Source organism: Ruegeria sp. YTSA219 (genome assembly GCF_059609985.1).
In genome coordinates this window covers 1-57,293 of sequence record NZ_JBXWMT010000018.1, presented here as the reverse complement: position 1 = coordinate 57,293, position 57,293 = coordinate 1, and the positions used below count along the sequence as shown (strand labels likewise).

At 58.0% G+C, this 57,293-nt stretch carries 51 protein-coding genes and 1 tRNA gene (1 of these 52 running past the window's edge); 31 read left to right on the top strand and 21 right to left on the bottom strand.

All coding sequences use genetic code 11. From position 1 onward, the window contains the following. Positions 1-219: the beginning of a response regulator transcription factor gene (locus tag AC2FFB_RS18530; protein ID WP_496714289.1), read on the bottom strand. Its footprint begins 453 nt before the window's first position; the window shows 219 of its 672 coding nt (coding positions 1-219); the start codon lies at positions 217-219; its stop codon lies beyond the left edge, outside the window. A 147-nt stretch (positions 220-366) separates the two neighbouring features. Between AC2FFB_RS18530 and AC2FFB_RS18525 the strand changes: the two genes are divergently transcribed. The 5 genes from AC2FFB_RS18525 to AC2FFB_RS18505 all read left to right on the top strand — a co-directional run bounded on the left by AC2FFB_RS18525 (position 367) and on the right by AC2FFB_RS18505 (position 5,065). Next, positions 367-1,335, top strand: a complete 969-nt coding sequence (locus AC2FFB_RS18525) for a Bug family tripartite tricarboxylate transporter substrate binding protein (protein ID WP_142637503.1) — start codon at positions 367-369, stop codon at positions 1,333-1,335. Between the two features lie 86 nt (positions 1,336-1,421). Next, complete coding sequence (locus AC2FFB_RS18520) at positions 1,422-1,853, top strand: tripartite tricarboxylate transporter TctB family protein (RefSeq protein ID WP_142637505.1); 432 nt, start codon at positions 1,422-1,424, stop codon at positions 1,851-1,853. Between the two features lie 10 nt (positions 1,854-1,863). Further along, on the top strand, positions 1,864-3,402 hold the full coding sequence (locus AC2FFB_RS18515; protein WP_142637508.1) for a tripartite tricarboxylate transporter permease: 1,539 nt from the start codon (positions 1,864-1,866) through the stop codon (positions 3,400-3,402). 144 nt (positions 3,403-3,546) lie between these two features. Next, positions 3,547-3,999 (top strand): SRPBCC family protein, encoded by a 453-nt coding sequence (locus AC2FFB_RS18510; protein WP_496875280.1) that lies wholly within the window; start codon positions 3,547-3,549, stop codon positions 3,997-3,999. A gap of 91 nt (positions 4,000-4,090) precedes the next feature. After that, positions 4,091-5,065: a hypothetical protein gene (locus AC2FFB_RS18505; protein WP_281973874.1), complete on the top strand. Its 975-nt coding sequence runs from the start codon at positions 4,091-4,093 to the stop codon at positions 5,063-5,065. A 41-nt stretch (positions 5,066-5,106) separates the two neighbouring features. Here AC2FFB_RS18505 and nadC read toward each other — a convergent pair whose 3' ends face one another. From nadC to nadA, 3 genes are read right to left on the bottom strand one after another with little or no spacing between them, the layout of a single operon-like run. Further along, complete coding sequence (nadC, locus tag AC2FFB_RS18500; protein ID WP_142637514.1) at positions 5,107-5,961, bottom strand: carboxylating nicotinate-nucleotide diphosphorylase; 855 nt, start codon at positions 5,959-5,961, stop codon at positions 5,107-5,109. Further along, positions 5,958-7,526 (bottom strand): L-aspartate oxidase, encoded by a 1,569-nt coding sequence (locus tag AC2FFB_RS18495; RefSeq protein WP_496875279.1) that lies wholly within the window; start codon positions 7,524-7,526, stop codon positions 5,958-5,960. Before AC2FFB_RS18495 ends, nadC begins: the two co-directional genes overlap by 4 nt. Positions 7,527-7,532: 6 nt before the next feature. Beyond that, positions 7,533-8,585 (bottom strand): quinolinate synthase NadA, encoded by a 1,053-nt coding sequence (nadA, locus tag AC2FFB_RS18490; RefSeq protein WP_496714284.1) that lies wholly within the window; start codon positions 8,583-8,585, stop codon positions 7,533-7,535. A 575-nt stretch (positions 8,586-9,160) separates the two neighbouring features. On the opposite strand from nadA, the gene AC2FFB_RS18485 reads away from it, so the two are divergent. The 10 genes from AC2FFB_RS18485 to AC2FFB_RS18440 all read left to right on the top strand — a co-directional run bounded on the left by AC2FFB_RS18485 (position 9,161) and on the right by AC2FFB_RS18440 (position 20,402). Then, entirely contained in the window at positions 9,161-11,104 is a 1,944-nt protein-coding gene (locus tag AC2FFB_RS18485) for an AMP-binding protein (RefSeq protein WP_496875283.1), read from the top strand. Between the two features lie 78 nt (positions 11,105-11,182). After that, the gene (locus tag AC2FFB_RS18480; protein WP_142637523.1) at positions 11,183-12,001 is read left to right on the top strand and encodes an ABC transporter ATP-binding protein; all 819 of its coding nucleotides are present in this window, start codon (positions 11,183-11,185) and stop codon (positions 11,999-12,001) included. Positions 12,002-12,078: 77 nt separating this feature from the next. Beyond that, on the top strand, positions 12,079-13,065 hold the full coding sequence (locus tag AC2FFB_RS18475) for a branched-chain amino acid ABC transporter permease (protein ID WP_496875278.1): 987 nt from the start codon (positions 12,079-12,081) through the stop codon (positions 13,063-13,065). A 251-nt stretch (positions 13,066-13,316) separates the two neighbouring features. Then, on the top strand, positions 13,317-13,574 hold the full coding sequence (locus AC2FFB_RS18470) for a hypothetical protein (RefSeq protein ID WP_496693118.1): 258 nt from the start codon (positions 13,317-13,319) through the stop codon (positions 13,572-13,574). Positions 13,575-13,577: 3 nt separating this feature from the next. Next, positions 13,578-14,654, top strand: a complete 1,077-nt coding sequence (locus AC2FFB_RS18465) for a branched-chain amino acid ABC transporter permease (protein ID WP_142637529.1) — start codon at positions 13,578-13,580, stop codon at positions 14,652-14,654. Positions 14,655-14,727: 73 nt separating this feature from the next. Next, entirely contained in the window at positions 14,728-16,011 is a 1,284-nt protein-coding gene (locus AC2FFB_RS18460) for an ABC transporter substrate-binding protein (RefSeq protein WP_142637531.1), read from the top strand. Between the two features lie 108 nt (positions 16,012-16,119). After that, entirely contained in the window at positions 16,120-16,953 is an 834-nt protein-coding gene (locus AC2FFB_RS18455; protein WP_496690516.1) for an ABC transporter ATP-binding protein, read from the top strand. Positions 16,954-16,972: 19 nt separating this feature from the next. After that, a complete protein-coding gene (locus AC2FFB_RS18450) occupies positions 16,973-18,193 on the top strand; it encodes a phenylacetate--CoA ligase family protein (protein ID WP_496690515.1) in 1,221 nt (406 codons plus the stop codon). 119 nt (positions 18,194-18,312) lie between these two features. Further along, positions 18,313-19,980, top strand: a complete 1,668-nt coding sequence (locus tag AC2FFB_RS18445) for an ABC transporter permease (protein ID WP_281996107.1) — start codon at positions 18,313-18,315, stop codon at positions 19,978-19,980. Positions 19,981-20,051: 71 nt separating this feature from the next. Beyond that, entirely contained in the window at positions 20,052-20,402 is a 351-nt protein-coding gene (locus AC2FFB_RS18440; RefSeq protein ID WP_271950694.1) for a DUF2794 domain-containing protein, read from the top strand. Here AC2FFB_RS18440 and AC2FFB_RS18435 read toward each other — a convergent pair. From AC2FFB_RS18435 to AC2FFB_RS18425, 3 genes are all read right to left on the bottom strand, one after another. Further along, positions 20,399-21,136 carry a C40 family peptidase gene (locus AC2FFB_RS18435; RefSeq protein WP_281996106.1) on the bottom strand — a complete coding sequence of 246 codons (738 nt, stop codon included), beginning with the start codon at positions 21,134-21,136 and terminating at the stop codon, positions 20,399-20,401. The two genes, AC2FFB_RS18440 and AC2FFB_RS18435, sit on opposite strands and share 4 nt — an antisense overlap. Further along, on the bottom strand, positions 21,133-22,515 hold the full coding sequence (locus tag AC2FFB_RS18430) for a leucyl aminopeptidase family protein (RefSeq protein ID WP_496875277.1): 1,383 nt from the start codon (positions 22,513-22,515) through the stop codon (positions 21,133-21,135). Before AC2FFB_RS18430 ends, AC2FFB_RS18435 begins: the two co-directional genes overlap by 4 nt. A gap of 63 nt (positions 22,516-22,578) precedes the next feature. Next, positions 22,579-22,968 carry a hypothetical protein gene (locus AC2FFB_RS18425; RefSeq protein ID WP_496690522.1) on the bottom strand — a complete coding sequence of 130 codons (390 nt, stop codon included), beginning with the start codon at positions 22,966-22,968 and terminating at the stop codon, positions 22,579-22,581. A gap of 144 nt (positions 22,969-23,112) precedes the next feature. On the opposite strand from AC2FFB_RS18425, the gene AC2FFB_RS18420 reads away from it, so the two are divergent. The 5 genes from AC2FFB_RS18420 to AC2FFB_RS18400 all read left to right on the top strand — a co-directional run bounded on the left by AC2FFB_RS18420 (position 23,113) and on the right by AC2FFB_RS18400 (position 27,611). Continuing rightward, positions 23,113-23,763: a carbonic anhydrase gene (locus AC2FFB_RS18420; protein ID WP_142637545.1), complete on the top strand. Its 651-nt coding sequence runs from the start codon at positions 23,113-23,115 to the stop codon at positions 23,761-23,763. Positions 23,764-23,867: 104 nt separating this feature from the next. Next, positions 23,868-24,404: an SRPBCC family protein gene (locus AC2FFB_RS18415; RefSeq protein ID WP_496690513.1), complete on the top strand. Its 537-nt coding sequence runs from the start codon at positions 23,868-23,870 to the stop codon at positions 24,402-24,404. A 269-nt stretch (positions 24,405-24,673) separates the two neighbouring features. Continuing rightward, positions 24,674-26,236, top strand: a complete 1,563-nt coding sequence (locus tag AC2FFB_RS18410) for an arylsulfatase (protein ID WP_480489018.1) — start codon at positions 24,674-24,676, stop codon at positions 26,234-26,236. Positions 26,237-26,362: 126 nt separating this feature from the next. Next, positions 26,363-26,752 (top strand): DUF4345 domain-containing protein, encoded by a 390-nt coding sequence (locus tag AC2FFB_RS18405; protein ID WP_170582982.1) that lies wholly within the window; start codon positions 26,363-26,365, stop codon positions 26,750-26,752. A 28-nt stretch (positions 26,753-26,780) separates the two neighbouring features. Then, positions 26,781-27,611 carry a DUF302 domain-containing protein gene (locus tag AC2FFB_RS18400; RefSeq protein ID WP_480476242.1) on the top strand — a complete coding sequence of 277 codons (831 nt, stop codon included), beginning with the start codon at positions 26,781-26,783 and terminating at the stop codon, positions 27,609-27,611. 284 nt (positions 27,612-27,895) lie between these two features. On the opposite strand, the gene AC2FFB_RS18395 is transcribed toward AC2FFB_RS18400, so the two are convergent. From AC2FFB_RS18395 to AC2FFB_RS18385, 3 genes are all read right to left on the bottom strand, one after another. Continuing rightward, positions 27,896-28,918 (bottom strand): aspartate-semialdehyde dehydrogenase, encoded by a 1,023-nt coding sequence (locus tag AC2FFB_RS18395; protein WP_142637551.1) that lies wholly within the window; start codon positions 28,916-28,918, stop codon positions 27,896-27,898. A 111-nt stretch (positions 28,919-29,029) separates the two neighbouring features. Then, positions 29,030-30,064 (bottom strand): glycosyltransferase family 4 protein, encoded by a 1,035-nt coding sequence (locus AC2FFB_RS18390; protein ID WP_496875276.1) that lies wholly within the window; start codon positions 30,062-30,064, stop codon positions 29,030-29,032. Between the two features lie 23 nt (positions 30,065-30,087). After that, positions 30,088-31,260, bottom strand: coding sequence for an MFS transporter (locus AC2FFB_RS18385; RefSeq protein WP_496875275.1), 1,173 nt, complete (start codon positions 31,258-31,260; stop codon positions 30,088-30,090). A gap of 141 nt (positions 31,261-31,401) precedes the next feature. On the opposite strand from AC2FFB_RS18385, the gene AC2FFB_RS18380 reads away from it, so the two are divergent. After that, entirely contained in the window at positions 31,402-32,544 is a 1,143-nt protein-coding gene (locus AC2FFB_RS18380; protein ID WP_496875274.1) for a DUF3095 domain-containing protein, read from the top strand. Here the strand turns inward: AC2FFB_RS18380 and AC2FFB_RS18375 are convergent. Together AC2FFB_RS18375 and AC2FFB_RS18370 are read right to left on the bottom strand one after the other, a co-directional pair. Beyond that, positions 32,541-33,308 (bottom strand): HpcH/HpaI aldolase family protein, encoded by a 768-nt coding sequence (locus AC2FFB_RS18375; protein ID WP_496875273.1) that lies wholly within the window; start codon positions 33,306-33,308, stop codon positions 32,541-32,543. The two genes, AC2FFB_RS18380 and AC2FFB_RS18375, sit on opposite strands and share 4 nt — an antisense overlap. Before the next feature lie 9 nt (positions 33,309-33,317). Then, entirely contained in the window at positions 33,318-34,730 is a 1,413-nt protein-coding gene (locus tag AC2FFB_RS18370) for a pyridoxal phosphate-dependent decarboxylase family protein (RefSeq protein WP_496714266.1), read from the bottom strand. Positions 34,731-34,958: 228 nt separating this feature from the next. On the opposite strand from AC2FFB_RS18370, the gene hpaR reads away from it, so the two are divergent. Further along, complete coding sequence (hpaR, locus tag AC2FFB_RS18365) at positions 34,959-35,411, top strand: homoprotocatechuate degradation operon regulator HpaR (RefSeq protein ID WP_496714264.1); 453 nt, start codon at positions 34,959-34,961, stop codon at positions 35,409-35,411. 616 nt (positions 35,412-36,027) lie between these two features. Continuing rightward, entirely contained in the window at positions 36,028-36,726 is a 699-nt protein-coding gene (locus tag AC2FFB_RS18360) for a fumarylacetoacetate hydrolase family protein (protein ID WP_496693083.1), read from the top strand. On the opposite strand, the gene AC2FFB_RS18355 is transcribed toward AC2FFB_RS18360, so the two are convergent. Further along, the gene (locus tag AC2FFB_RS18355) at positions 36,719-37,933 is read right to left on the bottom strand and encodes a winged helix-turn-helix domain-containing protein (protein ID WP_496875272.1); all 1,215 of its coding nucleotides are present in this window, start codon (positions 37,931-37,933) and stop codon (positions 36,719-36,721) included. The genes AC2FFB_RS18360 and AC2FFB_RS18355 overlap by 8 nt on opposite strands. 3 nt (positions 37,934-37,936) lie before the next feature. After that, complete coding sequence (locus tag AC2FFB_RS18350; protein ID WP_496690504.1) at positions 37,937-38,962, bottom strand: LacI family DNA-binding transcriptional regulator; 1,026 nt, start codon at positions 38,960-38,962, stop codon at positions 37,937-37,939. Between the two features lie 115 nt (positions 38,963-39,077). Here AC2FFB_RS18350 and AC2FFB_RS18345 point away from each other — a divergent pair. After that, positions 39,078-39,154: transfer RNA gene (locus AC2FFB_RS18345), tRNA-Arg, on the top strand. Between the two features lie 431 nt (positions 39,155-39,585). Here the strand turns inward: AC2FFB_RS18345 and AC2FFB_RS18340 are convergent. From AC2FFB_RS18340 to AC2FFB_RS18325, 4 genes are all read right to left on the bottom strand, one after another. Next, positions 39,586-39,873: an HU family DNA-binding protein gene (locus tag AC2FFB_RS18340; protein ID WP_142637567.1), complete on the bottom strand. Its 288-nt coding sequence runs from the start codon at positions 39,871-39,873 to the stop codon at positions 39,586-39,588. Between the two features lie 130 nt (positions 39,874-40,003). Beyond that, positions 40,004-41,467 carry an AMP nucleosidase gene (locus AC2FFB_RS18335; RefSeq protein ID WP_496679274.1) on the bottom strand — a complete coding sequence of 488 codons (1,464 nt, stop codon included), beginning with the start codon at positions 41,465-41,467 and terminating at the stop codon, positions 40,004-40,006. After that, positions 41,464-43,266: an adenine deaminase gene (ade, locus tag AC2FFB_RS18330; RefSeq protein WP_282027927.1), complete on the bottom strand. Its 1,803-nt coding sequence runs from the start codon at positions 43,264-43,266 to the stop codon at positions 41,464-41,466. The genes AC2FFB_RS18335 and ade overlap by 4 nt, the downstream gene beginning before the upstream one ends. A 143-nt stretch (positions 43,267-43,409) precedes the next feature. Further along, entirely contained in the window at positions 43,410-44,285 is an 876-nt protein-coding gene (locus tag AC2FFB_RS18325) for a LysR family transcriptional regulator (protein ID WP_271952598.1), read from the bottom strand. A gap of 116 nt (positions 44,286-44,401) precedes the next feature. Here AC2FFB_RS18325 and AC2FFB_RS18320 point away from each other — a divergent pair, with 116 nt between their 5' ends. After that, on the top strand, positions 44,402-45,157 hold the full coding sequence (locus AC2FFB_RS18320; RefSeq protein WP_271952596.1) for a class II aldolase and adducin N-terminal domain-containing protein: 756 nt from the start codon (positions 44,402-44,404) through the stop codon (positions 45,155-45,157). Between the two features lie 12 nt (positions 45,158-45,169). Beyond that, complete coding sequence (locus tag AC2FFB_RS18315; protein ID WP_271952593.1) at positions 45,170-46,159, top strand: sterol desaturase family protein; 990 nt, start codon at positions 45,170-45,172, stop codon at positions 46,157-46,159. Here the strand turns inward: AC2FFB_RS18315 and AC2FFB_RS18310 are convergent. After that, entirely contained in the window at positions 46,156-47,097 is a 942-nt protein-coding gene (locus AC2FFB_RS18310) for a GlxA family transcriptional regulator (RefSeq protein WP_496690502.1), read from the bottom strand. The genes AC2FFB_RS18315 and AC2FFB_RS18310 overlap by 4 nt on opposite strands. Before the next feature lie 77 nt (positions 47,098-47,174). Here AC2FFB_RS18310 and AC2FFB_RS18305 point away from each other — a divergent pair, with 77 nt between their 5' ends. The 3 genes from AC2FFB_RS18305 to AC2FFB_RS18295 are packed head-to-tail and all read left to right on the top strand — an operon-like array spanning position 47,175 to position 51,126. Beyond that, on the top strand, positions 47,175-48,335 hold the full coding sequence (locus AC2FFB_RS18305) for an acyl-CoA dehydrogenase family protein (protein ID WP_281973960.1): 1,161 nt from the start codon (positions 47,175-47,177) through the stop codon (positions 48,333-48,335). Beyond that, positions 48,332-50,350 carry an acetate--CoA ligase family protein gene (locus AC2FFB_RS18300; RefSeq protein WP_496875271.1) on the top strand — a complete coding sequence of 673 codons (2,019 nt, stop codon included), beginning with the start codon at positions 48,332-48,334 and terminating at the stop codon, positions 50,348-50,350. The genes AC2FFB_RS18305 and AC2FFB_RS18300 overlap by 4 nt, the downstream gene beginning before the upstream one ends. After that, positions 50,347-51,126, top strand: a complete 780-nt coding sequence (locus AC2FFB_RS18295; RefSeq protein WP_281973956.1) for a carnitinyl-CoA dehydratase — start codon at positions 50,347-50,349, stop codon at positions 51,124-51,126. Before AC2FFB_RS18300 ends, AC2FFB_RS18295 begins: the two co-directional genes overlap by 4 nt. Before the next feature lie 6 nt (positions 51,127-51,132). Here AC2FFB_RS18295 and AC2FFB_RS18290 read toward each other — a convergent pair whose 3' ends face one another. Beyond that, positions 51,133-51,765 (bottom strand): class I SAM-dependent DNA methyltransferase, encoded by a 633-nt coding sequence (locus AC2FFB_RS18290; RefSeq protein WP_281996129.1) that lies wholly within the window; start codon positions 51,763-51,765, stop codon positions 51,133-51,135. An 89-nt stretch (positions 51,766-51,854) separates the two neighbouring features. Here AC2FFB_RS18290 and AC2FFB_RS18285 point away from each other — a divergent pair, with 89 nt between their 5' ends. Further along, positions 51,855-52,700: an SDR family oxidoreductase gene (locus AC2FFB_RS18285; protein ID WP_496875270.1), complete on the top strand. Its 846-nt coding sequence runs from the start codon at positions 51,855-51,857 to the stop codon at positions 52,698-52,700. A gap of 4 nt (positions 52,701-52,704) precedes the next feature. Here AC2FFB_RS18285 and AC2FFB_RS18280 read toward each other — a convergent pair whose 3' ends face one another. Beyond that, positions 52,705-54,324 carry a GMC family oxidoreductase gene (locus AC2FFB_RS18280; protein WP_496875269.1) on the bottom strand — a complete coding sequence of 540 codons (1,620 nt, stop codon included), beginning with the start codon at positions 54,322-54,324 and terminating at the stop codon, positions 52,705-52,707. A gap of 428 nt (positions 54,325-54,752) precedes the next feature. Between AC2FFB_RS18280 and katG the strand changes: the two genes are divergently transcribed. Continuing rightward, positions 54,753-56,954, top strand: coding sequence for a catalase/peroxidase HPI (katG, locus tag AC2FFB_RS18275; RefSeq protein WP_496714252.1), 2,202 nt, complete (start codon positions 54,753-54,755; stop codon positions 56,952-56,954). Positions 56,955-57,293 lie beyond the last annotated feature (339 nt).

Genomic DNA, 57,293 nt, shown 5'->3' with positions numbered 1-57,293 from the left:
GGTGCGGTCGCCGCTGTCTCGGATTTTGCCCAGAAAGTTCAGGCCGGACCCGTCAGGCAGGTTTATATCCAAAAGCATCGCGTCATATGTTTGAACTGCGCGGAAATCACGTGCGGATTCGACAGTGGTCGCCAGATCGCAGACAACGCCCGACCGCGCCAGATGAGCTATTACGCCTTCGGCCAGATCTACGGCATCCTCGATCATCAATACGCGCATTGTACCCCCGCGCCCTGCCCTGAATTTCTGTGACAGGTTCGTGACAGCATTATTCTGTAAACAGTACCAGCCCGCAAGGACAGACCCTTGCGGGAACAGGTTTCGGTTGCAGGACGCAGCCCAAAAAGACCAGAGGAGGAGACACGAATGAAACTGTTTGGAACAAGCGGCGCGATTGCGGCTGCTGTTTTTGCCCTGTCCGGCGTGAGCGCCAGCGCACAGGAATGTATTGCCCCGGCCAACCCCGGCGGCGGTTGGGATTTCACCTGCCGTCAGGTCGGTAAATCTCTGCAGGATCTGGGTCTGATCGACCAGACCATGCAGGTTGTGAACCTGGCCGGCGGCGGTGGCGGTGTTGCCTTTGCCGAGGTCGTCAACAAGCGCGGCGAGGATAATGAGCTGATCGTAGCGGCCAGCGCAGCCACGGCGACCCGCCTGGCGCAGGGCGCCTATCCAGGCAACACCATGGATCAGGTGCGTTGGCTAGCGGCCATCGGTGCGGATTATGGCGTGATCGCCGTTGCAGCCGATAGCGCGGTTAACACGCTGCCCGACCTGTTGGATCAGATCAAATCCGACCCGACGTCTGTGTCCGTGGCGGGCGGTTCCGCCGTGGGCGGTTGGGATCACCTGAAGGTTCTGATCGCGGCCAATGCCTATGGCATCGAGGACGTACGGTCGGTCAAATACATCGCCTTTGATGGCGGCGGCGAAGCTGTGACCCAGCTGTTGGCCGGTTCGGTTCAAGCCTTTACCGGTGACATCTCGGAAGCCAAGGGTTTTGTCGACTCGGGCGATATCAAAGTCATCGCCGTTTTGGCGCCTGAACGTCTTCCCGGCGAATTCGCCGATTTCCCGACGGCCAAGGAACAGGGCATTGATGCCATCGGCGCAAACTGGCGCGGGTTTTACGCCCCTGGCGGAATGAGCGATGAGGCCTATGGCGATTGGGTCGGTAAGATCGGTGATCTTTACGCCTCGGATGAATGGAAAGAGGTCATGGCCGCCAATGGTCTGGCCCCGCTGGACCTGCAAGGCGCAGCTTTCCAGGATTTTGTTGCGCAATCCGTGGGTCAGATCCAGACCATCTCGAAAGAGATCGGGATCATCAAATAAGACCAGCACTCACCTGAGAGCGGGGTGTCGCGCCGGGCGCGCGGCACCCCGACCAGACCCATACTTCCCTTACATAGGAGATACCCATGAGTGATCGCATATTCGGGGTCTTCGGCATTCTTCTTGCCATCGGCTTTGCCCTGTCAGCGCTGGCGATTGAAGAGAGCTTTCTGTCAGACGCGGTTGGCCCCAAGGCCTTTCCACTGATTGTCGCCGCCATCCTTGGCCTTTCCAGCGCGGTCATCGCGTTGCGCCCGGATGCCGAGCCCGAGTGGCCCGCGCTGGGCCGGCTGGTCGAAGTCGGCGCCGCTGTAGTCGTGATGATCTTCTATGCCGAGCTGTTGCCGGTTCTGGGATTTGTAATCTCTACCGCCTTTGCTGCGGCTTACCTGGCTTGGCGGCTGGGATCTGGTCCGATCGAAAGCGTAGTGGTCGGAATCGGTACTTCTGTCGGTATCTACGTCATCTTCCATCTGGTTCTGGGCCTGTCACTGGCTCGCGGACCATTGGGTTTCTAAGGGGAACGTCATGGAAACTCTTGCATCCCTTGGCGATGGATTCGCTATCGCGCTGACATGGCAAAACCTGTTGCTGGCCCTGTTGGGTTGTTTTCTGGGCACGATCATGGGCGCGTTGCCCGGTCTGGGACCGTCGAACGGCGTGGCCATTTTGATCCCTCTTGCGTTCACGCTGGGGCTGGGTGCGACGCCGTCTCTGATCCTGCTGACCAGTGTTTATTATGGGGCAATGTATGGCGGGAGAATCTCATCGATCCTGCTGAACATCCCTGGGGACGAGCCTGCGATGATGACCTGCTTGGACGGGCATCCGATGGCCAAAAAAGGCCTTGCGGGCGAGGCGCTCTCGCTGTCCGGTATCGCCTCATTCATTGGTGCGTTTCTGGCCACATGGGGCCTGATCTTTCTGGCGCCGCAGCTGGTCAAGATCGCGTTGCTGTTTGGACCGGCTGAGTATTTCGCCCTGTTCGCGCTGGCCTTCATGACGCTGGGCGGCGTGTCCTCGACCAATCAGGCGAAATCGGCTTTTGCCGCTGCGCTGGGCCTTGGGCTGGCGACCATTGGTGTCGATACCCAGACCGGCGTGCCTCGGTTCACCTTTGGCGAAGTGCACCTGTATGATGGGCTGGATTTCCTTGTCGCCATTGTCGGCCTGTTTGCACTGTCCGAAGTGTTCATCTTTCTGGAAAACCGTCATGGCGGATCGGATGCCGCTGGGCGCAAGTTGAATATCGGGCGGCTTTACCCGCCGATGTCGATGATCAAGCAATGCATGCCGACCATGCTGCGCACCTCATTCTTGGGCTTTCTGGCGGGGGTTCTGCCGGGGGCCGGGGCGTCTTTGGGCTCGTTTATTTCCTATTCGATGGAGAAACGGTTGGTCGACAAGGACAACACATTTGGCACCGGTGATCCGCGTGGCGTCGCCGCGCCCGAGGCCGGCAACAACGCCGCCGCCGGGGGGGCCTTGGTGCCGATGCTGGCGCTGGGCGTGCCGGGGTCAGGGACCACCGCCGTGCTGCTGGCGGTTCTGTTGGCGCTGAATATCACGCCCGGACCGCTGCTGTTCACCCAGAACCCGGATGTGGTCTGGGGCCTGATTGCGGCACTGTTCATTGCCAACTTTATGTTGCTCGCGATGAATATCCCGATGGTGGGCCTGTTCACCCGCGTCCTGATGGTGCCCTCGCGTATCCTGATGCCCGTCGTGGCGATGGTCAGCTTTGTGGGTATTTACGGCATCTCGGGGTCCAGCTTTGATCTGCTGGTGATGATCGGGTTCGGTGTCATGGGCTGGGTTCTGCGCAAGCTGGACGTGCCGCTGGTGCCGATCATTCTGGGCACGCTGCTGGGCAACTCGATGGAGAATAACCTGCGCCGTGCGGTCACCATCGACAATGGCAACTGGTGGACGCTGGTTGACAGCCCGCTGGCCATCGGCTTGTGGTCCATTGCCCTGATCGGATTTGTTCTGCCTCTGATTGTAGGCGCGCGTGTCAAAGCCAAGATGCATCAGCGCCGCGACGAAGAGGGCGCGATCAGCGACTGACCGCATTGGGCGTCACCGCAAACCGGTGGCGCCCGATTAGGTAAGATTTTGGGTCGGGTATCCTGATCTGAAACAAAAAATTGAAACATTTGGCAAAAACCGCGTTATTGATAGGCACAAAGCTGTTGTGCGAAGGATGCCAGAATGCAACTCAGTGACGAAATCCGCATCGCTGCCCCGCGGGACGTGGTGTATGAGGCGCTGAACAACCCCGATATCCTGCAGGAATGTATCCCCGGCTGCGAAGAGCTGACCCAATCTTCGCCGCAAGACCTTGAGGCAAAGGTGGTTCTGAAAATCGGTCCGGTGAAAGCGCGGTTCGCGGGTCAGGTCACGCTGGATAAATCCAAGGCACCGGACGGATTTTCGCTGCAGGGCGAGGGCAAGGGCGGGGCTGCGGGGTTTGCCAAGGGCGGTGCCGATGTGACCCTGACCGAAGACGGGTCCGAGACGGTTCTTGCCTATACTGCTAAGGTGGATGTCGGCGGCAAGATCGCCCAGCTTGGCAGCCGTTTGATTGCCGGGACTGCCAAGAAACTGTCGGGGAAATTCTTTACCCGGCTCGGAGAGATCGTCTCAGAACAATCCGGCAGCTAGCCAGTTTCGCGCATTTCAGTTGACGGCGACCTCATTCGGCGCAATCACAAGAAAAACTGGCGGGCCAAACCCGAAGCAGGAGGCCAGAGTGATGGATTACGCGCAGCTGGAACGTCTTGAGAAGCGGGTTTCACTCAAGCCCAATGACCGACAGGCCATCCGGCAGCTTGTGACGATGCTGGAATACTCCAACCTACCGAAACAGCATCTGGGCGCCTACAGCAAAGCGCAGCTTGAGGTGACGGGCGGGTTGAAAAAGGGCTGGCAGGCAGCCCTGGTCGACACCGGACGGCAGACCGCCGCCTATTCTGGTTGGATGAAAGCCCTGGACACACAGAAAATCCAGTTGGCCGTGCCCATCGCCCAGATCTATGTGGGTCAAACCATCACCATCAATGGCGAGCATGGGAATTGCGGCCAACGCCTGAATTTCTTTGAAGAAACCAAGGTGATTTGTGGACTGTGCCACGAGTGCTACAAGGTGCAGATCCTGCCTGAGAACCTTGAGGGGATGTTTCAGGTCTATTTCTTGCTGCTCAACCTGCAGCTGCCCAGGGACAATGCCAGAAAAAGCATGATCGAGCTGCGCGAAGCGGTCAAGTTTCCCTATAAGGCGTATATCTATTGTGAGTCGATCGCAGAGGCGAAAGAGTGTCTTGCGATTTTCCGTGCCGCACAGGCGGAATTTGAGATCACTGGGGTTCACTCAAAAATATCCCACGGATGTTCTGAATACAGTATGGAATACCCCGCGTTTAAGTATTCCGAGGGTGCGGGTGACGACTTTGAAACACCATCCGATTGGAGCGGGATCGAAGAGGCGTATTTCACGGACATTCCGATGCCTGCCCCGGAAAGACCAAGCAATTCCAAACCGATCCTCAGCTTGCGGGACGTTTTTGCCTTTCGGACATGGGTCAGGTTCGCTGAGCTGATCGGTGATAAATCCTGCGAAAAATATGGGACGCGCCTTGGCCCGGAGCTGCCTCAGCCCTTCGTCAAGCGTGTACAGGGGCAGGCGCGGGACCGGCACAGGGAAATGGTGGAGCTTTCTGCACAGGGTTAGCAGCTGTAGCCCATGTGCCAGTGCTGACGCGCGACCGTGGTCTAGACCGGAAAGTCCAATCCCAAATCCACGGTGCGCGCCGAATGGGTCAATGCACCTGAAGAGATATAGTCAACACCTGTTGCCGCGATTGAGGCGATGCGATCCAGCTTCACATTGCCCGAGGCTTCGGTCTTGAGCCTGCCATCCACCATCGCCACCGCCTCGCGCAGCATGTCATTGTCCATATTGTCTAACAGGACGACCGAGGCGCCTCCGACCTCAAGCACTTGGGCCAGTTGGTCCAGACGGTCGACCTCGATCTCGACGGCCATCATGTGGCTGGCATGGGCCTTGGTGGCCTCCAGCACCTGACGCACCCCGCCAGCGGCTGCGATGTGGTTGTCCTTGATCAGGATCGCATCTGACAGAGAGTATCGGTGGTTGAACCCGCCGCCATGCAGCACGGCCAGTTTTTCAACCAGACGCAGGCCGGGGGTTGTTTTGCGGGTGCAGGTGACGCGGGCATTTGTGCCTTTAGTTTCAGCCACGAAGCCGGCGGTCTTTGTGGCGATCCCGGTCAGGCGACCGGCAAAGTTCAGGGCCACCCGTTCGCCCGACAGGATTGAGGCGGCCGATCCCTTGATGGTCATCAGCGTATCGCCTGCCTTACAGGGTTGGCCATCGGCAATATGCGTGGTGATGTCCAATGAGGGGTCGATCAGGCGAAACGCCAGCGCCGCGACTTGCATGCCGGACACGACCGCATCCTCGCGCGCGTTCAGGCAAGCATCATAGGTGGTATCCGCCGGGATCACCGCGCGGGTGGTGACGTCGCCATAGCTGCCAAGATCTTCCATCAGGGCAATGCGGATCATCGGTTCAAGGACAAGATCGGGAACGGTAGAGAAGCTCATGATTGCTCCTTGCAGGCCTGCGCGCGGATGGCGAGTGCTTGGGAAAGGTACATTTCGGATCGTTTGCCGGGTCCGGCCGAGGGGTCGGGGAAATCGGATCGTTCATGCGCGCCGCGGCTTTCTTCGCGCGCCAAAGCGCCCGCCGCGATTAAAGTGGCGGTGGCGCACATGTTCAGGAAAGACGGGTTGTCGCTGTTTGCTGCCTCTAGCCGCGCGATGATGCCAAGCGCTTTGATCAGGCCCTTGCGATCACGGATAACGCCAACATAGCGGGTCATGGTCTGGCGCAGCTCTGTCACGGCGGCAGGGTCAGAGGGGGTGCCGCCGTCCTGAAAGGTGATTTCCAGCGGCGGCGTCGCGCTAGGTGTTGGCAGGGTCCGGGCGATGCCTTCCGCGCAGATGCGGGCGTAGACCAGCGCCTCAAGCAGACCGTTCGAGGCCAGACGGTTGGCACCGTGCAACCCGGTCGAGGATGCCTCACCGCAGACCCATAAGCCGTCGATACTGGCGCATCCGCTGGTTTCGGTCGCGATGCCACCCATGTGGTAATGCGCAGCGGAGGCAACGGGGATGGGTTCTTGCGCCGGGTCGATGCCATTGCGGGCGCAATATTCGGCGACCGAGGGGAACTGTGCCTTGATCGCCTCGCCCAGAACCTCGCGCGTGTCCAGCATGGGACGGTTGCCCGCCTGAACCTGCGCATAGATGGCGCGGGCGACGACGTCGCGCGGGGCAAGCTCGGCATCCGGGTGGATGGCCTGCATGAACCGCGCGCCATGACGGTTGATCAAAATGGCCCCTTCACCGCGCAGCGCTTCGGTCGCCAGCGGCGCGGGGTCTTCACCTACATCCATCGCGGTGGGGTGGAACTGGACAAATTCGGCATCCGCAATCAGCGCCCCCGCGCGTGCCGCCATGCCAATCACCTGCCCGCGAATACGCGGCGGGTTGGTTGTCAGCGCATAGAGCCCGCCTGACCCGCCCCCGGCCAGCAAAACCGCAGCCCCGCGCAGCATCACCGGGGCTGACCCGCCATTATCCGCACGCTGAATGCTGACGCCGGTAACGCGCCCGTCTTCGACGTCCAGCCCAAGGGCCATGGTGCCCTCCAGAACCTGGATCGACGGGGTTTCGTGCACCTGTTCGATCAGGGCGGCCATGATCTGCGCGCCTGCCTGATCGCCCTTGACCCGGACGACACGGGCAAAGCTGTGCGCGGCCTCGCGTGACAGCACGTAATCGCCGCCCGCGGTCCGGTCGAAAGGCGTACGCAGCGTGGTCAGGTCCAGAATATAGTCGCGCGCCTGACGCGTCACCAATTCAGCCACCTGCGGATCAACGGTGCCCGCACCGGCATTCACGGTGTCGTCCGCGTGGCTTTCCGGGCTGTCATCGGCGTCCATCGCCGCAGCCACTCCCCCCTGCGCCCAGGCAGAACTAGCACCCTCGCCCAACGCTTCAGGAGAGATCATCACCACCGGATGCGGGGCCAGTTTCAGCGCAGCATAGAGCGCGCCCAGCCCGGCGCCCACGATGATAACGCGGTCGGTGGTGAGGGTTTCCATCTCGGATCAGAGACCCAGCTTTCGCGACAGGTCGATCATCGCCTGCACCGAATGACGCGCTTTTTCCGCGACCGTGGCGTCGACCTCGACCTGACTTTCCATCGTGTGCAGCACATAGAGGATCTTTTCCAGCGTGATCTTCTTCATGTAGGGGCACATGTTGCAGGGGCCGACAAAGTCGACCTCGGGCAATTCATCGGCGATGTTGGACGCCATCGAGCATTCGGTGATCAGCATCGCCTTTTCGGGCTTTTCGGTGCTGACATACTTGATGATCCCGCTGGTCGAGCCAGAGAAATCGGCCTCGGCCACCACTTCGGGCGGGCATTCCGGGTGGGCAATCAACCGCGTGCCCGGATTCCATTTGCGAAAATCGCGCAGGTCCTGGGCGGTGTATTGTTCATGCACGATGCACGAGCCCGGCCAGTACACGATGTTCTTGCGGCTTTCATTTGCCACGTTCTGCGCCAGATATTGATCCGGCGTCATGATGACGGTGTCGGATTCCATCGCATCGACGATCTGAACGGCGTTGGACGATGTGCAGCAGATATCGGACGCGGCTTTCACCTCGGCGGTGGTGTTCACATAAGAGACGACCGGCGCGCCGGGGTATTTGGCGCGCATCTCGTCGATTCCCTCGGCGGTGATGCTTTCGGCCAGCGAACAGCCTGCGGCCATGTCCGGCATCAGCACGATTTTCTCGGGGCTCAGGATTTTCGAGGTTTCGGCCATGAAATGCACGCCCGCCTGTACGATCACGTCGGCTTCGACGTCGCTGGCCTTCATCGCCAGTTGCAGACTGTCACCCACAAAATCCGACACGCCATGGAAAATTTCAGGCGTCATGTAGTTATGGCCCAGAATGACCGCGTTCCGCTCTTTTTTAAGCGCATTGATCGCCTTGATATAGGGCGCATAGATCGCGAAATCCGGCGGCGTCACCACCCGGTCCATCCGGGCATAGGTCTCCTGCATTTCCTCAACCAATTCGGTCGAAGGTGTCAGGTCATAATGCTGAGAAAGCACATTGGTGATGCTCTGGTGAGTGACATTCATCTCGGCAGTCCTGCCTTGCGTATTGGGGTGGGAAAGGGGTCGGAATTCGTGCTGTCCGACCGTCCAAGAAAACGGTTGATTTCAAAGGCGCACGCCTCTGATCGCACAATTCGAGCGGTTTTGGTCATGCGATCTGGATCATTCCGCATAACCGATGCCTTCGGTCGATACACATGCATAGCAAATGGGCATGAAAAACCGCTCTGAATATCCTACTCAGTTGCTGGATGCATACGGTGAATTCCAGGCGCGGTAAACATACAAAACCCTTAGCCAATACCGGTATGCGTGGATGAATGCGCTTACCTGCTGCAAATTTGCAGTTCGCGGAACAGTTTGTGGTCATCTCGGGTCGGGTCTCTGACGAGGTGTATGGTCCGGGCGGCACGGCCCAACTTGTTACATTTCGTAAGAATTGAGAAAACATCAGGCAAAACTTGACGCTGATCGTGTCGACGTCCCTTAATCGGGGCGTTGGCGTCCGGGCCAGACCCGGACCCGCCATTTCCGGCCCGGGGAGGGGCCGGGTGGGGAGGAGAAAAAGATTGACTCAGACGCAGTCAGGCGCTGAAGGGATGCAGTCTCTTCCGGCGCTGCTACACCGCAATGTGATTCAGTTCGGGGATGCCCCGGCCTATCGCGAAAAGGAATTCGGGATCTGGCAATGCTGGACCTGGGCCGAGGCGGCCAAGGAAATCCGCGCCATTGCGCTGGGGTTTCTTGAGATTGGCGTTGAGAAGGGCGACCATATCGCCGTCATAGGCCGGAACCGCCCGGCGCATTACTGGTCGATGGTTGCGGCCCAAATGGTGGGTGCGATTCCGGTGCCGCTCTATCAGGACGCGGTCGCCGAAGAGATGACATATGTGATGGAACATTGCGGTGCGAAATATGTCGTCTGCGGTGACCAGGAACAGGTCGATAAGGTCATCGAGATTCAGGAAAAAGTTCACCAGATCAAACACATCCTCTACACTGACAAGCGTGGGATGCGGAAATATAATCATTCCCAGATGAACGCGCTGGACGACATCAAGGCCGAAGGCAGCGCAGGTCATGCGCGCTTTGATGCCGAGCTGGATGCGCGTATCGCTGCGATCACCTATGACGACACTTGTGTGATGCTGTATACCTCGGGCACCACAGGCAAGCCGAAAGGCGTGGTGCTGTCGAACCGCAATGTAATCGAAAGCGCCAAGAATTCTGCAGAGTTTGACCACCTGACCCGGAATGAGGACATCCTGTCCTATCTGCCAATGGCTTGGGTAGGTGATTTTATCTTTTCCATCGGTCAGGCCTATTGGTGCGGGTTCTGTGTAAACTGCCCCGAAAGCGCTGACACGATGATAACCGACCTGCGCGAGATCGGTCCGACCTATTTCTTTGCCCCGCCGCGGGTATTTGAAACGCAGCTGACCAACGTCATGATCCGGATGGAAGATGCGGGCAAGCTGAAGCAGCGTATGTTCCACCATTTTATGGCCCATGCCAAAAAGGTGGGTGGGTTACTGCTGGATGGCAAAGCGGTTGGGTTTGGTGATCGGATCAAATACGCGCTGGGCAATCTGCTGGTCTATGGGCCGCTGAAGGATACGCTGGGGTATGGCCGGTTCCGGGTCGGTTATACGGCAGGCGAGGCGATCGGGCCTGAGATTTTCGATTTCTACCGCTCGCTGGGGATTAACCTGAAGCAGCTTTATGGGCAGACCGAGGCGACGGTCTTCATCACCGTGCAGCCCGATGGCGAGGTGCGCGCCGATACGGTTGGTGTGCCCGCGCCAGATGTCGAGCTGAAGATCGCCGAAACGGGCGAGATCTACTATCGCTCGCCAGGTGTGTTTGTCGAATATTACAACAACCCGGACTCGACCGCCTCGACCAAGGATGCCGAGGGTTGGGTGGCCACGGGTGATGCCGGGTTCATTGAGGAAAGCAGCGGTCATCTGCGGATCATCGACCGCGCCAAGGACGTCGGAAAAATGGTCGATGGCTCGATGTTTGCGCCGAAATATGTTGAGAACAAGCTGAAGTTCTATCCCGATATTCTTGAGGTCGTGCTGTTCGGCAATGGCAAGGATCGCTGCGTGGCGTTCATCAATATCGACCTTACCGCCGTGGGGAACTGGGCCGAGCGCAACAACGTCGCCTATGGGTCCTATCAGGAACTGACGGCACATCCGCAAGTGTTAGAGACAATCAAGTCCCATGTGGAAGCGGTCAACAAATCGGTCGCCGCCGATGAAATGCTGTCGGGCTGTCAGGTGCATCGCTTTGTGGTGCTGCACAAGGAACTGGATGCGGATGACGGTGAGATGACCCGAACCCGCAAAGTGCGCCGGGGCTTTGTCGAAGAGAAATTCCACGACATCATCACCGCCCTTTACGACGGGTCTTCAAGCGTTTCGACCACGACCGAGGTGACCTATGAGGACGGCCGCAAGGGCTCGATCAGTGCCACACTTGAGATCGTGGATGCGCCGGTTGTAACGGTCGCGCAACACAAGGTAGCGGCGGAATGAAGTCCGGTCCTGCGCCGCTCGACCTATGGTCATCGCCCGCCCGCCATTCCGTGTATTGCGTAAGTCAAGGAGGGGCTGATGTTGGATAGTTCCGAAGGATATGTCACCGAAGACGGCCGCAAGATCGGCGGCGTCGTGATGGAGATGAAGAACATCACTCTGCGCTTTGGCGGTGTGGTGGCGATCAAGGATATCTCGTTCGACATCCGCGAGGGCGAGATCCGCGCCATTATCGGTCCGAACGGGGCGGGTAAGTCCTCGATGCTGAACGTAATCTCGGGGTTCTATGTCCCGCAAGAGGGCGAGGTCTGGTTTCACGGGGCCAAGCGCCCTCCAATGCGGCCCTATGAGGTCGCGCGGCAGGGGATTGCACGAACATTCCAGAACATCGCCCTGTTCGAAGGGATGAGCGTTTTGGACAACGTCATGACCGGGCGCCTGAACTATATGAAGACCAATATCCTGCAGCAGGCTTGGTGGAAGGGTAAGGCCGAGGCCGAAGAGACCGAAAACCGCGAGGCGGTCGAACGGATCATCGACTTTCTCGAAATCCAGCATATCCGCAAGACGCCCGTTTCACGCCTGCCCTACGGCTTGAAAAAGCGGGTCGAACTGGCCCGGGCGCTGGCCGCTGAACCCAAGCTGTTACTGCTGGATGAGCCGATGGCCGGGATGAATGTTGAAGAGAAAGAGGACATGAGCCGCTTTATCCTCGACGTGAATGATGAATTCGGCACCACCATCGCCCTGATCGAACATGACATGGGCGTGGTGATGGATCTGAGCGATCGGGTGGTCGTGATGGATTACGGCAAGAAGATCGGCGACGGCACGCCTGATGAGGTGCGCAACAATCAGGAAGTCATCGATGCCTATCTGGGGGTGAGCCATGACTGATCTACGGAACGGGCTGAGAAAATTCGACGAATTTTCCCGGATGACGCGCCAGATGAAATCTGTTCGGAGGACATAGGATGCCTGAACAACTCGTATTTGCGATGGAAGTCATCCTCAACGGTCTTATGGCCGGGGTGCTCTATGCGCTGGTCGCGCTGGGCTTTGTGCTGATCTACAAGGCGTCAGGGATTTTCAATTATGCGCAAGGGGTTATGGCCCTGTTTGCCGCGATGACTCTGGTCGGGATCATGAACGGGCAGGTGCCGTTTGCACATCTGATCAATGCGACTTTCGGGACGCATATCCATTACTTTGGCTGGAGTGCCCCTGCGCTGCTGGCGATTATTCTGACTATGGCGGTGATGGTTCTGCTGGCTTGGGCGGTGCAGCGGTTCGTGATGCGCCACCTGGTTGGCCAAGAGCCGATCATCCTGTTCATGGCCACCATCGGGCTGGCCTATTTCCTTGAGGGCGTGGCCGACCTGATGTGGGGGTCCGAGATCAAGACGCTGGATGTAGGCCTGCCGCAGGGCATCAACCTCTGGCTCGATGAAGCGACCTTTAACGTCTTCGGCTATGGGTTCTTCATCGACAATCTGGACATTGTGGCAACGGTAATTGCGGCGCTGCTGGTGGCGGCGCTGGTTGTGTTCAGCCAATATACCAAGCAGGGCCGGGCGATGCGCGCGGTGGCGGATGACCATCAGGCGGCGCTGTCGGTCGGGATTTCGCTGAACTTCATCTGGATCATGGTCTGGTCTGTGGCCGGGTTTGTAGCGCTGGTCGCGGGTATCATGTGGGGCACCAAGTCTGGCGTGCAGTTCTCACTGTCGCTGATCGCGCTCAAAGCGTTGCCGGTGCTGATGCTGGGCGGGTTTACCTCGATCCCAGGAGCCATCGTCGGAGGGTTGATCATCGGTGTGGGTGAGAAACTGTTCGAGTTCGCCATTGGCCCGATGGTTGGCGGTGCGACCGAGAATTGGTTTGCCTACGTGCTTGCGCTGATCTTCCTTGTGTTCCGGCCGCAGGGTCTGTTCGGTGAGAAAATTATCGAGAGAGTATAGATGGATAAGCTGGCACCCCTTTTCAAATCACTCCCCGTTGTATTGCTGGTTTACGGATTTGCTCGGTCGCTGGGTGATTGCTTCGAGATCGGTCTCTCAGGGTCCAGTATGGCGCTGGTGGGTGATACAGAGTGGGAGATGAGAATGCTGCTTTATGTCGGATATCTCAGGGCTCTGGACTCGCTGTTCTTCTACGCGGCCCTAGCTGGTGTCTTACACTGGCTTAACAAACGCCGGTCTGAGGTGAGCGTATGACTAAACTCATCGCCATTCTCAACGTTATCGCATGGGCCGGGTTCTGGGCGTTTGGGTATATCGCCCTGACCTCGGACGATCTGACCGACAGCCAACTGACGATCGCCGCGATCCTGGCTTTTGCCGGGCTGGTCACCGGCGTCATGGCCTACATGAAACTTGTGCGCGCCTCAGAGGCGAGCGGATATGCCAAAGGCTCCAGCCAACTGAACACTGTCGCCCGCGACCGGGCGCAGGAAGAATGGGGAAAGTAAGACATGTTTTATCGCGAGGCCGGAGATTTCAAAACCTCTTACGTGGAAGACAGCCAGACCTTTCCGATCAAATTTGACCGGTATCGGTACTATGTGGTGCTGGCAGTGGCATTTGGGATCATTCCATTCATCATCAATGACTACTGGGCGAACGCGCTGCTGCTTCCGTTTCTGATCTATGCGATCGCCGCCATCGGTTTGAATGTATTGGTTGGCTATTGCGGGCAGGTGTCGCTGGGTACCGGTGGGTTCATGGCTGTGGGGGCCTATGCCTGCTACAAGCTGATGACGGCCTTTCCCGAAGTCAGCATGTTCATCCATGTCATCCTTGCGGGCGGGATCACCGCCATTGTCGGTGTTCTGTTCGGATTGCCTTCGCTTCGGATCAAAGGGTTCTATTTGGCCGTGGCCACGCTTGCGGCGCAGTTCTTTCTGGTGTGGCTGTTCAACCGTGTGCCGTGGTTCTACAACTACTCGGCATCTGGGCAGATCAACGCGCCCGAGCGGGATGTGTTCGGCATCATCATCACAGGGCCGAATGCTCCGGCCTGGGCAACTTATCTGTTCTGCCTGATCTTCCTGACCTTCTGCGCCATCATTGCACGGAACCTGACTCGGGGAACGACCGGCAGGACATGGATGGCGATCCGCGACATGGATATCGCGGCCGAGATCATCGGGGTAAACCCGCTCAAGGCAAAACTGACCGCCTTTGCTGTCAGCTCATTTTTTGTGGGTATCGCGGGGGCGCTATTCTTTGCGGTCTATCTGGGCGCGGTTGAGGTTGGCGAAGTCTTTGGCATCCAGAAATCGTTCCTGGTCCTATTCATGGTCATTATCGGCGGATTAGGGTCTATCTTCGGCTCCTTCGCCGGGGCAGCATTCTTGGTATTGCTGCCGGTTGTTTTGAAGGTGGTCGGTGTCGATCTACTGGGCTGGCCCACTGATATCGTCGCGCATCTCAATCTGGTGATCGTCGGCGCACTCATCATCATGTTCTTGATTCTGGAACCGCATGGGCTGGCGCAGCTTTGGCGTGTGGCGAAAGAGAAACTCAGACTCTGGCCGTTTCCGCACTGACGGGCAGGCCCAAAGACAAGACGGGTGCAAAGCCCGAATTCAACATCGGACCAATCAAGGGAGGAGACACCCGATGAAGACGAAACTGGCAACCCTGGCGCTGGGCGCCATGATGGCCGCAGGTCCGGCCATGGCCGACCTTGTGTTCCCGTCGCTCAGCTATCGGACGGGACCATATGCGGCAGGCGGTATCCCGTTTGCTGACGGCTATGCCGATTATTTCACACTGCTCAACGAGCGTGATGGCGGCATCGGAGGTGTTTCAGCCAATGTGATCGAATGCGAAACCGGCTATAACACCGAAAAAGGCGTGGAATGCTATGAATCCACAAAGGGCGAAGGCGCCTTGGTATATCAGCCATTGTCGACCGGCATTACATACCAGCTGATCCCAAAAGTGACCGCAGATGGCATTCCGCTGCACACGATGGGCTATGGCCGGACCTCTGCTGCGAACGGCAAGGTATTCAGCCACGTGTTCAACTATCCGGCCAACTACTGGAACGGAGCGTCGGGCGCGATCAACTATCTGCTGAGCGAAAACGATGGTGACCTGAACGGTAAGAAAATCGCACTGGTCTATCACAACTCGGCCTATGGCAAGGAACCGATCCGCACGCTGGAGACCCTGGCTGAAAAGCACGGGTACGACCTGACGCTGCTGCCTGTTGACCACCCCGGTCAGGAACAGAAATCGCAGTGGCTGCAAATTCGCCGCGAAAAGCCTGATTATGTAATCATGTGGGGCTGGGGCGTGATGAACCAGGTCGCGGTGCAGGAAGCTGCGAACATCCGCTTCCCGATGGAAAACTTCATCGGTGTCTGGTGGTCTGGCGCTGAATTTGACGTGCAGCCCGCGGGCGACAAGGCAAACGGCTATAAGGCACTGACCTTTACCGGGCTGGGCATGGACTATCCGGTCTATGAAGATCTGCAGAAATACGTGGTGGATGCAGGCAAAGCGGCGGGTGCGGGCGATCAGCTTGGCTCGGTTCAGTATAACCGCGGTCTCTATGCCGCCATGCTGGCCGCTGAAGCTGTGAAGACTGCACAGGGAATCCACAATACCGCTGATATCGATGCATCCATGATGCGCGATGGTATGGAGGCGCTGGAAATGACCAACGCCAAGATGGAAGCGCTGGGCATGACCGGTTTCGGGCCTGAATTCTCGGTCTCGTGCGAAAATCACGGCGGACCCGGCCTTGTCGGCGTTGTGCAGTGGGATGCTGCGGCCGGAACCTGGAACCCGGTTCAGGACTTCCAGCCGACCGATGCAGATGTGATCAACACGTTGATCGAAGAAGATTCTGCAGCCTATGCAGCGGAAAACAACATCACACCTGGGTGTGAATAAGTGGCTGGCCCCGGTCTTGATCCGGGGCCGCGAAACTGACCAGAGCGGCGGGTAGCCGCCGCTCTATCCCAACGGTCCCTCTCGGGACAGGCATGAGGACACGCGCTGATGCTGGATGCGGCACAAACCACTGACGTGCAGGAGGAAACCCTGCTTGAGGTCAACAATATCGAGGTGATCTACAATCATGTGATCCTTGTGCTGAAAGGCGTCAGCCTAACGGTGCCCAAAGGGGGCATTACGGCCCTGCTGGGCGGCAACGGGGCAGGCAAGACCACCACACTCAAGGCTGTGTCGAACCTGCTGCATTCGGAACGGGGCGAAGTCACCAAGGGATCAATCAAGTATCGCGGGACCAGCGTGCATGAAAGTGAGCCTGCCGATCTGGTGCAAAAAGGCGTCATCCAGGTGATGGAGGGTCGCCATTGTTTCGAACATTTGACGGTCGAGGAAAACCTGCTGACCGGCGCCTATACCCGCAAAGATGGTAAGGCCGCGATCCAACAGGATCTGGACCTTGTTTACACCTATTTCCCACGTCTGAAGGAACGCCGCCGCAGCCAGGCGGGTTACACGTCGGGCGGAGAGCAACAGATGGTTGCGATGGGTCGGGCGCTGATGTCGCGGCCCGAGACGATCCTGCTGGATGAGCCGTCCATGGGACTGGCCCCGCAGCTTGTCGAAGAGATTTTCAGCATCGTCCAAGATCTGAACGAAAAAGAGGGTGTCTCGTTTCTGCTGGCCGAGCAGAACACCAATGTGGCGCTCAGGTTCGCACATTACGGCTATATACTTGAATCCGGCCGCGTGGTGATGGATGGTCCAGCTGCCGAGCTGCGCGAAAACCCCGATGTTAAGGAATTCTATCTGGGCATGTCGGATGACGGCCGCAAAAGCTTCCGCGATGTGCGCTCATACCGCCGCCGCAAGAGGTGGCTGTAGGCGGATGGAGGATTTGGCGATGACGAAATTCTACGATGCGCTAGAAACCCGCTCGGCCGACCAGCGCGCCTCTGAACAGTCTGAGGCGTTGCAGGTACAGATCGCGCGCGCGAACTCGGCTCCGGGGTTTGCAGCGCATATGGCGGATGTTGATACGGCAGCTGTAAAGTCGCTGGACGACCTTGTGAAGCTGCCAGTTCTGCGCAAGTCCGATATGGCTAAGGCGCAGGCGTCGCGCCCGCCCTTTGGCGGGTTTACCGTCAAACCGGCCCGGCATTTCCATCATGTTTTCCAGTCGCCCGGCCCGATCTATGAGCCCGGCAGCACCGATCACGACTGGTGGCGGATGGGGCGGTTCCTGCACGCAGCAGGTGTCGGGCCCGGAGACATCGTTCAGAACTGCTTTGGCTATCACCTGACCCCGGCGGGCATGATCTTTGAAAGTGGCGCGCGGGCGGTGGGGGCTGCTGTGCTGCCTGCCGGCACCGGCCAAACCGAACTGCAGGTAACCGCCGCGCGCGATGTCGGCTGCACTGCTTATGCGGGCACACCGGATTACCTCAAGGTCATTTTGGACAAGGCCGATGAGATGGGCGTGGCACTGGATTTCGTGACTGCCGTTGTTGGCGGCGGTGCTTTGTTCCCGTCTTTGCGTCAGGAGTACGCCAATCGCGGTATCGCCTGTCTGCAATGCTATGCCACCGCCGATCTGGGCAGCATCGCTTATGAAAGCCCGGCGATGGACGGGATGATCATTGATGAGCATGTCATCGTCGAGATCGTCACCCCCGGAACCGGAAACCCGGTCGCGCCGGGTGAAGTGGGTGAGGTTGTCGTGACCTCACTGAACCCCGATTATCCGCTGATCCGGTTTGCCACCGGTGACCTGTCGGCGGTTCAACCTGGTCAGTCACCTTGCGGTCGTACCAACATGCGCATCAAGGGCTGGATGGGACGCGCGGATCAGACAACCAAGATCAAGGGTATGTTCGTGCGCCCTGAACAGGTCGCGGCGCTGGTCGACAAGCATGATGAAATCGTCAAGGCGCGCGTCATTGCCGCCCGCCAGGGTGAGATGGACACGATGACGGTTCAGATCGAAAGCGCCGGCGGAAATGACTTGGTTTATGCGAAATCCGTCGTCGAGGTGCTGAAGCTGAAAGGCGCGATCGAAGTCGTGGCGCCGGGATCGCTGCCGAAAGATGGTTTGGTGATCGAGGATCAGCGCGTCTACGAATGAAGGCTGTGCAACTCTGCGGCAGTATGTGTCGCAGATTTGTTTCGCTGCCCACTGGTGTTTCCGAGCGTTTTGGTCGATTAAAGACGGACTCTGCGCCTTAGCCAGTTAAAGCCGGGATCATGGCCGATATCGAAATCTCTGAGCACGGACGGCGCAACCGCGGCGCTGTAGGTACACGCCTCGTCGGCGTAGTGGCCTGCCTTGTGGCGGCAGCCTGTCTGTTGCCGATGCTTGCGGTTGTTCTGGCCGCTACGACGGGCGGCACGGATACGGTTTCGCATCTCCTGGAAACTGTTCTGCCCGGCTATGCTATGACGACGCTGATACTGGTCGTGCTGGTGGCCACGGGCACGTTTTCCATCGGCGTGGGCGCAGCTTGGCTCGTGACGATGACGCGGTTCCCTGGCGTGCGCATTCTGGAAATTGCGTTGGTGCTGCCGCTGGCCTTTCCGGCCTATGTGCTGGCCTATGCCTATACATTCATTCTTGATCACCCGGGCATTGTCCAGACCACCCTGCGTCAGGTAACGGGCTGGGGCCCGCGCGACTATTGGTTCCCCGAGATTCGGTCGACCGAGGGTGCGGCGGTGATGTTGATCTTGGTCTTGTATCCTTACGTCTACCTGTTGGCCCGGGCCGCTTTTCTGCAGCAGAGTGCAACGGCCTTTCTGGCAGCGCGCGCGTTGGGCAAAAGTCCGTGGCTGGCCTTTTGGCACGTGTCGCTGCCAATGGCGCGTCCCGCGATTGCGGGTGGCGTGCTGCTTGCCATCATGGAAACCATCGCCGATTTCGGCACCGTGGCCTATTTCGGGGTGCAGACATTTGCCACGGGTATCTATACCAGTTGGTTTTCGATCGGTGATCGGGTGGGTGCGGCGCAGCTGGCGCTCTGCCTTCTGGGCTTTGCGCTGGTCATGGCCGTGGCAGAACGGATGCAGCGCGGGAAGGCCAAATACTATCAGGCAGGCAAAAGCCACGCCTCGCTACCATCCGCCCGGCTGAAGGGCTGGCAAGCGGGCGCGGCTTTTGCCCTGTGTGCCATACCGGTGCTGTTCGGATTTCTGTTGCCGGTGTTCATTCTGGTTCAGATGGGGATGGAGTCCGAACAGAACCTTCTGTCACGGCGCTATCTCGGGTTCATTCAGAATTCGCTGACGCTGGCCGGTGTGGCGGCGTTTGTTACGGTCTTTGCGGCCATCAGCGTTGGGTTCTTCCAGCGATTGCGGCCGGGGAGGGTGTCCTCTGGTGCCGGGTACATGGCGCGGCTGGGCTATGCGGTTCCAGGCGGTGTGATCGCCGTCGGGCTGATGGTGCCTTTTGCCAGTTTCGATAACGCACTGGATGCATGGATGCGGCAGAATTTCGACCTGTCGACCGGGTTGCTTGTTACCGGTTCGATCTGGCTGTTGGTAGCCGCTTATATGGTGCGGTTTCTGGCCGCCGCGCTCAGCGCATATGAGGGAGGGCAGAGCACGGTGCATGCCAATATGGATGCGGCCTCGCGGTCTTTGGGGCAGACGCCGCTAGGGACGTTGCGCCGGGTGCATTTGCCGATTCTGACACCCTCCTTGCTGACAGCTTTGTTGATCGTCTTTGTGGACGTGATGAAAGAGCTTCCCGCGACCCTGATCATGCGGCCTTTCAATTTCGATACGCTGGCGGTGCAGGCCTATAGGCTGGCATCAGACGAGCGGTTAGAGGGCGCTGCTGTGCCCTCGCTGGTCATATTGGCAGTGGGGTTGCTGCCGGTGATCCTGATCTGTCGGCAAGTCGGGCGACAGCGTTAGACTTGACCAAAAAACCACACCTATTTGCGGATGGGCTTGATTCGAACGCGTTTTCCGGCAAGGCTTGAACCATGAACATGCAGCCTCCCAGCCGGTATTCTGCAAACTCGACCCAGATGCCCGTCGCGTTCGATCGGCACGAGATGTCCCAAATCCTTTCTGTCTATGGCCGGATGGTCGCCGCCGGAGAATGGCGCGACTACGGGATTTCGAACCTGTGTGATATGGCGGTGTTTTCCATTTTCAGGCGCACAGCAGAACATCCGATCTATCGGGTTGAAAAGGACCCGCGTCTGCGGGCACGACAAGGGATGTATTCGGTGGTCGGTATGGATGGTCGCATCCTGAAACGCGGTCATGATCTGCGCACGGTTCTGCGGGTATTGGAACGCAAGCTGATACGGTCGGTCGACTTGGATTAGAGCCTTTTATGGGCGGTCACGGGCCCATCGCCCTGTTCCAGAATGCGCGTGATTGCAACATCCATCGGCTCAAAGGTCACGTCCATGTGGAACGCATTTGCGTGCAGCAGCATATTGTCGCCGTAGACCCAGGCCACATGCCCTTTCCAGAACAGCAGATCACCGCGCTGAGCGGGTGTGCCAGGGGTCAGCGCCTGACCCAGATCACGCTCCTGGTCGCCACTATCACCGGGGCAGGGCAGCCCACAAGCCAGCATTCCGGCCTGAACCAGACCTGAACAATCAAGTCCGAACCGGCTGTTGCCGCCCCAAAGATAGGGCGTTCCCAGAAACAGCTCGGCCACGGCGACCGGATCGGTCAGGGTTACGTTGATCTGTTTGGCGTGTATGGCCGGGATAAAGCCTAGTTCCGTCTCAAGAAATCCATTCTGTTCGGACAGGGCCTGAACCTTGCTGCCAAAGCTTAACGAGGTTCGGTCCCGGGATTTCATCGCGGGCTGCTCATAAGCATGGGTTGAGGGCGCGGTGATCCAATGGGTGGCAGGCAATTCGGGAGCCAGACAGTCTGACCGGACCCAGCCCGCATAGCCGTCCTTGTCCGAGGTGATCCGGCTCCAGCCCTTGTTCTCTTCATGCGTGCAAACACCATCCCCATACAAAAGCTGGCGATCTCGCGGCCCGTCCGGGGCGCGCAACAGGTCGATGACCGGTTGTATGATGCGGTGCCGGGTCATATGCCCAAAATCTCAGGCAGGGCCGTCAGAAGGGCGCGGGGCCCCTGACCGAACCCGCCCTTGCTGCGTCCGGGTTCCTTGCTGCGCTGCCACGAGAAGATGTCGAAATGCATATAGGGGCTGTCACCGACAAATCTGCGCAGGAACAGCGCGGCGGTGATCGAACCGGCAAAACCACCCGCCGGTGCGTTATCCAGGTCCGCAATACCGGGTTCAATCAGGCCCTCATAGGGGTCGTGGAAAGGCATGCGCCAGACCGGATCGGCCGCTTTGCCCGCTGCGCGGGTCAAGGCGTTCGCCGCAGTATCGCTGTCGGTATAGAACGGCGCCAGATCGCTGCCCACCGCCACACGTGCCGCCCCGGTCAGTGTCGCCATCGAGATTACCAGATCCGGTTCGCCCTCATCCGCCAGCGCCAATGCATCGGCCAGAACCAAGCGCCCTTCGGCATCGGTATTATTGATCTCAACCGTCAGCCCCTTGCGCGAGGTCAGGATGTCGCCGGGCCGGAAGGCGTTGCCCGCAACGGAATTCTCTACTGCCGGGATCAGCACGCGCAGCTGCACGGGCAGCTCTAGGGCCATGATCATCCGGGCTAGCCCCAATACATTTGCGGCCCCGCCCATATCTTTCTTCATCAGCCCCATCGAGGCGCCGGGTTTCAGGTTTAGCCCTCCAGTGTCAAAGCAGACGCCCTTACCGACAAGGGTCAGCTTTGGGCCTGTCACGCCCCAGTTCATCTCAATCAGACGGGGCGCTTGTGCGGCGGCGCGGCCAACCGTGTGGATCATGGGGAAGTTCTGCTCTAGCAGGGCGTCGCCCAGAACAACCTCGAAAGAGGCGCCGAATTCCTGTGCCAGGGCTTCGGCTGCGCTATGAAGCTGTTCCGGCCCCATATCAGAGGCCGGTGTATTGACCAGATCGCGGGTCAAGGCCTCGGCCCCGGCCAGAATTTCAAGCCGGGCTGCGTCGATACCATCGGGTGCAACCAATCGGGCCTTGGCCGGGGATTGGCTGGCATAGCGGTCAAAGGCATAGCCGGTCAGCAACCACCCCAGGCATTCGGTTTCGAGATCCGCTTGGTCTATGCCCGATGCGATGTGATATGTGCCTTCGGGCAGGGCTTCGGCGGCGGCGGCCAGCGGAAACCGCTTGCGGGCCCGACCTGTGGCTGTGCCATACCCCGCCAAAGCAGACTGTACCGCACCGTCAGCGCCGGGAATCAGTAAGACCTGACCCAGTGCACCAGTAAATCCACTGATCTTGGCCCAGGTCGTCACGGCTTCGGGCTGACCCGCCAGCCAGTCGTCCAGATCCGGCTGGGCAATGACTTGAAGGGGGACAGATGCGTCCGACGATGGAGCGAAAGACAGGGTCATGGAAATCTCGACTGTTGTGGCTTATGCCCAACCTAGCCGTCCATGGACCGTCCGCAAGCCCTGTCAGACCGAAAGATCTTGCTGATCCCAGATCACGGTCAGCGATTTCTCACCCACCCTGATCAGCCGCGACAGCGTGGCCCCGGCGGCGACCGAGTCGCCCGCGTCCACATTCTGCGCCACATCATTGGCCACACAGGCCAGCGCCATCATTCCGATCTGTTCGGCAATGGCCACAATGGATCGCGCACATTTGCGCAGCCCGGCCCAGTCACGCTGTCTCCAGAACCGCTCGCAATTCGACAGGCGCACCGCCAATTCCTCGACCGTGCGACACAGCACGTCCAACGCGTTTTTCTCACCCAGTTGTCGATACAGCCCATTCAGACGATCCGAATCCAGCCGCACTGTTTCTTTGTGTTCAAGCGTGACGATCTTTTCCACCACATTCACCCCAATTCTATACGCCCCCACGGCATAGCCCGAATGTGGTGCGCAATTCCTTTGCAAAACCTTGCCATGGGGCAGGATAATGGCTCGAATTTTCTTCGAATTCAGGTTACAGCAGTCCACCGAGACATGAACAGGGACACAAGAATGGAATTCGCCAAACCTTTGCCAAACTATCTGGTCAATCGGTATCATGGCTGGAAAGCCACCACATATTCGGAAAACCAGGTCTGGTATCGCCGCCTGGCCACCGAAGGACAGCGTCCGCGGGCCATGGTGATTTCCTGTTGCGACAGCCGGGTTCATGTCACCTCGATTTTTGGGGCGGATCAGGGTGAGTTCTTTATTCACCGCAACATTGCAAACCTGGTTCCGCCTTATGCGCCCGACGGTGATCATCACGGCACCAGTGCTGCCATCGAATACGCGGTGACCGCGCTGAAAGTGGCGCATCTGATCGTGCTGGGCCATTCCCAATGCGGTGGTGTGCAGGGCTGTATCGACATGTGCAAGGGCCAGGCACCACTACTGGAAGCCAAAGAAAGCTTTGTTGGTCGCTGGATGGATATCCTCAAACCAAAATATGATCTGGTTGCCGATATCGAAGACAGCACCGACCAAGCACGCCAGTTCGAACGGCAGGCGGTTGTTGCTTCGCTCGAAAACCTGATGACCTTCCCCTTCATCTCCGCGGCGGTAGAGAGCGGCTCGCTCAGCCTGCACGGTTTGTGGACAGATATCGGTGAAGGTGGCCTTCAGTGTTATGATCCCGGCGAAAAGAAATTCGTGGTCGTCTGACCCGGCGGATTTTCGACGATTTCAGGCAGCGCGGATCAGACTACTGATTCCGCGCTGTTTTTTTGATAAGTTTGGGATGTCATTTTAGGGATTCGGAGCATTCCATGCGATTGATCAAACGTGTTCTTGTCACTTTGCTAGTCTTGATTCTGGTTCTGGTAGGGGTGTCCTTTATATTGCCAGGCAAAGCAGAAGTTTCGCGTAGCATCACGATTGATGCGCCGCCCGAGGTCATCTTTCCTTATGTCAACTCCATGCAGGAGACCGAGAAATGGTCGCCATGGTTATCTCGTGATGCCGAGACGAAGCTGACCTATGGCGGGCCTGATTCTGGGGTCGGGAATGTGCTGAACTGGTCGTCGGATCACCGGCAGGTCGGCACCGGTTCGCAAGAGATCACCGAAAGCGTTGAAAACCAGATGGTCAGAACCGCCTTGGATTTTGGTCCAATGGGCACTGCCATTGCCATGTTTGAACTGCAGCCGGAGGGCAGCGGCACCAAAGTGACCTGGGGGTTTGAATCCGAATTGGGTATGAATCCCATGTCCCGCTGGATGGGGCTGATGATGGATAAATGGGTTGGCGGAGATTACCAGCGCGGGTTGGATAATCTGAAAACGCTGGTCGAGGGGCAGGGGTGATTTAGAGGACCCCGAGGTGTATTCGAATGGCGGCTTTGAGCCCGTTGCAGCCCCAGTGAGACAACCTTAATGCTGCAAGCGCATTCGACCGCACTCAGCCCAAACCGGACATTCAACCCAGGACTTTGCAATTCCGGCTTGGCGGGCTTTTTGGTCGAAGAAATTTCTTGCACCAAGGTGCTGAGCCCAAAAAGTTAACAAATCAGACCGTTCCTCTAAGCCGATGTTTTTCCTATGGTTGGTAAGAAGTACCAAGTCGGGAGGTCTTAATGAACAAGCTTATCTCAGTAACGGGTGCCGTCTGCTTTGCTTTCACTGGAGCTTGGGCCGACGAACATACCCCGCCCAACATTCTTGTCATCATGGCAGATGACGTAGGTTGGGCGAGCGTCGGCGTTTACCACGGAGGTGTCAAAAGCATCGAGACGCCGAACTTGGATCGCCTCTCCTCTGAGGGTGCTCGTCTCACAGATTATTATGCCGAGCCAAGTTGTACTGCCGGTCGATCAGCTTTCATGACCGGACAATTGCCAATACGGACTGGTATGCACACGGTTGGACTGCCGGGAGATCCGGTAGGTTTAAACCCAGATGACCCAACGCTTCCGATGTTCCTGAAAAAGTTGGGGTATACGACGGGGCAGTTCGGAAAAAACCATCTAGGCGACCTCAATGAGTTCCTACCGACTGCAAAAGGTTTCGACGAGTATTGGGGTTGGCTCTATCACTTGAATGCTATGGAATATACGTCTGATCCGGATTGGCCAGACGACCCAGAATTCAACGCGCAATTTGCGCCTCGCAACATCATTCATTCATTTGCAACAGAGGAGGTAGACGAAACAGTCGACCCGCGATTTGGAAAAGTCGGGAAGCAGCGCATTATTGATGACGGGCCTGCGCCTCCTGAGCGCCAAAAGACTTTGGATGACGAAGTGACATCTTACACGAAGGACTTCATTTCTCGTGCAGTAGAGTCGGACACTCCGTTTTTTGTCTGGATGGCTCCAGCCCGTGCACACGTCTGGACCCACCTCAGCCCCGAATACGAAGCTATGTTGGGCAATGGGCGCGGACTTCAGGATGTTGTCATGAAGGAGTTGGACAACAACGTTGGTAACGTTCTCAGCCACCTTGAGGATCTGGGAGTCGCCGATAATACCATAGTGATGTTCACCGCAGACAATGGCCCGGAAACACTGACGTGGCCTGATGGTGGTACGACACCGTTTCATGGGGAAAAGGGTACTACTTGGGAAGGTGGCTTTAGAGTTCCTGCGATTATTCGCTGGCCGGGCAAAATTCCAGAAGGTCAAGTCTTGAATGGCATCTTCAGCGGAATGGACTGGATGCCAACATTTGTAGCTGCGGCTGGAGGTCCGACAGATCTAAGAGAAAAGCTCCTAGAGGGATATGAAGGCTATAAAGTGCATCTCGATGGCTACAATCAACTATCTTACCTGACGGGTGAGGATGAAGAGAGCAATCGCCGCGAGCTGATTTACTATCAGGGTACAGACCTCCAAGCAGTACGCTACAACGATTGGAAAGCGCACTTTGTCGTTCAAAACCACGGCTGGTCAGGCCCGAAGGAAGAATTGGTCGCCCCCTTGCTTTTCAACCTCCGCCGCGATCCCTACGAAAAAGCTGCGGAGGAAAGCGGTATGTACGTCCGCTGGATGGGTGAGAAAATGTGGGCATTCGGCCCAGCCGCCCGGTTAGTGCAGGCACATCTCGCTACTTTCGAGGAGTTCCCTCCGCGCGGGAAGCCGGTCGCCAATCAAGACCATGTTGAAGAACAAACATCAACCGAAGGCGGCATCTCTCAGTAGAGGAAGCGAGGCAACCAATACGCCTTTCCCACCGCAGCGTGGGCATCCGGCTCGGATCATCGGATGCCCAAAATAACCGACTAGGAATTTCGCAAAAAGCGAAACCTCTACGAGAAGGAGTCCTCCATGAGTGCTAGATTAGTCCTTCTGCTTGCTGCCGTCGGCCTCGTGCCAATTGCGTTGTCATACGGTCTGATGCCCGGCCGTTCGATCCCAGTTTTGCTGGGATTTCCAGTGGAAGGGACGAACCTGACGCATGTTTTCCGAGCGATTATGGGTCTTTACATGGCAAACGCTCTGTTTTGGTTGGCGGCTGCTTCGAAACCAGAGTTACAACGCCCCGCGCTGTGGGTTCTATTTTTGTTTATGTCAGGACTGGCCGTTGGGCGCATACTAAGCATCCTTATCGATGGAGTTCCGAACGGGGTACTTCTCTTTTATCTTGCAGCCGAGATAGCTTTTGCAGCTCTGGCGGCGGTTTCTCTGAAAAAAGTACGAGGAAACAGGAAGTGGTAAAATGGTGAGGTCTGGCTTTGTTTTCTCGATGATCGCAACTTTATCAGTTTCGGCATCCGCTTTTGCACAATCTTCATCTGTCCAGACCGCGGTGGACGAAAACTTCTTAGAGCTTGAGACTGCCGTTTCCGAAGCGGGAGCTGCTCCAATCGCATCGATAGATCACGCGCGCCTGGCCAAGGCCGAAGGCGTCGAAATGCCAGCATCTCGTGTACTCGTTTTCTCTGATCCAGAGGTAAACACACCTATACTGGAGGAGAACGTACGTGCAGGTCTGGACCTTCCTTTTCGCGTTCTTTCATTCGATCAGGATGGTCGACCGCAGATCGAATACACAGACTCTCAGTTTCTCAAAGTTCGGCATGGTCTAATCAATACCCAAGCGTTGAATGCATTTGAGAACAAGTTGCTCGAAGTCCTGAACGACTTGGATGCAGCACCAGCGCCGACCAAAGGATTAGTTGCAAACCATGGCATCATCGAATTGCGATCTGAGCTCAGCGTTCCAGAGGCAGTGGAACGTGTCAGGACAGCTGTGATGGGACAGGACGATACAGTCTGGTTTGGGGAGATCGATTTTGCGGCCGAAGCGTCCCAACTGGGGACGGAGCTGCCGGATGCTGTTCTCTTGCTATTCGGCGGACCAGCGCCCGGTGGTGTGGCTATGGCGGACTTTCCGGCAATTGGTTTGGATGCCTTTTGCCAAAAACTATTGGTTTACGCGAATGAAGAAGGCGGCTCCGTAGTCATTTTCAATGACATCGCTGCTTTGGCGGAGTTGCACTACGGTTCTTCAGCCGAACCTCATCACGGTTTGAACAAACGGCTGACGGAGACATTTCGCAAGGCAATTGAGTAGCCGCTGTTAGGAAAACGCAAAAAACCTTTGCCGATTGGCCATCTTTTCGTCGTCCGCTTTGGGTTGATTTCAGCGGTTCTCAACGCAACAGGCCTACCACGCTTTGGGCCGTTCGTTAAACTTTGCAAAGGCCGCTTTCTGCGCGTATCAGCCGTGCCGGGCGGTTCACAATGCACCCGCAGCGAACAGCCGGAAAGTCCGCCTTGCCGACGTTCAATAAAAAAACCCCCCGCTGACCATGCAGCGGGGTTTACTTAATCAATGCTAAGGGTTGTGCGTATCGCTCACCCCTTCTTCAGGACCTCACGGCCCAGCAATTCGGCGATTTGTACCGCGTTCAGCGCTGCGCCCTTGCGCAGGTTGTCACTGACGCACCACAGGTTCAGGCCATTCTCGATGGTTGAATCCTGACGGATGCGGCTGATGAAGGTGGCGAAATCACCTGCGCATTCGATCGGCGAGACGTAGCCGCCCGGTTCGCGCTTATCGATCACCATGATACCTGGTGCTTCGCGCAGGATATCGCGGGCTTCGTCTTCGTCCAAGAATTCCTCGAACTCGATATTCACGGCCTCAGAGTGGCCGACGAATACCGGTACGCGGACGCAGGTGGCTGTGACCTTGATCGACGGGTCGACGATCTTTTTGGTCTCGACAACCATCTTCCACTCTTCCTTGGTCGAGCCGTCTTCCATGAAGACGTCGATCTGCGGAATGACGTTGAAGGCGATCTGCTTCTGGAACTTGTTCGGCGGAACTTCGGTGGTGGGGTTGTAGATGGCTTTGGTCTGATCCCACAGCTCATCCATCCCTTCTTTGCCCGCGCCGGAAACCGACTGATAGGTCGACACGACGACGCGCTTGATCTTGGCGCGATCATGCAGCGGTTTCAGCGCGACAACCATCTGCGCGGTCGAGCAGTTGGGGTTGGCGATGATGTTCTTGTTCTTATAGTCGTGGATCGCCTCGGGGTTACATTCCGGCACGATCAGCGGAATTGCAGGGTCATAGCGATACAGGGACGAGTTGTCGATCACCACGCAGCCAGCCGCCGCCGCCTTGGGGGCGTAGACCTTGGTCGCCTCGGATCCCACAGCAAACAGTGCCATGTCCCAGCCGGTGAAATCAAACGTGTCCAGGTCTTTGGTCGTGAGTGTCTTGTCGCCAAAGCTTACTTCGGTTCCCAGCGACCGACGGCTTGCCAGCACGGCAAGTTCATCGATGGGGAACTGGCGTTCTGCCAGAATGTTCAGCATTTCGCGGCCCACATTACCTGTGGCGCCGACGACTACGACGCGATAGCCCATTTCATGTCTCCAAAGTTAAGGACGCGCGTTCATAGCCGCGTTGCAGCAAAGAAAAAAGAGGTTTCACGGGATATTTCCCCCAATGACACCGATTTGACGCGGTGCATCGCCTCAGGCGTCGGTTAGAAGCCGTTCATAGAGCGCCACCAAGGTCTTTGCCTCGCCGTAGATGTCGAAATTCTGTTCCACATGGACGCGGGCGGCGCTGCCGGATAGCGCCAGCGACTCGGGGTTCGACAGCATTTCAGCGGCGGCATCAGCCAGGGCGGGAATGTTCCCCGGTTCGACCACATGGCCCAGTGAGGGGTCGGTCACGATCTCTGCAAAGGCACCGACATCGGTTGCCACCACAGGCACGCCGCAGGCCATCGCCTCGAGCGGGGTCAGACCAAAGCCTTCCCAGCGTTGTGGCGCGATGAACAAGTCCAGCACCTGGTACCACTCGGCGATCTGATCCACAGTGACCTCGGGTTTGAATAGGATGCGGTCAGACAGGCCCGCCTTGGCGACCTTGTCTTTCAACTCGGCCAGAAAGCCGGTGTGTTTTTCGGTCGCGCGGCCCATGACGATGCCATGGACGTCTTCGAAACGGCCACAAAGGTCGATCATCGCATCGACGAAAGCATCGGTGCCTTTCTGATGCCGGATACGGCCATAGCACCCAAGCAGCAGACCACCGGGCAGGCCGAGTTTGCCCCGCAGGGCGGCTTTGTCCGCGGGCGGGGTGAAATTCTGCAGGTTGATGCCATGCATGATTACCTGCGCGTCCCGCTCAAGATATCCGGCGGTTTTGCGCGAGGTGGCAACCACCGCGTCCATCTGGTCGATCAGCCATTTGGTATAGCCCGTATGCGACCGCTGCGAGGCGCTGGTGAATAGCAGTTTCAGGCGCAGACGAAAGACATTGCGCAGGAACAGGCCCAACAGCATCTCGGTATTGCGTCGCGCATGCCAGACGCGCGTGGTCTTGCGCGACAGAAAGGGCAGGCGGCCCAGCGGGATATGGGGCAGGTCGGCTGGAAGGCCCGGTCCGGTGGCGGCGATGTCGATCCATTGCACCTGCAAAGGCACCAGCCGCGCAATCGTCGCGGTCACGCCGGACAGCCTGCGTTTGAGGTTGGGTGCGATGACAACAGGGTCGGACATGGGCTCTCCCGATGGTTCCAGCGTCAGTCAACGCTGTCGCGGCTGAATAGGTAAATCACGCATCCAATGGCAAGCGTGACTGCAAAAAAGCCGAATATCGCTGTGTAGGGCGCGGTTGGACTGATGTCCACTGTCGCGGCATGGACGCGGCCGGTGACAAGTTGCGCCAGTCCCACTCCGCCGATGCCGAACAGATTCAACAGGGTCATGCCACGCCCGACCAGATGCGGTGGCACGAAGGCGCGGCCATGGGCCATGATGACCGGAAAGCTGGCGCCCATGAAACCGATCACCGCCATCAGACTTACTGACACCCAGACCGCCAAGTCGATCCACAGGCACAACAGCCCCAGCGCCGCCGCACCCAAGGCATTGCCGCCAAAGATCACCCATTTCCGTGTTCCCAGCAGCCGGTCCAGTGGCCCATAGGCAAAGGTGCCGGCAATCATAGCCGCCCCCATGACCAGCGTCGCGGTTCCGATCTGCGTAGTGCTGAGGGCGAAAACGTCGTTCAGATATGGACCTGCCCACAGGCCTCGTGTCGCAGCCGCGGGGGCGTAGGCCACCAGCATCAGCGGCAGGATGGCCCACAGGGCAGGTTCTTTCAGCAGGTCCAGCACTGACCCGCGATGCTCGGTCTCAACCGGTTTGGGGTCGTGAACGCTGATCCAGATGCCCGCTGCGATAATGGCCGAAACGACGGCCAGTGTAGCCATTGTGGCGCGCCAGCCCATCAGTTCGACCGCAAGTGCTGTGGGGTAGGAGGCCACAAGATTGCCGACCGACCCAACGCCCAGCATGATGGCTGCTAGCGTGGCAAAGCGGGCGGGCGGGTATTCGCGGGCAAAGATGTAATAGGATGCCATCAGAACGGGCGAGCACCCGACTCCGATCAGCCCCATCGCGATTGCGATATGAAACGGGGTGCTGGCCACTGCAAACAACGTAGCGCCGCCCGCGCCGCCTGCCAGCAACAAAACCGCAGCCGTCAAACGCGGCCCGATCCGGTCCAGCGCCCAACCCACTGGCAGTTGCATGGCGGCAAAGACCAGAAACCAAAGCCCCGAAGCAAAGGCCAGATCTTCGGGCCTTGCCCCGATGTCACGCCCCAGATCGACGCTGAGCACGGCAAGAAAGGCACGAAAAAATTGGCTGAGCACATAGCCCAGACACAGAACCACCAGTCCGGTTTTCATGAGACGCCTCTTTCGCCCAACCCGCCAGCAAATGCTTGGCATGTCCCCGTGATATGTACAAGCGCGTGTGCTATGATGTTTTCAGCGGACATCGAACAAATTTGGGCTATCTGAAGGTCTATTCATATTGTCGAGGAACCAATGAAAGATGCACAGGCCGCATTTTATGACAGCCTTCCGCTGTTGCGGGACTTTAACAATCTGACCGATCCTGAACGCTTTACCGCGGTGCCGACGGAATGGGTTCTTGGTGTCGCAGATGTCGTGGATTCCACCGGTCAGATAGAGCGGGGACGATACAAGGCCGTGAACATGGTTGGGGCCGCGGTGATCTCGGCCATGATCAATGCGCTTCGCGGGCAAGAATTTCCCTATGTCTTTGGGGGTGATGGTGCCGGGTTCGCCGTACCGGCAAGCGCGGCAGAGGCAGCACGTAGCGTTCTGGCCGATTTGCGGCGCTGGGCAGAAGAAGAGTTCTCGATCGCGTTGCGTGGGGCCGTCGTGCCCGTCGCCGAAATCCGGCAGGCGGGCAAGGATCTTCGGGTTGCGCGTTACGCGCCATCCGAGGGGGTGGATTATGCAATGTTCTCGGGCGGTGGTCTGGCCTGGGCCGAGGCCGAGATGAAAGCAGGCCGGTTTGAGGTTCCGTACGCAGCCCCTGGGGCGCTGCCGGATTTGACCGGGCTGTCCTGCCGCTGGTCCAACAGCAAGGCGCAGAATGGTCAGATTGTCTCGGTGGTGGTTCAGCCAACTGCCCGCGCTACCGAGACCGATTTCGCCGACCTGTCAAGGGCTGTTCTAGTGGCCGCTGAAGGATTGGACCGGTCCGGCCACCCGATGCCGGAAAGCGGCCCTCCGATCCGCTGGCCTCCGCCTGGTTTGGCGCTGGACGCCCATGTTTCCCGTGCGGGTCGCAATCTGTTGGTACAGAAACTCAAGCTGTTGGCGCAGAATTTGATGATCGCACTGCTGTTCAAATCTGGAAAGCGATTGGGTAATTTCGAGCCTGGTCACTACAAGCGCACGGTCAGTCGCAATGCGGATTTCCGCAAATTCGATGACGGTCTTAAAATGACGCTGGATTGTGACCCGGCAACCTTGAAGCAAATTCAGACCGTTCTTGAACAGGCTCGGAAACAGGGCAGCATCCACTATGGCTTGCATGCACAGGACGAGGCGATGATGACCTGCTTTGTCCCCTCGGCCACCCGTGACGATCACGTACATTTCGTCGATGGTGCCTCGGGCGGGTATGCTCAGGCGGCCTCGGCGATGCGGGCTTAGGCCTTCCACCTTGCGGCCAGGGCACGCGCCGCCTGTGTCAGAAGCATCACGTCGATCCCCACCGCCTGGAACTGGGCGCCCATGTCCTTATAGGCCTGCGATGCCTCATCCGTGACACCAAGAATGCCCGGGGCTTTGCCTGCTGCAACGATGCGCTTCATCGCGTCGGCGATCACCGCCTGGACCTCGGGCGCGGCGCTGTTTCCCTGAAAACCCATGTCAGTGGACAGGTCAGACGGACCGATAAACACGCCATCCACGCCTTCTACCTGTGCAATGGCATCCAATGCGGCGATACCGGCGCGGTTTTCCACCTGTAACAGCAGACATATCTGATCGTCTGCGGTCTGAATGTAGTCCTGAACCGTTCCGTATTGCGTTGCGCGTGAGGCCATCGCGCCGACGCCCCGCACACCTTGGGGCGGATAGCGGCAGGCACGTACCAGATCGCGCGCCTGTTCAGCACTTTCCACCATCGGTACCAGGATTGTCTGAGCACCTGCGTCCAGCACCATCTTGATCAATGCGGTGTCGCCCACCGGGATTCGCACGACGGGATGTGTCGGACTGGTGGCCAGCGCGATCAGCTGATCCCGGATGGACCGGATATCATTCGGCGCGTGCTCACCGTCGATCACCAGCCAGTCGAATCCGGCAGTGCCCATGATCTCGGCTGTTACCGCCTCAGCAAAGCTGGACCAACAACCAATCAGATGGTCGCCGTTTTTCAGGGCTTGTTTGAACGTGTTGACGGGTGCGGACATGTGGAACCTCTAGTTTAGCGAGCGGGCGATTTCAGTGATCACGTCAAATGCCATTTGGACGTCTGCCTGCGTGGTCTCAAACTGACCGGCCTGAAAGCGGATCACCAAGTCGCCATCAACGCGGGTTTGAGTCAAGTAAATGCGGCCATCATCATTGATCGCATTGACCAGCCGTAGGTTCAGATCGTCCAGATCGGTTGATCCAGGGGGGGCATAGCGGAATGTCCACAATGACCACATAGGGTTAGTGGTGATTTCGAAATCGGATTCAGCTTTCAGCCGGTCATGCAGAGCCACTGACCATGTTATATGATTGCGCAACCTTTCACGTAGCCCTTCCAGACCATAGGCGCGGATGACGAACCACAGTTTCAGGGCTCGGAACCTGCGGCCCAGCGGTACCGACCATTCAGAATAATTTATGATCCCGTCCTTGCCGTGGGTCTTCAGGAATTCCGGGCTGATCGCGAGTGTCCGTACCAGATCATCGGGGTCCTTCAGAAAATGGGCGCAGCAATCGAACTGAACACCCAGCCATTTATGCGGGTTGAACACGATGCTGTCGGCTTGCTCGACTCCCTCCCAGTAATGGCGGTATTCGGGGCATATCATGGCCGAGCCAGCCCAAGCTGCATCGACATGCGAATATAGCCCGTATTTTTGCGCAATCTTCAGACATTCCTCTACCGGATCGGTCGCGCCGGTTCCGGTGCCGCCGACGCAGAGGATCACGCCGGTTGGTTGATAACCAGAGTCTAAATCGGCTTGGATTGCTGTTTCCAGCGCCTGTGGGTCCATCCCGCGCCAGTCGCCTTGTATGGGCACCCGCACCAGATTTTCCTGCCCGATCCCCGCAACCCATATGGCGCGATCAACCGAGGTATGGACTTCGGCCGAGCAATATACGCGCAGCGGTTTCTGTCCGAACAACCCATGTTGGTTGCCCTGCCAATTCAGCGCCTTTTCCCGCATGGTCAGCACAGCGGCCAGGGTCGCGGACGAGGCGGAATCCTGAATGACACCTGCAAAGCCCGTGGGCAGATCCAGGGCCTGCCGCAACCAATCCATCATCCGCGTCTCCATCTCGGTCGCGGCGGGGGATGTCTGCCACAACATGCATTGCGGAGCGATGGCGCTGGTTAGAAACTCGGCCAGAACCGACGGGGCCGAGGCGTTTGCATTAAAATAGGCAAAAAAGCGAGGATGTTGCCAATGGGTAATCCCAGGCATCACGATCTGTTCGAAATCGTGAAAGATTTCCTCCATCGCCTGGGAGCGCTCGGGAGGGCGCGCGGGTAAGGCGTTAAGAATATCACCGGGTTCCGTTCTGGCCCGAACCGGATTGTCGCCGACAGTCAGATGGTAATCCTGTGCCCACTCAGCAATCTTGGCGCCCCAATCCGAGAATTCATCCCAGTTCATTTTATCTTCCAATCTTCTCTGAACACCGCTTTCGATCCTGTGCCAGTGATGAATATCCGGGTTGAAACGTCAACGCCCTTTGCAGGAATCCAGTGGTCTGAGATTTATCTGAACATGTTTCCGCAGAGAGAAATGGAATAATTTAGGCTCTAATAAGCGATAAATGCCTAGAATTCCAAACACGGAAAGGTCAGTTGAAGAATGAACCGAATTCGGCCAGAATTTAACATGGCTCATGAAATTCCATTGACGTCCCGGTCTTTGCCTATTGCGCTGCTGCGCGCGAGGGAACGGGTTATGGGGCCTATCCGTAGAATGCTTGTCGAAGCGGGCGTAACCGAACAGCAATGGCGAGTTCTGCGGGTGCTGGAAGAGGAAGGCCCTCAAGAGCCCACGCATATTGCTGACCGTGCCTGTCTGCTTTTGCCCAGCCTGACCCGCATTCTGCAAAAGCTTGAGGCCAAGGGCCTTGTCGCGCGGAAAAGCCATCCGGTCGACAAGCGCAGGCAGATTGTTGAGATCACGGTCAAAGGGGCAGGGATTATCCGGGATAACATCGACTATACGTTGCTTTTGGCTGAAGAAATCCGCAACACGCTGGGACCAGAGCGGCATGAGGCGTTGCTGGATCTTCTCAACGATTTGCACGAGTTGAAATTACAATCAGATTCTCGGGACTAACAGTGTGTGGGCCCCGCCAGAGGGCCTTTGTGACCTCTCTGGCGGAGTGGCCAGGCCCGAGTGGACCATGTGCCTGGCCTACAGCCGGATACGAGGGGTGTTCAAACGATCCGGCAACGTTTCAGAGAACATCAGACCCCGAAAATCGGGGTTTCTCAGGCGCAAACTTACCCAGGGGGATGGGTGTTTGGCCGTGGTCCTCTGAATACTCGCACCCGGATTTCAGCGATTTCTGCCGTCCACGCGGGTGTCTTCGCAAGAAGGCGGAGGATTGGTGGTCCGCCGCCTTTGTGAGTGGTGACGTCTCAGTGCTGAACGCTTTCTGTTAGCAATAAGCTAGCGCGATACAGCAGTTTTCCAAGGTTTGACGGCTAAAATCTGAATGAGCTGTCGCAGTGTTTTCAGTCGCATGTTGAAAGTAAGCCCAGCGCCATAAGTAGCCATGTCTGCGAATTTTGAAACACGCGCAGGCTTACCGGTTCGATTTGGGCAAGCCTGTGCCGAATCATCCCCGAATTGTCGGCAAAAACCGGCGTGCGGGTTTCCAAGGATTGCGACTTGCTCTGGTTTATGCCCTTTAATATCCACTTTAACTAACCTGTGTTATGGCGGCATGATGATGGGTAGCCTGTTCTCTATTCCTGATCCGATCGCTTTGCCGGTTACCGGCGAGGACGACACATACCCGGTTGGGCGAATCTTTTGTGTGGGCAGGAACTATGCCGCACATGCGGCTGAAATGGGACATGAGGTCGACCGTGAGGCCCCTTTCTATTTCACCAAGGCCGCTGCAAACGCGGTCCTGTCTGGGGTGACGACGGCTTATCCTCCGGGGACCGAAAATTTCCACCATGAGATGGAGCTGGCTGTTGCAATCGGAAAGCCGGTTTTTCAGGCTGATACTTCTCAGGTGCAGGAAGCGGTGTTTGGCTTTGGCTGCGCCTTGGACATGACCCGACGTGATCTGCAAATTCGCGAGCGCAACAAACAGCGCCCTTGGGATCTTGGAAAAGATTTCGAGAATGCAGCCGTATTTGCCCCTCTGACCCGCGTGAGCGATTGGCAACCCGACCCGCAAAAACGCATCATTTTGCGCGTTAATGGCGAAACCCGGCAGGACGCAACCTTGGATGAGCTGATCTGGTCGATTGACGAGATCATAAGTCACTTGTCCGGCTATTATCATCTGCGACCAGGGGACTTGATCCTGACCGGAACGCCGGCTGGTGTAGGACCGGTTCAGCCCGGAGATTCACTCGAGGGTGAGATTGACGGGTTGCAGCCGGTCAAATTGAGTATATCAGACCCTAAATAGGGTCTTTTTGCCAATTCTCGGCAAATTCTATGTCATCCAACCCGGCAAAGCGACGAACCCGGTCCAGTTCGGCCTGTAGGCGGCGCGTGCGGGCATCTGACCACCGTACTGTTCGTTCTGGCCACAGGGCGCTGACCCGCAGCACCGACTGATCGCGATGGGCCTTCATGTCGATCCGGCCAATCAGCCGGTCGCCTTCGAGAAGCGGGAAAACATAATAGCCATAGGTGCGTTTAGGAGCGGGGACAAACACCTCGATCCGGTAGTGAAACCCAAACAGCCGCTGCGCGCGGTCACGGTCACGCAGCATCGGGTCAAACGGACTGAGCACCCTGATCCGACCCGGCGCAGGGGCGATCTGCGCGGCCTGTTCCGCGATTCCTGGACGTGCGAACAGCTTTCTGGCCTGGCCATTGGCGCATACGATCTCGATCTCTTCGACACGCCCCTCGGCGAGGGCGGTTTTGCACCAGTCTCGCGCCTCAGCCGCGCTGACCGTGTCCCAAAACGCCGCCAATTCGCCCGAGGTCGCAAACCCCAGCCGGTCAAGTGCCGCATGGCACAACCAATCCACGGTCTGTTCGGCGTCATAAGGCATATTGCCGGGGCAAAGATGCGTCTCGATCACCCGTTCGGTCAGGTCATAGCGTTTCTGAAACCCCTGCCTGCCGATCACCGTCAGCGCGCCCGAGCGCCACAGGAACTCCAGCGCGGTTTTCGACGGGTGCCAATCCCACCAGCCGCCCGAGCCCTTCTTTTCGTCTTTTCCCACATCCGATGAGGAAACCGGCCCATGATCGCGGATATGCTGCAGGACGGTTTCGAACTGCTGCTCGAACCCATCCCTCCGCCAGTTTTTCCAGCGCGATTTCAGCAGGTTGGCGTCGCGTTGAAACCGCAGATGCCAATGGGGGTAGAACTCCATCGGGATAACGGCCGCGTCATGGGTCCAATGTTCGAACAGCCCGCGATCCCGTTCATACACATGCTTGAGGTTTTTGGCGCGATAGGCGGGCCTGCGCGAAAACAGGATCATGTCATGGGCGCGGGCGACCGTGTTGATACTGTCCAGCTGAACAAATCCCAGACGTCTGATCAATTCGAGCAGGTCAGACCCTTTCGCAGCCCCGCTTGGCTGTTCTGCCAGCGCGTGCCGGTCCATGAACAGGGCGCGGGCCGCCCGATTGTTCAGCCTTTGCATCGCCATGGGTCAGCGGCGTTTCAGCGTATCGCCATAACTGATCTTGGGGGTCAGAGTTATGCGGTTTTCGACCTCGGAAGCGGGATCGGAAAGCTGAACGGCGATTATCTCGGCTGCTTTGCGCCCAATCTCGTGTCGACATGCATCCATTGTGGCCAGCTTGCGCGGCAGGCCCTGTAACAGTTCGACATTGTTGAACCCTGCCAAACCGATCTGGCCTGGAATGTCTATCCCCTGGTCCAACAGATACAGCAATCCACCAGCACCAATCATGTCGTTGGAATAATACAGGAAATCCAGATCCGGTGAGCGTTCCAACATGGCTTGAGTCATCTCGCGGCCTTTGGCCAAGGCCGAGCCCCCGGAATAAAACTCGCGGTCTTCGATCTCGATCCCATGCTTGCCCAGCACTTCGGTAAAGCCTTCGAACCGTTTCCGAGCGCGGTGATCCAGGGGCATTTTGGTGCCCATAAAGCCGATATGTTCATAGCCCGCTTTCAGGATCGCCTGTGCCATCTCACGTCCAGCGCGGCGATGGGAAATCCCGACCATCGCGTCCACCGGCTTACCATCGGTGTCCATGATCTCGACCACCGGAATCCCCGCCGAATCCAGCATGGCGCGTGCGGCATCGGTATGTTCCAATCCGGCGATGATCACGCCCGAGGGCCGCCACGAGAGCATCTCGTACAGGACTTTTTCCTCTTTTTCGGGCAAATAATCGGTGACGCCGACCACTGGCTGTAGCTCGGTATCTTCAAGAATCTGATTGATCCCGGTCAGCACCTCGGGGAACACCATGTTCGACAGCGACGGGATGATCACTGCCACAAGGTTCACCCGGCTTGAGGCAAGCGCACCAGCGATTTTGTTCGGCACGTATCCCAGTTCTTTTGCTGCGGCCAGAACGCGTGTGCGGGTCGCATCCGACACGTCACCCCGATTGCGCAGAACCCGGCTGACCGTCATCTCAGACACTCCGGACGCTTCAGAAACATCACGAAGGGTGAGTGGGCGTTTGTTTTCTGTGGTCACGGGGTGCACCTGCGTTGTTGTTTTGTCCGATGGTAGCGTGAACAGGACGCATTTTACAACTGCCCTTCAAAGCCGATGACAACCCGAAAAAACCACGTTACAGAGAGTTTTGCGCGGCCCCGTGGCTCAACTGGATAGAGCAGCCCCCTCCTAAGGGGCAGGTTGCAGGTTCGAATCCTGCCGGGGTCGCCAAGTTATCTAATGAAATCACTTATTTTCCAAATTTTAGACAATTCATTCGCTTCGAAAGATGACACATGACTAAAAAATGGTTCGGATGAGCCAATCAAAATATCCATCGCCGAGAATGAATTTCTTTTGGGGCGAGTGCGGCAAAACAAATTACTGGTCCGAAAGTCGACCGGATATTGTCCATTCTTGCTCTGTGACGGGGCCAGCCTCGCGAATTTGTGGCATTCGCCAGCTAAGGCCACCGGTCCTGTTGCGCACCCAGTTAATGAGCGCGGCGCTACGTTTATTCTTCGCTGATCTCAGATTGCATAACACCAGGCTGACCACGGCCGGCCTTCCAAAGCCTTACAAAAAACTGGCTTCAATAGGGGGGTAAAAGAAAAAGGGCCCCCAAGCGGCGGCCCTTGATCGTTTTGCAGTGAAAGCTGGGATCAGCCGTTCACGCTGTCCTTCAGCGCCTTCGCAATGGTCATTTTGACCACTTTGTCGGCTTCTTTCTTGAACTGCTCGCCGGTGGCAGGGTTACGCACCATGCGCTCGGGGCGCTCGCGACAGTAGATTTTGCCGACACCAGGCAGGGTCACCGCGCCGCCCGCCGACACTTCGCGGGTGATCAGGCCGGTCATGGCCTCCAGCGCAGTGTTCGCAGCTTTCTTGTCGGTTCCCATTTCCTCAGCGAGAGCAGCAACCAGCTGAGTCTTTGTCATAGGCTTTGCCATTTCTTGGTCTCCTTAACGTGCCCGATAAATAGGGCCTCACCGCGTAACTGTAACGGGATATTGTAGGTGAACACAACGAATAGTAGCGTCGAAAACCCTAAAAATAGGGGGAATTCGTTGCTTTTTTGCTTCAGAGAAAGGCCGTTTCATCAAAGGAACGCAATTTCCGGCTGTGCAGGCGCTCTAGCGGCATGCCCCTCAGGTGCTCCATCGCACGAATTCCGATCGCGAGATGGCGGCTGACCTGTGTGGTATAGAAGGCAGAGGCCATGCCAGGAAGCTTTAATTCGCCGTGCAGCGGCTTGTCTGAAACACAGAGCAACGTGCCATAGGGAACACGGAACCGATAGCCGTTGGCGGCAATGGTCGCGCTTTCCATATCCAGCGCGATTGCCCGTGATTGGCTGAGCCGCTGTACCGGGCCGGACTGGTCGCGCAGTTCCCAGTTGCGGTTATCGACCGAAGCGACGGTGCCTGTGCGCATGACCCGTTTCAGCTCATAACCTTCCAACTCGGTGACCTCGGCTACAGCCTGTTCCAGCGCAACCTGAACCTCGGCCAAAGGCGGAATCGGCACCCAGACCGGCAGGTCATCATCCAGAACCTTGTCTTCGCGCAGATAGGCATGGGCCAGAACAAAATCGCCCAATGCCTGTGTGTTGCGCAGCCCGGCGCAGTGGCCAACCATCAGCCAGGCATGCGGGCGTAGCACGGCGATATGATCGGTCGCGGTTTTGGCGTTCGACGGACCGACGCCGATGTTGACCAGCGTGATACCCGATCCATCCGCCCGCTTTAGGTGATAGGTCGGCATCTGCGGCAGCTTTAGGGGTTGTTCCAGCACTCCGCCTTCGGTGGTGATCTCTACATTTCCAGTCGAGACAAAGCTGGTATAGCCACTGTCTGGTTCAGCCAGCTGCGCGCGTGCATAGTTTTCGAATTCCGAGACGTAGAACTGATAGTTGGTGAACAGCACATGGTTCTGGAAATGACTGGGATCAGTCGCAGTGTAATGCGCCAGCCGGGCCAGTGAATAGTCGACCCTTTGCGCAGTAAACAAAGACAGCGGGCCGTCTTCTTCCTCGTGGTCATGGACGCCATTGACGATGTCGTCATGGGTGGTTGTCAGGTCCGGTACGTCGAATACATCGCGCAGGGTAAATCCGGCGGCGCCCTGATGCGGAACGATCAGATCAGGATTGTTGGCCACGGCGAAATGAACCGGAATGGGTGTGTCCGAAGCCCCGATCGTGACCGGCTGGTCATGGTTTCTGATCAACAGGGCAATCTGTTGGGTCAAATAGGACCGGAACAGATCTGGCCGCGTTACAGTGGTCGAGTGGATGCCCGGTTCCGAGACGTGACCAAAACTTAGCCGGCTGTCGACCCGCGCATAGGAGGAGGTTTTGATGCGAATTTCCGGGTAATAGGCTCTGAAGCGTTCAGTTGGTGCTCCGTGCTCGATCACATTGGCAAAGTTCTCGCACAGGAAGCTGGTGGCTTGCTCGTACAGTTCTTCCAACCTTGCGACCGCGGCTGCGGGATCGGTGAAGTTCTCGGGCGCGGGGGCCTTAGGTGCTCGTATTATTGTCATGCAAGGGGTTCCAAAAGATCGATCTTTTCAAATTTGCGCACATCCACCAGCCCGACATCCGAGATCCGCAATTCAGGGATCACCACCAGGGCCAGCAATGAGTGCTGCATATAGGCGTTGTTCAGTTTACAGCCACAGGCCTGCATCGCCCGAACCATTTGTTCGGCCTTGGCGGCCACTTCGGCTGCCGGGCTATCAGACATCAGTCCAGCGATGGGCAATTCCACCAGCGCCAGTTCCTCACCGTCTCGGAAAATGGTGATGCCACCGCCGATCTCGGCCAGCCGATTTGCGGCAAGGGCCATCTGTTCGCGGTCGGTCCCAACAACAATCATATGGTGACTGTCATGGGCCACGGTCGAAGCCATTGCCATGCGCCCCTGATATCCAAACCCCGAGACAAAGGCATTTGTGACCCCGCCCGTTGCGCGGTGGCGTTCGACAAGCGCAATCTGGCAGACCTCACCCTCGGCTTCAACCAGGCCGCCAATGATGGGCAGTTCGGCCTTTAGCGCTTTGGTCGGGGCCTGGTTTTCGACCACACCAATCACATTGGCCTGAACGCGGTTCGCCCCCTTAGGGGCCTCGATCTGAAAATCCGCGCTGGTCAGGGCATGGCCCAGATGCACGGTGTTTCGAGCGGCAGCAGGCCAATTCAGATGCGGGCAGTCCGCGGTGATCTTGCCGTCCTCAGCCACGATTTGGCCGCGCGCTATGACAAGCTCGATGGGCAGGTCCTTCAGGTCCGAGCTGAGGATGATATCCGCCCGGCGCCCGGGCGTGATCGAGCCGATATCGCGTTCCAACCCGAAATGCGTGGCTGTGTTGATGGTCGCCATCTGCAACGCGATCAACGGATCACAGCCGCAGGCAATCGCATGGCGCACCACGCGGTTCATATGCCCTTCATTGACCAGGGTACCAGAATGGCAATCATCCGTGCACAGGATGAAGTTGCGCGGATCCAGCCCTTTCTCGGTGATGGCGGTGATCTGAGTTTCCACGTCATACCAGGCCGATCCCAATCGCATCATCGACCGCATCCCTTGACGCACCCGCGCGATGGCATCGGCCTCGCAGGTGCCTTCGTGGTCGTCGGCAGGGCCGCCTGCGACATAAGCTGCGAAATCAGGCCCTAAATCAGGCGAAGCATAGTGCCCGCCAACGGTTTTCCCTGCCCGTTGGGTCGCGGCAATCTCGGCCAGCATCACGGGATCACCATTGATCACCCCAGGGAAATTCATCATCTCACCCAGCCCGATGATGCCCGGCCAGCTCATTGCTTCGGCAACGTCCTCGGCGGTGATCTCATAACCGGTGGTCTCAAGCCCCGGCGCCGATGGCGCGCAAGAGGGCATCTGGGTGAAAATGTTAACGGGCTGCATCAGCGCCTCGTCATGCATCATACGAACGCCGTCCAGCCCCAGGACGTTGGCTATTTCGTGCGGGTCAGTGAACATGCTTGTCGTGCCATGAGGGATAACGGCCCCCGCAAATTCGGCCGGGGTCAGCATTCCTGATTCGATATGCATATGCCCGTCGCACAGGCCGGGCAGCATATACCGCCCCTCTGCCTCGATGATCCGGGTGTTCGGGCCGACGCAGTGCGAAGCATCAGGGCCAACATAGGCGATACGTCCATCGACAATCGCGATGTCATGATCGGGCAGGGCTTCGCGGCTGTGCACGTTAACCCAGATCCCGCTACGGACAACAAGGTCAGCGGCTTGACGCCCTGCGGCGACAGCGATCAGACGGGGGGCGGTATCGGGCCAGCTTGGGAAAGGTGTGAATTCCATGGCCCAACTTTCCCGAACGCACGGAAAGGTGCAACCCCTGCTCGGCAGTTATCATGATTCCGTCATGCAGCGCGTCAGCGCTGTTGTGCCTAGCCCCGTGAAGGTCCCGTAAGAGCCGCTATGTTAGGCAGGAGAGCCACAGCCTAGCCAGAGAACGTTTTCGCAATCTCGCGCCGGACCCATTCGGCAAAGGCAATCGCTCCAGGTGACTCTTCTGCCTGAGGCGACAGCAACAGGTAATAGGCCTCTGGCACAACTGCGCGATATTCGAATGGTGCAACCAATCGACCTTCATCAATCAAGTCGCGCGCGATTGTGTCATGTGTCAGGCACAAGCCACCCCCGGCCATCGCAACCGACAGGCTGACCAGATAGGTGGTGGAATATGTGATTGGAGGATTTTCCCAAATTAGACCCTGATCTTCGATCCAATTCTGCCAATTCGACAGCAGGTTTGAGCAGTCATACAAAGGGGTTCGCTGTAGTGTATCCAGCGACACCTCATAGCCCGGCGCGCAAACCGGATAATAATGATCGGATCGCAGCAGTTCGGTTCGCACCGTGTCCGAAGGTCTGAGCGAAAATCGAATTTCTACCGCAGCCCCCTCCGCCATTTCCCGGGGCTCCCACAACTCGGTGAATATGTTCAGCTGTACAGACGGGTGTTCGGCCTGAAACATTGGAAGGCGGGGGGCCAGCCAGTTGACCGCAAAAGTGATGTTGCATTGTACCTGCACCGCGTTCTGCTGGGCCCCGGTCACGGCCCGCGTTCCGCGCAGTAATGTGCGAAATGCCTCACGCACGACAGGGAGATAGCTGATCCCGGCCCCGGTCAGTTCAAGTGCGCGGGGACGGCGCAGGAAAAGCGGTTGGCCAAGATAGGCCTCAAGCGACTTGATTTGCTGGCTGACTGCACTTTGTGTCATGTTCAGGTCGCGCGCTGCAGCGGTAAAGGACAGGTGGCGGGCCGCGGCCTCGAAAGTCCGAAGCCAACCCAACGGGGGCAGCTGTTTTTGCATGGGCATAACCTGGCCATTAGTTCAGCTTATGAAATAGGCGCGATTTTTTCGTTGGTCAATTTTTTCTACTGCGGGCACGATTTTCCAATCAAGCAATCCGCTGACAGGAGACGGAAATGAGCGTTGCCAGCTTGCGCCCCAATATTGACCATTGGCCTGAGCGTGTGGATCTGGCGGCCACATTTCGATGGGCTGAACGTCTGAATATGCACGAAGGGGTTGCAAACCATTTTAGCTTGGCGGTGAATCAGGACGGCACGCAATTCTTGATGAACGCCAATCAGATGCATTTTGCACGAGTCAAAGCATCGAACCTGCTTTTTCTGGATGCCAAAGACGCTGATGTCATGACCCAACCCGGCGCACCGGACCCAACTGCCTGGGGCCTGCATGGTTCGATTCACCGGCACTGTCCTCATGCCCGCTGTGTAATGCATGTGCATTCCATCTTTGCCACGGTTCTGGCCTCGTTGGCCGACAGCACATTGCCGCCGATCGATCAGAACACCACTACGTTCTACAACCGTTATGTGGTCGATCACGAATTTGGTGGACTTGCTTTCGAAAGCGAGGGGGAACGTTGCGCGACCATGCTGGCAGACCCAAAAAAGAAAGTCATGATCATGGGTAATCATGGGGTTTTGATTTTGGGCAGTAACCCGGCAGATGCCTTTAATAGACTCTACTATTTCGAACGCGCTGCTGAAACGTATATCCGTGCCTTACAGACGGGCCAACCCCTGCGCGTTTTGTCAGACGAGATTGCGGAAAAGACAGCTCAGGAACTGGAAGAATATCCCGATCAGGCCGAGGCACATTTGCGTGAGATCAAGGCCCTGTTGGATGCCGAAGGCTCGGATTACGCAAGCTGACGAGAGACCGTGATGCCGGACACTGACCAAAATCCCGAGGCCGCCCGCTGGAATTACCACCCCGATGGGCCTGTGGCTTTGAACCCGCTGTTTAACTGGCCGCCCCGCCTGTCTGCAGTGTTGAAATGGTATGGTGGTGCATGGCTTCAGGTCACTGCCCTGACCCTGTGCCTGGGGCTTGCGGTGGTGGCCTATGTGCTGTTTTTCCCGGGTTTAGAGACGATGAAGACCTTCCAGCCCGGCTGGATGTTCCGAATCTGGTTGCTGAACATGGTGCCTCAGATTCTGGTCGCGGGCGGGCTGCATTGGTGGCTGTACATGCGCAAAGGGCAGGGCATGTACAAGAAGTTCGACCGCCGGGATCTGACCCGGGACAACGGGACCTTCACCTTTCGCAATCAGGTCTGGGACAATATCTGGTGGACCCTGGGCAGCGCCATGAGTGTCGCCACGATTTACCAATGGGGGATCTATTGGGCGATGGCAAATGGCTATGTCCCCACGGTCACATGGTCCGCCGCACCGGTCTGGTTTGTGATCTGGATGTCGCTAATCCCCATGTGGTCGGGGCTGCATTTCTATTGGGTGCATCGGCTGGAACATCACCCCAAGCTGTATAAACATGTCCACGCGGTGCATCACCGCAACGTCAATATCGGGCCGTGGTCGGGGATATCAAATCACTGGTTTGAGAACCTGTTGTACTTCACCACCTATTTCATCCACCTGATCGTGCCGTCGCACCCGATACATTTGTTATTCCACGCCTATTTCCAGCAGGTCAGCCCGGTTCTGTCCCATTCCGGGTTCGAAAAGCTGAAAGCCGGGGAGACCGAGGCCGCCCGCGCAGGCGATTTTTTCCACCAGCTGCATCACCGGTATTTCGAGTGCAACTATGGCACCTCAGAGATCCCGTTCGACAAGTGGTTTGGCACCTATCATGACGGCTCAGCCGAGGCGACGACGCGCACGCGGGCTTATAAAAAGCAGATGTATACCTAGCCGACCCGTAGGGCACGGGGGGTGATCCCGAATTCGGCTCGGAAGGCGCGGGTCAGGGCGCTGGGATCATCGTATCCGGCCCGCAGGGCGATCTCGCTGACAGTCAGGTCGGTTTCTGCCACCAGCTTCCGCGCTAAATTCAGGCGCAAGCGGCGATAGACCTGGGCCGGACCCGCACCCAGTTCGGATTGCATCCTTGTGGACAATGCCTTGTGCGAGCGTCCGACCTGTCGGGCGATATCCGTAATGGGCAGCGGAGTTTCAAGATTCTCCTGCATCAGCGCCAGAGCCTTGTTTACATAGCCGGTAGTCGCCCCAGCCCCTCCGGAATGCGACCGAGCGGAATCACGGGTCATGAACAACTGCGCGACTTCCAGTGCCAGTGCCTGCCCGTGGTCATGACCGATCAGATGCAACACAAGATCGAAAGCTGCCATGGCGCCGGAACAGGTAATGCGATTCCGGTCTAAGACATACCGCTCGCGCCGGGCGTCGATTTCGGGGAACCGCTCGGTAAAGCCGGTCAGCTCTTCCCAATGGATGGTGGCGCGATACCCGTCCAGCAGTCCGGCCAGCGCCAGCAGCCAGCTTCCGGTGTCCAGCCCAGCCAGAACGTCATAGCGATTTGCGGCGGATCGCAATCCGGTCAGCGTCGGCCAGCCGCCATGCGCGCGAAACCCATATGATGGCATCACCATCAATGTACCGCCGCGGGCAGATTGCAGTCTTGCGTGCGGCGTAACCTGCAACCCCGAGGATGATGTGACCGGCCCTTCTGTCAGCGACAGGAATTCCCAGTCATACAGTTTTCGTCCAGCCAGCGAATTGGCCGCACGCAGGGGTTCGACCGTGTTGGCAAGGCAATGGTTTGAAAACCCATCAAAAAGCAGAACTCCGAATTGCTGCATCGCGGCAGGCGATTTTGTCCATCTTCGCATGGTTAACGTCTATTTCTGCACGATGAACTTTGCAACCCGGGCCACGATATCGCAAGCCCCAGATGTGGAGACCGCAGATGCAATATGGCCTGACCGACGAGCAAGAGATGATCGCCGCGACTGTTCGCAGTTTCGTCGAGAAAGAGATCTATCCACATGAAGAGCTGGTTGAACGTACCGGCGAGGTTCCGCAGGAAATAGCGGATGAGATCAAGCGCAAGACAATTGAATTGGGTTTCTATGCCTGCAATTTTCCCGAAAGCGTCGGATGTGCCGGGCTGAACCATCGGGAATTTGCACTGGTCGAGCGCGAACTGGGCCGGGGATCGATGGCCTTGAACCACTTTTTTGGCCGTCCGCAAAACATCCTGATGGCCTGCGAAGGCGAGCAGGTCGAACGCTATCTGATGCCCGCTGTGCGGGGCGAAAGGATGGATGCACTGGCGATGACCGAACCAGGTGCAGGTTCGGATGTGCGTGGTATGAAATGTGCCGCAGTTCGAGACGGCGGAGATTGGGTCGTCAACGGGACCAAACATTTCATCTCGGGCGCGGAGCATGCCGATTTCATCATCGTTTTCATCGCGACGGGTGAAGATCAGACGCCAAAAGGTCCAAAGAAACGGATCACAGCCTTTCTTGTGGATCGCGGCACGCCGGGATTCACCATCCGGGACGGGTATAAATCGGTCAGCCACCGGGGCTATAAGAACATGGTCCTGGATTTTGACGATTGTCGCCTGCCCGACAGTCAGGTGTTGGGCGAGGTCGATGGCGGGTTCGAGGTGATGAATACCTGGCTTTATGCCACCCGCATCACCGTGGCGACCATGTCGGTCGGACGCGCACGTCGCGCCTTTGACTATGCGCTGGACTATGCAGCCACGCGTGAACAATTCGGTCAGAAAATCGGCAAGTTCCAGGGCGTGTCATTCCAGATCGCCGATATGATCACCGAAATCGATGCCGCTGACCTGTTGACGCTGGCAGCGGCCGACCGGCTGGACAAGGGGCTGCCTGCAAACCGCGAGATTGCCTCGGCCAAGCTCTATGCGTCCGAAATGCTGTCGCGCGTGACCGATGCCGCGATTCAGGTGCATGGCGGCATGGGGCTGATGGACGATTACCCGCTGGAACGGTTCTGGCGCGATGCGCGTGTCGAACGCATCTGGGACGGTACCAGCGAGATTCAGCGTCACATCATCAGTCGTGAGCTGTTGCGGGCACTTGGCGCATGACAACGGCGCTGGCACGGGCGTTGAACCCCAGCTCCATTGCCGTGATCGGTGGTGGGGCTTGGTGCGCGTCAGTCATTCAACAGGCGCGCAAGTTCGGGTTTCAGGGCGATATCTGGCCGGTCCATCCCAAAGCCGCCGAGGTCGCCGGAGAGCGGGTGTTTGCACGGCTCGAAGATCTGCCCTCGGCCCCGGATGTGGCCTTTGTGGGCATCAATCGTCATGCAACAATCGAGGCGGTTCAGGCGTTGGCAGCGATCGGGGCAGGGGGCGCGGTTTGTTTCGCGTCGGGGTTCACCGAGGCGCGAGCCGAGGATGATCTGGGCGCCGATCTGCAGGACCAGTTGATTGCGGCCGCCGGCGAAATGCCTGTTCTGGGTCCCAACTGCTATGGTTTCGTCAACGGGCTGGATCAAGTCGCAGTCTGGCCGGATCAGCATGGGATGCAACCGGTGGAACGAGGCGTAGCGATCCTGACGCAAAGTTCGAATATTGCAATCAACATGACCATGCAACGTCGGGCCCTGCCGCTGGCGTTCATGCTGACCTGCGGGAATCAGGCGCAGACACATCAGGCTGACGTTGCCTCAACACTTCTGGACGACGACCGGATCACTGCTATCGGTGTTCATATCGAAGGGTTTGGCGATCTGCGAAAATGGGAGGCTTTGGCCGACAAGGCACGCAGACGGGGCGTATCGGTCGTTGCTTTGAAAATGGGCCGCTCGTCCCATGCGCAGGCGGCAACGATATCCCATACGGCGTCTTTGGCAGGTGGTGATGCGGGCGCGCAGGCTTTTTTGGACCGGTTGGGAATCGCACGGTTGGACGACATTCCCAGCTTTTTGGAATGTCTCAAGCTGTTGCATGTTACGGGGCGATTGCGCGGCAGCGGGTTGGGTACCATCAGCTGCTCGGGCGGTGAGGCCAGCCTAGCCGCAGATATGTCCGAGGGACGCGATCTGCATTTCCCGCCATTGACCAAGGTACAGCAAGCTGACCTGCGCGCAGCTTTGGGGCCCATGGTGGCGTTGGCGAACCCGCTGGACTACCACACCTATATATGGCGCGATACCGAAGCGATGACCCGCGCGTGGTCGGCGATGACCGGGCCGGAACAGGCCATTACCATTGCGATTGTGGACTATCCTCACACCGACGCATCGGATTGGGAATGTGCCACCCAAGCGGCGTTGAACTGCGCCGCCCAAACCGGGCGACCTTTTGCCGTTGCCGCGACGCTACCAGAACTTTTGCCAGAGGAAGTGGCGCAGCGCCTGCTGGTCGGCGGTGTGGTGCCTTTTGCCGGTCTGCATGAAGCCTTGGCTGCGGTTGAGGCCGCCGCGCGCCCGGTTGCGGCACCGGCTGATCCGGTACTGTTGCCCTCGCAGGCTGAGGCAAACCATGTCTTGACCGAAGCAGAGGCCAAACGGGCGCTGGCAGATCATGGTCTGCGGATTCCTCGATCCGTAGTGACGCGTCCGGACAAGGCTGCGCATGCTGCATCGAATCTGACCGCTCCATTCGCGGTCAAGGGCGTCGGGCTTGCGCATAAATCCGAACACGGTGCGGTGCGCCTTGGCGTCGGCTTGGACGATCTGAGCGCGGTTGCGACCGAGCTTGGAACCGACGAAGTTCTGATCGAAGAGATGGCCCAAGGCAGTGTTGCCGAGTTATTGATCGGGGTCACCCGTGATCCGGCCCATGGCTATGTTCTGACGCTAGGGGCTGGAGGCGTGCTGACCGAAATTCTGCGCGACAGTGTTTCAGTGCTGATCCCGTCATCCCGGGACGTGGTCCGTCAGGCGCTGGGCAAGCTGAACTGTGCGCCGTTGCTGGAGGGGTATCGCGGTAAACCGGCGGCGGATACCGAGGCGATCCTGAATGCAGCCGAGGCTGTGCAAGCCTATGTTATTGCCAATGCAGCCCATGTCAGCGAAGTTGAAATCAATCCACTCATCTGCAATCCCGATGGCGCTGTGGCCGTGGATGCTCTGATCCGAAAGGCACGTATATGAACCCGGTTAAAACCAAGCGCGATGGCGCGATTCTGCAGGTCACTCTGGACCGACCCAAGGCAAATGCCATTGATCTGGCCACCAGCCGGATCATGGGTGAAGTGTTCCGCGAATTCCGCGATGATCCTGAGTTGCGCGTGGCCATCCTGACCGGTGGTGGCGAAAAGTTCTTTTGCCCGGGGTGGGACCTGAAGGCCGCCGCGGACGGAGACGCCGTGGACGGAGATTATGGAGTCGGCGGTTTTGGCGGGCTGCAGGAATTACGGGATATGAACAAGCCTGTCATCGCCGCGGTGAACGGGATTGCCTGTGGTGGCGGGCTGGAACTGGCGCTGAGTGCGGATATGATCATCGCTGCAGAGCATGCCAGCTTTGCCCTGCCCGAAATCCGGTCGGGCACCGTGGCCGATGCGGCCAGTGTAAAGCTGCCAAAACGCATCCCCTACCATATCGCGATGGAACTGCTGCTGACTGGCCGCTGGTTCGATCCGGTTGAGGCAAAAGGGTGGGGCCTGATCAACGAGATCGTCCCAGGTGATCAGCTTTTAGACCGGGCATGGGAACTGGCCCGTTTACTGGCCAGCGGCCCCCCGCTGGTTTACGCGGCGATCAAAGAGATCGTGCGCGACGCCGAAGATTCCAAGTTTCAGGATGCCATGAACCGGATCACCGGGCGGCAGTTGCCGACGGTGGACATTCTATATGGTTCTGAAGACAACCTCGAAGGCGCGCGCGCCTTTGCCGAGAAACGCGACCCGGTCTGGAAAGGGCGCTGAGCGGGTTCAGATCTTCTCGAACATTGCGATAAGGGCGGTATCGTCCCGGTTGGGCCCGGCAGCCAGGTCGCCGTAGATTCGAACTTCGGGCAGGGACAGGTTTTGTATCTGCCCATGGGCAAGCTGGTGCAGTGCGTCAGCAAATCCCAGAGATTCGTAGTGTTTCGCGTTAATCGACAGAGCGAATTGCGCGCCTGTCCGGGCCACGTTCAACAGCGCGGGCAGGGCCTCGGGGCCGAGATGGCCATGGGTAAATGTGCCCGAGGACACAATGCCCGAATAGCTGTCGCGCGGCACCGGGATGCCCTGGTTCAGGTCAGCCTCAATCGCGTCGCGGTAGATGTCTTTGCGCAGGGCCTGATCCAGCATCTCGGCGCTGATATCGGTGGCGTCGATTGGGCCAACGCCCAACCCGGCCAGTACCGCACCGCAAAGCCCGGTGCCTGCACCGACATCCAAAACCGGACCCTGTCCCCCGGCGCTGACAAAGGCGCGGGCGGTGTGGATATGCAACTGATAGTCCTCGCGCGCCGCAAAACCGTCATCATAGTCGCCAGCCCATTCGGCATAAAGCCGTTTGTGGTCCTCGGGGCTGTCTAGCGCATAAGCTGCATGCAGGTCGGGCGATTTTGTACGCATGACTCATGAAAGGCGTATGTGGGGATTCGAATCAAGTATCCAGTGGCGGGTGCTTGCATCTTGGACCATTGGCGATCATCAAGAAGGATATGGTTAAGACACTCTTTTCATTCGGTCACGGATATTCGGCGCAGGCCCTGTCGCGGCATCTTGAACCGGCGGGTTGGCGCGTATTCGGAACTACGCGCGATCCGGCGCAATCGGGTGCGGTCCGCGCATCCGGTGCCGAACCGGTGATCTGGCCCGGTCAGAAGGTTGATTTGGACGGGGTAACACATCTGTTGATTTCGACCGCGCCGAATGCGGGCGGAGATCCGGTGCTGGCGGCGCTTGGCGACAAAATCGCTGACCGCGCAGGTCAGTTCGATTGGGTCGGATACCTTTCCACAACCGCAGTCTATGGGGACCACAAAGGCGGTTGGGTGGACGAGGCGACCCTTCCTTCACCAATGGCCGAGCGCGGCAGGTGGCGCGTCCGGGCCGAGACACAATGGCAAGACATTACGGGCCTGCCCGTCCACATCTTTCGCCTTGCCGGGATATATGGCCCCGGGCGCGGCCCATTTTCCAAACTTAAACGGGTGGGAATGCGCCGCATAATCAAACCGGGGCAGGTGTTCTCGCGCATCCATGTGGCGGACATCGCGCAGGTGCTTGCGGCGTCGATGGCATCGCCGAACCCAGGTGCGATTTACAATGTCTGTGACGATGAGCCGGTGCCGCCACAGGATGTCATCGCCTATGCGGCTGAACTGCAAGGCCTGCCTCTGCCCGCTGCGGTTCCGTTCGACCAGGCCGATATGTCCCCGATGGCCCGAAGTTTCTATAATGAAAACAAGCGGGTCAGGAATGACCGGATCAAGGATGAACTGGGTATCCGGCTTTTGTATCCGGATTACCGCGCTGGACTGCAGGCCCTGATGAAGGACGGCTGAGCCCTTATCGGGCGGCGGCTTTGATCAGGTCCGCGGCTTTCTCGGCGATCATGATGGTTGGGGCGTTGGTGTTTCCCGAAACCAGAGTAGGCATGACCGATGCATCGACCACGCGCAGCCCCTCGATCCCGCGCACACGCAGTTCGGGGTCAACCACGGCCATCGCATCCACACCCATTTTGCAGGTTCCGACCGGGTGATAGATCGTATCTGCGCGAGCGCGAATATGGTGCTCCCAATCCGCATCGGTTTGAGCGTCATCTATGCCGTACATCGCTTTGTGCCGGAATCTACTGAAGGCCGGCGCGTGCAGAATGTCTTTGGTTATACGCGCGCCCTTGATCAGCGTGTCCAGATCGCGGTCATCGGACAGGTAAGCCGGATCAATGGCCGGAGCGGCAAAGGGATCGGCGCTGTGCAGCCCGACCGTGCCACGGCTTTCGGGGCGCAATTTGCACACATGGCAGCCGAACCCATAGCCATAATGCAGCTTCCTTGCATGATCATCGGCCAAGGAAATGACAAAGTGCAGCTGGATGTCGGGGCGATCCAAAGCCGGGGAGGTTTTCAGAAACGCGGCGCCCTCGGCAAATGGCGTGGCCGCCATCGACTTACCGGTCTTACGCCAGCGCCAAATATGCCCTGCCAAATTCAATGCGGCAGCGACACCGATGCCGAATGTGTTGGTGTCCCGGGTTTTATAGAGCAGCGTGAAATCCAGATGGTCCTGCAGGTTCTTGCCAACGCCCGGCAGGTCGTGCCGCACCTCGATCCCATGTTTGACCAGATCATCAGCGGCACCAATCCCGGATAGCTGCAACAACTGCGGAGTTTGAAGTGCACCGGCGCAAACCAGAACCTCGCGCCTGGCGGAGACAGTGATATCCGCACCTTTGGCCTTTTTCCTGTACACCACGCCGGTGGCCCGCTTTCCTTCAAAGGTCAGCTCTTTGGCATGGGCGTCGGTAATGACCGTCAGGTTCGGGCGGTCCATGACCGGAAAGACATAGGCCGCCGCTGCCGAGCATCGCTCGCCATTCTTCGACGGGTCGTGAAACTGTGTGACCTGATACAGACCAACGCCCTCGTTATCGCCCCGGTTGAAGTCCTGGCTTCGGCGGTGCTGCATCTGTTCGGCAGCTTCAATAAAGGCACGCGTGATCGGGCGCGGCTCTTTCTGGTTTGACACGTGCAGAGGGCCGCTGTCGCCGTGATGGTCGTCGGCGCCATCTTCGTTATGTTCGGACATCTTGAAATAGGGAAGGACGCTGTCCCAGTCCCAACCGGCACAGCCCAGTTCAACCCAGCCATCATAGTCCTGACGCTGACCCCGGACGTACAACATTGCGTTAATCGCGCTGGACCCGCCCACCGTTTTGCCGCGCGGCTGATATCCTTTGCGGCCGTTCAGCCCCGGTTGGGCCGCGGTTTCAAATGCCCAGTTGTTGATTTTCGGCCGCCCCGGCAGCGAGGCCACTGTTGCCGCGGGCAATCTGGTAAGCATGCCGTTGCCGCCGTTTCCGGCTTCAAGAAGGCAGACACGTATTCCAGGATCTTCGCTCAGGCGACCGGCAAGAACCGAACCGGCGGATCCTGCGCCGACAATTACATAATCAAATTGCATTCAGACTCCAAAAATTTTCGGAACCGGCAGTCAAATACGCCGGTCAATCTGTATTAGGCGCGGATCCGAACAAAAGAACCCGCGCTCATGTCGTTCATAAAGACAGTGGTCGCATACGGATGAAAAACAAGGGCTGTGGTCTAAATGTGACCCAAGGTTATTCAGGGATTTGAAAATTGCTCCGATTGCACGGGATCCGGGGATGTTCTCTTCATAATTATTTCCTATGGTTTTCATCATTAAACAAAACTTTTATGCATGAATGCAATTTGCTATTTCTGACTAGGTCAGGACTTCAGGAATACCGATACCCTTGCCAGATGCTCAGCGTATTTGGATGGGGAAGACGTGTCTTGAATCTGTGTTCTTGATTACCACGAATTTCACTGCGCAAGATCGCCGGATATTAGCTAGGATTGGAGACCGATATGGACGGAAGTGATAACCCCAAAGCAGGCGGATGCCCTGTGATGCACGGCGCTGGAACCCGTTCCAACCGGGATTGGTGGCCGAACCAGCTAAACCTGTCGATCCTGCACCAGCACGGAGCGGCTTCGAACCCTCTGGGTTCGGATTTCGACTATGCCGAAGAGTTCAAAAAGCTGGATATGAAGGCGCTGAAAGAAGACCTATATGCGCTGATGACCGATTCACAGGAGTGGTGGCCGGCGGATTATGGCCATTACGGCGGTCTGTTCATTCGGATGGCCTGGCATAGTGCAGGCACCTACCGGACGGCAGATGGCCGTGGCGGGGCCTCGACCGGGAACCAGCGTTTTGCGCCGCTCAACAGTTGGCCGGACAACGGTAACCTCGACAAGGCGCGTCGTCTGCTGTGGCCGATCAAGCAAAAATACGGAAACCAGATTTCCTGGGCTGATCTGATGATCCTGGCAGGTAACTGCGCCATCGAATCCATGGGTGGCAAAACCTTTGGTTTTGCCGGCGGCCGTGCCGATATCTGGGCCCCCGAAGAAGACATCTATTGGGGAACCGAGACAGAATGGCTGGCCCCGACCGACAATCCGCAGAGCCGGTATTCCGGTGAGCGCGATCTGGAAAACCCTCTGGCCGCAGTGCAGATGGGCCTGATCTATGTAAACCCTGAAGGTCCGGACGGAGAGCCCAACGTTCTGGCTTCGGGTCGTGACATCCGCGACACTTTTGGCCGGATGGCAATGAATGACGAGGAAACCGTTGCTCTGGTTGCTGGTGGTCACACTTTCGGCAAGGCGCATGGCGCGGGCGATCCCGATCTGGTCGGCCCCGAACCCGAAGCCGCCCCGATCGAAGAGATGGGCTTTGGTTGGATCAACAAGTTTGGGTCCGGCAAGGGTGACGATACCACGACATCAGGGATCGAAGGCGCCTGGACCGCAAATCCGATTCAATGGGATAACGGCTATTTCGACCTGCTGTTCGGATATGACTGGAACCTGACCAAAAGCCCCTCGGGCGCGTGGATTTGGGAACCGGTGAATGTCAAAGAAGAAGACATGGCCCCGGCGGCGCATGACGCGTCGAAGAAGGTCAAAACCATGATGACCACCGCCGACATGGCGATGCGCATGGACCCGATCTATGGTCCGATCTCAAAGCGTTTTCACGAGAACCCGGAAGAATTCGCTGACGCTTTCGCCCGCGCATGGTTCAAACTGACCCACCGCGACATGGGCCCGCGTTCGAATTACATCGGCGAGGAATTTCCGGCCGAGGAACTGCTGTGGCAAGACAATGTCCCCGCCGTGGATCACGAGCTGATCGGTGACGCGGATGTGGCCGAGCTGAAGGCTAAGATCGCGGCCACTGGCCTCTCGGTGTCCGAGCTGGTTTCGACCGCATGGGCTTCGGCCTCGACCTTCCGCGGCTCGGACAAGCGCGGCGGTGCCAATGGCGCACGTATCCGTCTTGCTCCGCAGAAAGACTGGGACGCGAACGAACCGATGAAGCTGGCCAAGGCACTGACCGCGCTTGAGGGCGTTCAGGCGGTGTTCAACGGCGCACAATCCGGGGGCAAGAAAGTGTCTCTGGCCGACGTGATCGTTCTGGCCGGTAATGTGGGTGTCGAACAGGCCGCCAAGGCCGGCGGTCAGGAGGTTGAGGTTCCGTTCACCCCGGGCCGTACCGATGCGACGCAAGATCAAACCGATGTGGACAGCTTTGCCGTGCTCGAGCCCGAGGCCGACGGCTTCCGCAACTATCAGAAGACGGATTATTCGGTTTCGCCCGAAGAGCTTCTGGTCGACAAAGCCCAGCTGCTGACGCTGTCGGCGCCTGAAATGACCGCGCTGGTTGGCGGTCTGCGCGTGATCGGCGCCAATTTTGGTGACACCAAGCATGGTGTGTTGACCGACCGCGTCGGCACGCTCAGCACCGACTTCTTCACCAACCTGCTGGACATGGGCACCGAATGGAAACCCGCGGGCAAAGGCGTCTATGAAGGTCGGGACCGCGCCAGCGGTGAGGTCAAGTGGACCGGTACCCGCGTCGATCTGGTCTTCGGCTCCAACTCGCAGCTGCGGGCTCTGGTCGAGGTCTACGGTCAGGCAGGCGCAGAAGGCAAATTTGTCTGCGACTTCGTCTCGGCCTGGAACAAGGTCATGAATGCAGACAGGTTCGATCTGAAGTAAGCCTGTGACCTTCGCAGAATTTGCGCCGTCCGAGGAGACTCGGGCGGCGTTTCCTTGCCCCGGTTCCGGGCGCATACCCAGCAATGGGTACGATTCCGCCCAGGGGCTGTTCTTTCCGCTGTTCCATGCGGTCCGTTACCGACTCGGAAGAGAGAATTATTAAGCTAACATTTTGTTTTTATTAACATAGAGAAGTTTCTGTTAAGAAATGCAAAGTTTTTTCAGATTGGGGGTTGCAGGTCCCAGACCTAATCCGTAAATACCCCTTCACCGGCGCTGCTGAGGCGCTTGTGACACACTGGAGAGACGGTGGGACGGGCTGGAGAGACGGCCGGACGC

Bases quoted from the DNA above. Each gene is read 5' to 3' on its own strand.
- AC2FFB_RS18445 (WP_281996107.1), top strand. From the start codon at position 18,313: ATGGCCGATATCGAAATCTCTGAGCACGGACGGCGCAACCGCGGCGCT.
- katG (WP_496714252.1), top strand. From the start codon at position 54,753: ATGGACGGAAGTGATAACCCCAAAGCAGGCGGATGCCCTGTGATGCAC.
- AC2FFB_RS18480 (WP_142637523.1), top strand. From the start codon at position 11,183: ATGTTGGATAGTTCCGAAGGATATGTCACCGAAGACGGCCGCAAGATC.
- AC2FFB_RS18290 (WP_281996129.1), bottom strand. From the start codon at position 51,765: ATGCGTACAAAATCGCCCGACCTGCATGCAGCTTATGCGCTAGACAGC.
- AC2FFB_RS18310 (WP_496690502.1), bottom strand. From the start codon at position 47,097: ATGCGAAGATGGACAAAATCGCCTGCCGCGATGCAGCAATTCGGAGTT.
- AC2FFB_RS18470 (WP_496693118.1), top strand. From the start codon at position 13,317: ATGACTAAACTCATCGCCATTCTCAACGTTATCGCATGGGCCGGGTTC.
- AC2FFB_RS18390 (WP_496875276.1), bottom strand. From the start codon at position 30,064: ATGTCCGACCCTGTTGTCATCGCACCCAACCTCAAACGCAGGCTGTCC.
- AC2FFB_RS18380 (WP_496875274.1), top strand. From the start codon at position 31,402: ATGAAAGATGCACAGGCCGCATTTTATGACAGCCTTCCGCTGTTGCGG.
- AC2FFB_RS18475 (WP_496875278.1), top strand. From the start codon at position 12,079: ATGCCTGAACAACTCGTATTTGCGATGGAAGTCATCCTCAACGGTCTT.
- AC2FFB_RS18355 (WP_496875272.1), bottom strand. From the start codon at position 37,933: ATGGCGATGCAAAGGCTGAACAATCGGGCGGCCCGCGCCCTGTTCATG.
- AC2FFB_RS18370 (WP_496714266.1), bottom strand. From the start codon at position 34,730: ATGAACTGGGATGAATTCTCGGATTGGGGCGCCAAGATTGCTGAGTGG.
- AC2FFB_RS18320 (WP_271952596.1), top strand. From the start codon at position 44,402: ATGAGCGTTGCCAGCTTGCGCCCCAATATTGACCATTGGCCTGAGCGT.
- AC2FFB_RS18300 (WP_496875271.1), top strand. From the start codon at position 48,332: ATGACAACGGCGCTGGCACGGGCGTTGAACCCCAGCTCCATTGCCGTG.
- AC2FFB_RS18360 (WP_496693083.1), top strand. From the start codon at position 36,028: ATGATGGGTAGCCTGTTCTCTATTCCTGATCCGATCGCTTTGCCGGTT.
- AC2FFB_RS18450 (WP_496690515.1), top strand. From the start codon at position 16,973: ATGACGAAATTCTACGATGCGCTAGAAACCCGCTCGGCCGACCAGCGC.
- AC2FFB_RS18495 (WP_496875279.1), bottom strand. From the start codon at position 7,526: ATGGAAACCCTCACCACCGACCGCGTTATCATCGTGGGCGCCGGGCTG.
- AC2FFB_RS18295 (WP_281973956.1), top strand. From the start codon at position 50,347: ATGAACCCGGTTAAAACCAAGCGCGATGGCGCGATTCTGCAGGTCACT.
- nadC (WP_142637514.1), bottom strand. From the start codon at position 5,961: ATGAGCTTCTCTACCGTTCCCGATCTTGTCCTTGAACCGATGATCCGC.
- AC2FFB_RS18325 (WP_271952598.1), bottom strand. From the start codon at position 44,285: ATGCAAAAACAGCTGCCCCCGTTGGGTTGGCTTCGGACTTTCGAGGCC.
- AC2FFB_RS18400 (WP_480476242.1), top strand. From the start codon at position 26,781: ATGATCGCAACTTTATCAGTTTCGGCATCCGCTTTTGCACAATCTTCA.
- AC2FFB_RS18420 (WP_142637545.1), top strand. From the start codon at position 23,113: ATGGAATTCGCCAAACCTTTGCCAAACTATCTGGTCAATCGGTATCAT.
- AC2FFB_RS18455 (WP_496690516.1), top strand. From the start codon at position 16,120: ATGCTGGATGCGGCACAAACCACTGACGTGCAGGAGGAAACCCTGCTT.
- AC2FFB_RS18315 (WP_271952593.1), top strand. From the start codon at position 45,170: ATGCCGGACACTGACCAAAATCCCGAGGCCGCCCGCTGGAATTACCAC.
- AC2FFB_RS18525 (WP_142637503.1), top strand. From the start codon at position 367: ATGAAACTGTTTGGAACAAGCGGCGCGATTGCGGCTGCTGTTTTTGCC.
- AC2FFB_RS18505 (WP_281973874.1), top strand. From the start codon at position 4,091: ATGGATTACGCGCAGCTGGAACGTCTTGAGAAGCGGGTTTCACTCAAG.
- AC2FFB_RS18280 (WP_496875269.1), bottom strand. From the start codon at position 54,324: ATGCAATTTGATTATGTAATTGTCGGCGCAGGATCCGCCGGTTCGGTT.
- AC2FFB_RS18375 (WP_496875273.1), bottom strand. From the start codon at position 33,308: ATGTCCGCACCCGTCAACACGTTCAAACAAGCCCTGAAAAACGGCGAC.
- AC2FFB_RS18335 (WP_496679274.1), bottom strand. From the start codon at position 41,467: ATGACAATAATACGAGCACCTAAGGCCCCCGCGCCCGAGAACTTCACC.
- hpaR (WP_496714264.1), top strand. From the start codon at position 34,959: ATGGCTCATGAAATTCCATTGACGTCCCGGTCTTTGCCTATTGCGCTG.
- AC2FFB_RS18520 (WP_142637505.1), top strand. From the start codon at position 1,422: ATGAGTGATCGCATATTCGGGGTCTTCGGCATTCTTCTTGCCATCGGC.
- AC2FFB_RS18515 (WP_142637508.1), top strand. From the start codon at position 1,864: ATGGAAACTCTTGCATCCCTTGGCGATGGATTCGCTATCGCGCTGACA.
- AC2FFB_RS18405 (WP_170582982.1), top strand. From the start codon at position 26,363: ATGAGTGCTAGATTAGTCCTTCTGCTTGCTGCCGTCGGCCTCGTGCCA.
- AC2FFB_RS18385 (WP_496875275.1), bottom strand. From the start codon at position 31,260: ATGAAAACCGGACTGGTGGTTCTGTGTCTGGGCTATGTGCTCAGCCAA.
- AC2FFB_RS18435 (WP_281996106.1), bottom strand. From the start codon at position 21,136: ATGACCCGGCACCGCATCATACAACCGGTCATCGACCTGTTGCGCGCC.
- AC2FFB_RS18285 (WP_496875270.1), top strand. From the start codon at position 51,855: ATGGTTAAGACACTCTTTTCATTCGGTCACGGATATTCGGCGCAGGCC.
- AC2FFB_RS18440 (WP_271950694.1), top strand. From the start codon at position 20,052: ATGAACATGCAGCCTCCCAGCCGGTATTCTGCAAACTCGACCCAGATG.
- AC2FFB_RS18415 (WP_496690513.1), top strand. From the start codon at position 23,868: ATGCGATTGATCAAACGTGTTCTTGTCACTTTGCTAGTCTTGATTCTG.
- AC2FFB_RS18485 (WP_496875283.1), top strand. From the start codon at position 9,161: ATGCAGTCTCTTCCGGCGCTGCTACACCGCAATGTGATTCAGTTCGGG.
- AC2FFB_RS18465 (WP_142637529.1), top strand. From the start codon at position 13,578: ATGTTTTATCGCGAGGCCGGAGATTTCAAAACCTCTTACGTGGAAGAC.
- AC2FFB_RS18305 (WP_281973960.1), top strand. From the start codon at position 47,175: ATGCAATATGGCCTGACCGACGAGCAAGAGATGATCGCCGCGACTGTT.
- AC2FFB_RS18430 (WP_496875277.1), bottom strand. From the start codon at position 22,515: ATGACCCTGTCTTTCGCTCCATCGTCGGACGCATCTGTCCCCCTTCAA.
- AC2FFB_RS18460 (WP_142637531.1), top strand. From the start codon at position 14,728: ATGAAGACGAAACTGGCAACCCTGGCGCTGGGCGCCATGATGGCCGCA.
- AC2FFB_RS18410 (WP_480489018.1), top strand. From the start codon at position 24,674: ATGAACAAGCTTATCTCAGTAACGGGTGCCGTCTGCTTTGCTTTCACT.
- nadA (WP_496714284.1), bottom strand. From the start codon at position 8,585: ATGAATGTCACTCACCAGAGCATCACCAATGTGCTTTCTCAGCATTAT.
- AC2FFB_RS18510 (WP_496875280.1), top strand. From the start codon at position 3,547: ATGCAACTCAGTGACGAAATCCGCATCGCTGCCCCGCGGGACGTGGTG.
- AC2FFB_RS18395 (WP_142637551.1), bottom strand. From the start codon at position 28,918: ATGGGCTATCGCGTCGTAGTCGTCGGCGCCACAGGTAATGTGGGCCGC.
- AC2FFB_RS18340 (WP_142637567.1), bottom strand. From the start codon at position 39,873: ATGGCAAAGCCTATGACAAAGACTCAGCTGGTTGCTGCTCTCGCTGAG.
- ade (WP_282027927.1), bottom strand. From the start codon at position 43,266: ATGGAATTCACACCTTTCCCAAGCTGGCCCGATACCGCCCCCCGTCTG.